Source organism: Kitasatospora sp. NPDC002965 (assembly GCF_040611255.1).
In the GTDB taxonomy this organism is placed as follows: Bacteria; Actinomycetota; Actinomycetes; order Streptomycetales; family Streptomycetaceae; genus Kitasatospora.
In genome coordinates this window covers 112,760-170,430 of the sequence record NZ_JBEXNT010000001.1, presented here as the reverse complement: position 1 = coordinate 170,430, position 57,671 = coordinate 112,760, and the positions used below count along the sequence as shown (strand labels likewise).

The following is a 57,671-nucleotide window of genomic DNA, read 5'->3' as shown; positions in this document are numbered from 1 at the left end:
ACCGCTGCCCTCGCCCGGGTTCTCGACCTGCCCGGGCCCGTCGTGCCGCCGGAGCACTAGGGCGCGTTTCAGAAGTGGCCAAGCGGACGCGTTCCTGCGGGATCAGAGGCTGCGGATAGCTTCACCGAGGTCGCTTCCGTAGGACGACCAGCAGATCACTGATCCGTCGGAGTCGACTTGTCCCATGTACCAGTCGTCGCCACCCTTGGCCCTCACCAAGCACAGGCCCTGGAAGCCGATGATGACCTCGGGCGGGAGCTCCTCGTAGTCGGACTGTCCTGCCAGCTCCACCACCACCAACCGCTGGAGCGAGAGCAAAGCTGCAGTCTCGTCTCCCGATAGAACGCGTACGCGTTCGAGCGTCCATCCGTCAGGCAGGGCAGAAGTCACGACGCAAGGGTCGCAGTTTCGGGCGAAGGACTTCCACCTGATTGCCGCCTCGCATATGAACGGGGTCAGCTGGTTTCCGACGGGTCCACCAGGGCTCACAACCACTCGTTGATCGTGGCCACGACCACCGTGGCCTCGTATCGGACGGCGAGTTTGTCGTATCGAGTCGCGACGGCCCGGTGCCTCTTGAGGCGGTTGATCCCGCATTCGACAGCGTGGCGTTCGCGGTAGTCGGTCTTGTCGAACTTGGGCGGCCTACCACCGCGGATGCCGCGCTTCTTTCGGTTGCGGATCTGATCGGTCTTCTCCGGGATGGTGCAGGAGATCCCGCGCCTTCGCAGGTAAGCGCGGTTCGCGCGGGAGCCGTATGCCCTGTCCGCACGAACCTTGCGGGGCTTGGTGCGCGGGCGTCCCGCACCGATGCGCGGCACGCTGACGCGGTCGAGGACAGCCTGGAACTGCGGACTGTCATGGCGGTGGCCAGCGGTGATGACGAGAGACAACGGCTTCTGCCCCTGCTCCACCGCGAGGTGGACCTTGGTCGTCAGCCCGCCCCGGGAGCGTCCGAGCCCATGATCCGCCGGTTCGATGTCGACGCCGCCAGGCGGTTCTCGCTGGAGATCCCCATTTTGCGGGCGCCGGCGGCGTGCTGGTGCGCGCGGGCGATGGTGGAGTCGACGCTGACGTCCCAGATGATCAGCCCATCGGCATCGGCTTGGGCCTGGAGCTGCTTGAGGATCCGCAACATCGTTGAATTGGTTACGCGCCCCAGGTCACTGCCTGAACAAGGCCCCTGCGGCTCCGAAGCAGCCCATCTGAACTGCACCGGAGCCACTTGCACTTCAGGAACTGTTGTTGCATCGGACGCAATAGCGCTCACTTGAGTGCCCGCTGGAGGTCGTCCAGGCAGTCGGGGCACATCGCCAGCGGAGGAGGCGTGCCGCGGCCCGGCCGCCCGCACACCCCCGTCCCGAGGCCTGCGGGCCCGGGTGCCTGGCACCTCCAGGTCACCGGCCCGGCGGCGCCGGCCTGCCCGACGGCCACCGGCACGTCGGCCACGGCCCCGGCACCGGCGGCGTCCTGGTCCCCGGTCTGCTCCTCCAGGCGGCGCCGGGCCGCCTCGGCCTGACGCTCCGTCTCCCGAAGCCCGCAGGCCCGGCACTCCTCTCCGGAGGCGAGCAGGACTCCGCGCTCGCAGTCGGGCCGCTCGCAGTCCTGCCGGCTCAGGACCGTGGCCAGGAAGCCGACCGCTCCGCGGATCTCGCCGCTGGCAACCCGCTCCGGCGCGTCGGCCCTCCACCAGCCCGCGTTGATCCTGGCCAGCGCGTGCTCGGCGGTACGGCCCGCCGTCAGCAGGTCCCGCACCGCGCGGCGCAGCGGGGGCACCCGCAGCGCGGGGTGCTTGCTGATGCCCAGGGCGTCGATGGCCGCGAAGACGGTCTCCTCCCCGGGGACGGGGCGGGAGGGTGCGGTGCGGATGGTCTTGGTGCGGGGCTTCTTGGTTCGGTCGGCGGCCGAGCCGCCACGGGCGGCGGGCTTGGGGGCGCGGGCCGCGCGCGGCTCGCGCGCCTTACCCCCTGTACCAGCCCTACGGGCGTCCGGAAGGGGCTCGCCGTCACGGTTCTCACTACTTCTATTAATGGTATCCGCGTGGTGGGTAGACCCCTGTCCGCCTGATGGGTAGACCCCCGTCCGCGTGGTGGGTAGACCCCCCCTGTCCGCGTGGTGGGTAGACCCCCCGGTGAACTGGGCGATCTCCCGCTCCTCCCGGACAGCGGCGCGGGCGCGCCACAGCCGGCCGTCGAGGAGGGCGTAGTTGGAGGGCAGGCGCCCGCCACCTTCGTCCTTGGGGGCGTACTGCTCCTTCATCAGGAGGACGCCGTCGGCGCGCAGCTGGGCGAGGGCGTCGGTGACGGCGGTGCGGCCGAGACCGGTGCAGGCCATGAGCTCGCGGATCGTGGGCGGGCGTTCGGTGATGGCCCGGCTGGTCAGGTTCACGAAGGACGCGATGGCGGCGTAGACGGCCTTGTAGTTCGGGGTGCGGCAGCCGCAGGTCGCGATGCGGGCGTCGAGTTTGATGAAGTCGATGCCGGGGGTGCGCAGGACGCGGGGTACGGGTCGGCCGTCGGCGCCGAGCAGGGGGTGGGTCTGGGGCGGGTTGGCGGCGCGTTCGAGGACCTGGCGGGCCCAGCGTTCGCGGTCGGTGAGCCGGTAGAGGTTGGCGTCGGCGGCGCCGGGGTGGTCGGGGTTCTGCTGGGGCTGGACGATCAGGACCTCGCGGCCGACCAGGTCGGCGACGGCGCGGTCGAAGGTGTTGGCGGTGCGGCCCATGCAGGCGGCGACGGTCTTGCGGTAGGGCAGCAGGGCGTGGCGGCGTGCGGGGGACCAGCCGGCCACGGATTCGGCGGTGAGCGTGGTGTGGTGCTCCATGTCGGCGAACGCGGCCAGGGCCATGTAGGCGGCCTTGCTCGTGACGGGGCAGGAGGGGTCGCGGGCGATGCGGACGTCGAACTCGATGTAGTCCAGGCCGAGGCCGTCGAGGGTTCCGTCCGCTCCGGTGGACAGCTGGACGAGGAAGTCGGTCACCGCTGCCCCGTTCCGCTGCTGGCGCCGGGGATGTCGGCGGGGGCGGTGCCGTTCGGCTGGTGGACGACCGTGTTGAAGGGGTCGCCGGTCTGCTTCGCCGTCAGCGCGTTGCGGTCGATGTCCGCGATCGCGGCCTGGACGACGGCCACGAGGAGTTCGGAGGCCTGGCGGGTGTAGGGGTGGTGCTCGCCGAACGCCAGGAGGCAGTCCTCGATGAGGCCGTTCGCCCAGAAGCGGGCGATGTGCAGGCGCCCTTCGCTGAGGACGACGAGCACGGCCTCGTACTCGCCGCGGTACCAGCGTGGGGGAAGGGGATGGCACGGCGGCCGGGCCGGGAGCGCCGGAGGCAGGTTGGCCGGGGCGGTCCGCGTCCGCCGGCGGTGGACGAGCGCCACCGCGGTCAGCACCGCGGCGGCGGTCGGGACGCCGAGGGCGGACAGCAGGATCGGAAGGGGCGGCATCGCGGACGGCTCCTCGGTTCGTACGGGTTCGATGCCCGAGGTAACCCCGCGACTGTTGGTGCGGAGCTTGGTGCTGGGGGCTCGTCCGGTAACGGCTGTACAACTCCGCGTACCAGGGGTTCCGGGATGTCTTGGTGGCCGACCCGGCGCTTGTGCCGACGGCGGGCGCCGTTGCGCAGAGCGGGGCGGCGTTGCGCATGCGCAGGCCGGGGCGTTGCGCATGCGCAGCGGGGTGATTGCGCATGCGCAAGGCGAACACCTGTGCGCATGCGCGGCGCGGCGTCCCGCGCATCCTGTCGGATGATCTTGCGCAGGAGTCCGCTCCGCCGCCCGGGGTGGGGCCGGGCGCCGGGCCGTCTGCGGGCGCGGCGCGCGGCCCAGCGGCCCAGCGGCGCCGCTCCCGGGGAACGGCCGTCGGGGGCAGGCTGCGCAAGGGCACCTCTGCGCGGGAGGGGTACCGGCGGGGACCCTGCGGCGGTGGCCGCCCCGGGTCCGCCGGCCCCGGGGCGGCCACCAAGGTTTCCCCGCCGCTGCGGGGCGGGCCACCAAGGTTGGCGCACCGGGGGGTCAGCCCCGTACCAAGGTTCGGGTTCCGCCCGAGGGGCCGTCACCAAGGTTGGCGGGTACCCGAGGGGCCTCCACCAAGGAATCGGCCGGTGCAGGGAGAGGGCCACCAAGGCTTCCCGGCGGCCGGGCCGCAGGGCCACCAAGGTATCCGCCGAAGGCCTCCACCCGGTCACCAAGGTATCCGGGCGGGCCACCAAGCAGTCCGCACAGGCCGACAAACCACCAGGTCAAAGCATTGGTGGAGGCCGTTGTGGAGGCGTTACCCAGGGGCGGTCCCCCACCAAGGGTTTCACCAACGGTCGCGGGGTTTCCTCGGTCGCCAGCTGATCCGCTGACGACATCCCAGGAGACCTTCGTGAGTCCTCTCTTCAACCGGCGCGACCGAGCGCCGGATCCCGCCCCGATCGCCGACGGGGGTGAGCTGCGCCGAGCCCGCGCACGGACCGGCCTTCTTCGCGGCGGCATCCTCGCCGCGATCGCCGCCGGGCCGCTCGCCCTGGCCGTCGCCGTCTTCGGCGTCCAGACCACCTCGGCGGCGCCGGCCTCTGCGCCCGTCATCCCCTCGGCGATCGCACCGCCGACCGGCTACGCCGAGAGCTTCGTAGACCTGTGGCTGCGCAGCTCCGCCGACATCGCCGCTTCGACTGCGCTGCGCGCAATGGCCCCCGGCGTGGAGCTCCCGCGGCCAAAGACCACTGCGCGCCTGACCGTCCAGAAGACGATCGCCGTGCGCAGCCAGCCGATGGGCGGGCGCACCTGGCAGGTGACGGTGGCGGCCACCGTCGTGGTCCCGCCGGCCGATGCGCAGAGCGGCCAGCCGACGCCGAACCCTGCGCAGGGCGCCGCGCAGAACGTTGCGCAGGGTTCTGCGCAGGGCCGGGGCGCCCAGGCCGCGACGACGGAGGTCCGCTACTTCGCGGTCCAGGTGGCGATGACCCGGGCCGCCGGCTCCGGTGGCGCGCCGGACTCCCTCGTGATCTCGGCGGCCCCCGCCCAGGTGGCCGCTCCCTCTTCGCTCTCCGGGCCGGACCCTGCGGTGCCGGACTACGGCTCCCAGGTCGGTGACGGACCGCTGCGGGAGACGATCACCGGATACCTCAGCGCTTACCTGACCGGTGTGGGGGACAGCTCCCGCTACCTGGCGCCCGGCGCGGCGATCCCGGCTCCCGGCTCGACCTACACCCAGGTCGCCCTCAAGGCCCTCGCCACCACCACCGCCGTCCCGGCCTCGCCGGCCGACGGCTCGGTCCTGGTGGTCCAGGCCGTCGTCCAGGCAACGGACGCCTCGGGTGACTGGCCGCTGGTCTACCCGCTATGCCTGGTTGCGCGTGCCGGCCGCTGGGAGGTCTCGGCGCTCGCGCCGGTCGCCGTCGCCACCGTGCCGGGCTCGGCCTCTCCCTCCGGGGCGGCGAGCCTGCCGTCGCCGTCTCCCTCTTCTGCGAACGGAGCGCGGCCGTGATCCAGCTCGCCGGACCCCTGCAGAATTTCGGAAACAGCTGGGCGACGACCCTCGTCGGTTGGGTCGCCAGCGGCCTCATGATCGGCATGACCGCGATCGTGATCGTCCATGCGGTACGGAAGATGTCGATCAAGGCGGCGATCGGCGGCGTGCTCGGCCTGGTCATCTGCTGGAGCCTGTTCGCCAACCGGCTCTCGTTCTCCGACATCTTCAAGGACGAGATCCAGGAGACCAAGCCTGCCGGAACCGCTCCCTACCAGGGCGCCGGCGAGCTTCCCCGTGAGGTGCCCGGCGGGGTGTTCACCGGACAGCTGGGCCAGGCGTGAGTATCGCCGCGCGTCCCCGGATCGGCCGCTCCTACACGAAGGCCCGCCGGCATCCCTGGGTGCTGGGCAAGATCGGCGACTGGCGCCTTCCCATGGGGCCGTACACGCCGCCGCAGCTTGTGGTGGCCGGCGTCGGGGCGTTCGTGCTGGTCAAGACTGCCTCGTGGTGGGCGCCGGTACTCGGCCCGCTGCCTCTGGCGGCGTGGGCGGCGGCGATTTGGGCCGCGCGGCACTCCCGGATCGCCGGGCGGTCCCCGTTCCTGGTGCTGGCCGACGCCCTGTCACTGGCGATGTCGCCGCGGGCCGGGCAGATCAGCGGGCGGGCGGTGCGACCCCTCCGTCCCGTCGTTCTGGCCGGTGCTGCGTTCAGCTTCGAGAACGCCGTCGAGGACCAGGACCTCACCGAGGAGGCAGGCGTGCCGGCCGCCGCCCCGGCGGACGCGCACGGCGAGAAGCCGGCGCGCACTCTCAGCATTTTCGAGCCGCCACCGTCCCCGCCCGAGCCGAACCCGCAGCCGGTCCGGACGGCGGTCGGCGCGCCGGCCCTCACCCCGCTTCAGCAGATGCTCGCCGCTGCCGCAGCCATCCACTCCGCCCAGAAGGGAGACCCGTCGTGAGGGTCGCAGCATTCCGCCACTTGTCCGGCCACCTGATGTGGTCGACCACCGGCACCGTCTGGGGTTTCTGGCGCGTGGAGCCGATCGGCTCGCGCTATGCCTCCGACCTGGAGCGCCAGGAGGTCCTGCGCCGGGTCACCTCCCTGGTGCGGTCCCTGTCGGGCAACGCCCGGCTGTACAGCCTGTGCGCGCGGATCGAGTCCCGGGAGGTCTTCGATCGGGTCGTCGCCGACATAGACCTGAACGCTAACCCCGGCACCCGGGAGAGCGCGGCCGCGGCCGCGTACATGCTCGACGACTCGGAGATGCACCGGCGGACCCTGTGGCTGGCCCTGCCGCTGCAGGTGCCCGGCCGGGCCGCCCAGCTGACCCAGGCCGGCGGCTCCGTGTGGGCGACCCTCGGGGAGCAGGCCGGCCTGCCCATCGCTCCAGTGCCCGTCAGCGAAGTGCAGCTGTATAGGGGAGTGGCCCGGCAGATCGAGTCGGACTTCGGCGGCGGCCTGCAGGTGCGCCCGGCGCGGCCGGCCGAGATCGTCTGGATCCACCAGCACGCCGTGCACCGCGGCCAGGTCGAACCGCTCCTGGCCGAGGCCGAGCACAGCCGTCGTTTCGAGGGCAAGGTCGTCGGCGCCCAGCTGCGCAGTCCCGGCTTCGCGAGCCTGGGCCAGGTCCGGCTGCTGGAGGCCGGGCAGGAGCCCGCTGCCCGCCGCAAGGAGTCGGGCGGCTGGCGCGGCTGGTTCGCCTCGCGCTTCGACGGCGGTGCGCTGTCGAAGGTGTGGCTCCAGGTGGAGACCGAGGAGGGGACCGGCTACCAGGCCCACCTGGCGTTGGAGGAGATTCCCGAGGCCGTCGTGGAGGGGTCGGCGGACATCCTGGCGCAGCTGGAGCTGCTGCCCTACCCGGTGGACGCGGTCGTCGACCTGACGCTGGTCGACAGCGCGAAGGCCAAGCGGGCGATCGCGAAGAAGAAGGCGGAGCTCAGCGACCAGGCGGACCAGTGGGCGGCCCACCCGACCGGCACCCCGGACTCGCTGCACGGCGCGGCCGAGATCCTGGGCGAGCAGGAGGCCCGGCTCGGGCGTACCTCGGTCGAGCTGGAGGTGCAGTCCCGCACCGTGTTCTCGGTGTGGGGGTCGACCACGCAGTTGTGCGACGACCGGGCCCGCGACCTGAAGGCCCGTCTTGGCGGCGCGGACTACCGGGCGATCCGGCCGCGCGGCGGGCAGGTGAGGATGTTCCAGTTCGGGCTTCCCGGCGCCGGGCCAGCGCTTCGGGCTCGCGAGTGCACCCAGTTCCAGTTGTCCGAGGACTGGGCGATGACGGGGCCGCTGACGGTCGGCGAGGTCGGCGACGACACCGGTCCGATGATCGGCCGGTCGCTGGACTGCGGCACGGTCCGCCCGGTGCACCTGGACCTGGCATCCGCTCCGGCCGCCAACATCGCCGCGTCGCTCGCGGTTCTCGGTGATCTCGGGTCGGGGAAGTCGGTGCTGCTGAAGAAGGTCACGTCCGACCTGATCGACCGCGGGCACCGGGCGATCGTGATCGACCGCACCAACCACCGGGAGTACGCGCACTTCGCGCGCACCGCCGCTCCGGGACGTCACCAGGTGATCGATGCCGCCGACGCGACGATCAGCATCGACCCGCTGCGGGTACTGCCGACGGCACAGGGTGAGGCGGCCGCGCTCAGCTACCTGCTGCTGCAGACGCAGATGGAGGCGATGTCGGCCGGCGGCGCGGCGCTGAGCCGGGCGGTGAAGGCGGCCGCTGGCTCGCGGCAACCGCACATGGGCCTGGTGCTGGAGGAGCTGCGGTCGATTTCCACCGAGGGCGGCAACCGCGGCGAGGCGGCTGCGGACGTCCTCGACCTGCTCAGCACGGTGGCCGACGCCCGGCTGGCCCGGATGGTCTTCGACCAGTCGCTCCCGGCGGTGAGCATGTCCGACCTGACTGCCGACCTGGTCGTATTCACGACCAACGGATTGACGTTGCCTCCGAAGGAGGCCCTCGGGCGGCCGGAAGTGCTGCGCACCCAGCCGCTGGAGGCGTTGATCGGTAGGGCGGTGCTGTATCTGATCGCCGCGATCAGCAGGCACATCTCGTTCTCGGACCTGCACCGCTTCGCCGCTGTGATCTTCGACGAGGTGTACTGGCTGACCTCCTCCGCCGAGGGCTCCGCGCTGATCAACGAGCTTGCGCACGACGGACGCAAGCACAACGCGGGCTGGTGCGCGGGCGGGCACGACGCCCTGGACCTGGGCGACGAGACGATTCGCGGCCTGATCGTGCAGCGGGTGCTCGCGCGCACCACCGACGATGCCATGGCCCGGCGGGGGTTGGAGTTCCTGGGCCTGCCGGGCGACGACGAGACGCTCGTCCAGCTGGTCACGGGCGGCCTGTCCCCTCATGGCCAGGCCAACCGCGCTGGCGAGATGCTCCTGCGCGATACCCGCGGCCGGATCGGCCTGATCCAGGTCCTGATCCCGAACCTGCCCAAGTACGACGCGATCTTCACCACGCCCGTCAGCAAGCGCCCGGCTGCGAAGCGCGGCGCCGACCAGACCAGGAAGCTGGCGCTTCGATGACCGGCCGTCTGATTTCCAAGCCCCTGGCCCGCGCGGCTGGCCGGCTCGTCTCGCGTGCCCGCCGGGCGGGCGCGGCCTGGCGGAGCCTTCACGCCTTCGCCGCCACGTACTGGCCCGGCCGGCGCACCGTGTTGATGACCCTCGGGATGACCTACCTGTTCATGGTCGCCGGTACGCAGGCCGCGTTCGCCGCGGACGGCGAGCGCGGCGGCGTGCTCGCGCCCCTCAACGTACTGAGCAGCGAGGGCGTGCCGCTCGACAATTACGACCTCAAGTCCGACAACGGCGGCACCACGGACATCCGCAGCCACGTGTGCAACCTGCTGCTGGGCGCCGGCTTCGCGCTGGTGCGGCTGCTGGTGGGTCTCATGTGCTGGGTCATCCAGTGGATCTGGGACTTCCCGATCGTCAGCACGCTGATCGAGACGGCCCAGGGCCTGCACTACGAGTTCTTCCAGATCCTCGGCAACGACCTGGGCATGTACGGGGTGTTCATGGCCGCCGGTGTGGCCTTCGGCTGCCTGCTGATCATGCGCGGCAAGGTGGGACGCGGCGCCGGCGAAATGCTGATCACCCTGCTGCTGTCCACGATCGTACTGATGCCCGCGCTGACCCCGCGCGCGGTGCTCGGCGAGCAGGGCCCGGTCGTCCAGGCGCAGCAGGCGGCGCACCAGGCGGGCGTGCTCGCGGCCGGGGTGAACGGGCCCGATCCGGGTTGCACCTCCGACAAGGACAAGAAGGACCCTTCCTGCCCGATGCGCATGATGCTGACGAGGAGTCTCGTCGTGCAGCCCTACCAGTTGTTGCAGTACGGGATCATCCCGGACCCCAGTTCCAGCAACGCCAACGAGAAGGCGCTGTCGGATGTCCACTACCGGTGGATTCACGGCCAGATCAAGGGCAAGGACAGCAGCGACTGCGGGATCTCCTGGATGCCGGGCAGCAACGCGATCTGCAAGGACAGCTCGTCCTGGGACGAGCTGAAGAGCGAGCTGAAGAAGCACGGCGACGAGGGCAAGAACGCCTACAACTTCGCGGTGAACAGCGACTGGGACCGGGTGGGCGGGGTCGCGTTGGTGCTGCTGGCGGTGCTGCTGATCGCGATCGTGGTCCTCGGCATGGCCCTGGTCCACATCGGGTGCCAGTTCGCCGACGTTGTCGCCGCGTCCTTGACGGGCGCCGCCGGGATCTGGGCGATGCTGCCGGGCGGGAACCGGGCCGTCCTGTGGAAGTGGCTGGGAGTGTTCCTGACAAGCGTGGTCACGGAGTTGGCCGTCTCCGTGATGATCCCGATGTTCGCCCTCGGGGCCAACAGCATCCTGACGAACAGACAAAACACGGTCATGATTCAGCGCCTGCTGATCATGGACGCCTTCGCGGTGGTCATCCTTGTCTTCCACAAGCGGGTGTTCGCCGCCGCCAGCCAGCTGGGCGACCGGTTCGCGAACCGCATGCGGTTCGCGAAGATCGGCGGCTCCCTCTTCATGGGCGAAAACTCCGGGCTCGGCCTGGCCATGTCGCAGGCGCTCGGCCAGCAGGGTCTGGGAGCGAGTGGCGGCTACGGCGGCCTGGGCCGCGGGCTCGGCCTGGGTGGCGGGCTCGGTCTCGGCGGCGGGCTCGGCAGTTCGGCGGCGGGCAATTCGTCGCTGCTGCGCCGGGCCCGGATCGGTGAGGGCCTGGCCGCGCTGGCCGATCCGGGACTGGGCAAGAGGAACGCCGCCGCGATGGCGGCCGGCGCCTACGGGGAGGTGCGCCGCGGCATGGCCGCGCTCGCCCTGCCGGTGCGGGCGGCCCACCAACTGGCGGTCGGCAATCCGCTGCCGCCGCACAAGCTGGCCCGCCGGCTCAAGCCCGTCGGCCAGGTCGGGCCCTTCGGCGGGACGATCCAGCCCCCGCACGGCGGCCCCCACGGTCCCGGCGGACCGGGTGGGCCCGGACGCCCCGGCCGTCCGGGCGGCCTCGGTGGAGGGTCTGCTCAGATCGTCACGCCGGGCGGCCGGCAGGTGCTGATGCCGCGCGGCGGCGTCACACCGCTCGGGCACGCGGTGCACAACCGGCTGCTGAGCACTCGGGCCGGGCGAATGGCCCTGCTCGCGGGGAAGGCTGGCAAGTTCGGGTGGGACGTCACCGCCGGGTCGCCGGCCACGCTCACCCGGCTCAACCGGGCGGGCGGCATCCTGCGGGGCCACGCCGGTCTGCAGTGGCGGCATTACTCCAACGTGCGCAAGGCCTGGTGGAACGATGAGAAGGAGGGGTTCCGCAGGACGGCGCGGACCGCCCAGGGCGCCTACAACATCGTCAGGGGCTCAGCCCGGCACCAGTACCTGCAGGCCGCCGTCATGGCCGACACTCACGTGGCCCCGCTGGTCAACGGCATGCGCAGCATGTACGAGTCGGCTCGCGACAGGGTTTCCCTGGGCTACGACCTGGCGGTCGGTGACCCGTTCCGCGAGGCGGGCGTCCGGGCGGAGCATCACGACCCCGCCGGCCACGGACAGGTCTGGGAGCACGCGCGGGACCGTGGCGGCGAGTACCCGTTCTACGAGGTCGAGCCGAGCGTGGCCGCGCTGGGCGGCGACGGCTCCGGGGCCGGGGACCGCGTGGTCGTGCACTCCGGCCCTGCGGAAAGCGGGCCGTCGGACATCTGGGGGGCGCTGGGGCCGGACGTTGTGCCTGTGGACGCGCCGGTCTCCCTGGTCGAGGACGGGTCGGGGGCGATGGTCGACCACACCACCGGCGAGATCTTCCCCGCCCGCGTGGTGCCGTCCGGGCCTGCTCCGGCCCCGCAGGCACCGCTGCAGGCAGAACCGCAGCCGGGGCCGGCTGCGGCGGACCCGGCGATGGACCCCTCGGTCCTGCGGCGGGTCAACCCCCGGCTGATGGACCCGGCCCCGGGGCGGCGCTCGCTGGAGGCTTGGCGGATGCGCCGTCAGCTGGGCAGCAGCGGTGCTGGCGGAGACGTGGAAGGCGGCGACGGCGCGGGCGAGGGCCTCGGCGGGGGGTTGGACCTGTGAAGGCGTTCCGGCACGTCCGCCGGCTCGGCTGCCTGGGGGTGCTGATGGTGCTCGGGCTGATCTCCCTGTCCGTCATCAGCATGATCGACGGTGCGGACCCGGGCAGCACCGCTCCGGTGGGGATGATCAGCGACATCCCGGGCCGGATGGTGCAGGCCTACGTGCGAGCCACCGGGGCCGTGCCGCAGATGGCCCCGGCCTGCAAGGGGATGTCCTGGCAGTTGCTGGCCGGCATCGGCAAGGTCGAGTCGAACCACGCCGCCGGTCACCAGATCGACCCCGCCGGGCTCATCACCCCGTCGATCATCGGCCCGACCCTCAACGGCTCGGGCGCCGGTGGCAACACGACGGCGATCCCGGATTCCGACGGCGGGAGGTGGGACGGCAACAGCCAGTTCGACGCAGCCGTCGGTCCGATGCAGTTCCTGCCGTCCACGTTCGCGGGGTACGCCGCCCGGGTCCGCCCGGAGGGCGGGGCGAACCCGAACAACGCAGACGACGAGACCCTGGCCGCCGCCCTGTACCTGTGCGGCGACGGCCGGGACCTGACCGACAACGCGCAGCTCAGAAAGGCGGTGTACAGCTACAACGCGTCGAACGCCTACGTGGACGAAGTGTTGCGGTGGCGGGACCAGTACGCAGCGCTGGGTGCCCAGGCGCCGATCGGCGATGTCTCGGACCAGGTACGGACCGTGATCGAGGCGGCCCGAAGCCAGACCGGAGTGCCCTACTCGTGGGGCGGCGGCGACGCCAGCGGCCCGACCACGGGGATCTGCTGCTCGCAGGGCGGCCAGGACGGCCGGCTGGTAAACGGCTTCGACTGCTCCGGCTTGATGGTCTGGGCCTTCTCGAAGGTCGGCGTCCAGCTCCCCCGTGTCGCATCCGCACAAGCGGGCGTCGGCCAGCGTATCCCGGCCTCTGCCGGCGTCAGCGCCCTGCAGCCCGGCGACATGGTCTTCTTCGGCAACTCCGCGCAGGGCATCTACCACGTCGGCCTCTACGTCGGCGGCGGGCAGATGCTAAATGCCCCGAAACCGGGCGATTCGGTCAAACAGGCTGCGGTCTGGAATTACGACTACGCGGGCGGCGCCCGCGTCCTGAAATGAGAGAAACCATCACAAATGTGCACAAAGCGCTCGATTGCCGTTCCCGCCGCCGGTGCCGCAGTCCTGCTCGCCGCCGGACTCGCCCTGATCGTCCCGGGAAGCAGCCCCCACAGCACCGCCCACTTCCCCGCCACCACACCGACGGCGGCCCCGACACCTCCCGCCCCCAACCCCAGCCCCACCGCCACCGCTTCCGCCACCGTTCCCCCCACCGGCGAGGCCCCCTCACCCGAACCGGCGGCCGGCGCCACTGCGACCGCGCAGGTGTCCTCGGGCGTCGCGGCGGCGGGCGACGGCCCGCAGGGCGACGCCGCGATCCAGGCGGCCCTGAACGCGCAGCGCGCCAGTGACCTCCCGGCCGAGACCGCCCAGCAGCTCAGCACGCTGGCCCGCGACGTGTGGACGGCGGAGGCGACCGGCGAGGGCCGCCAGAGATGGCCTGACTACTTCCCCGTGGTCCAAGGGGTTGGCGGGCGCCCGTACTTCTACACCGGGTTCCGGGTGCAGGCGACGATCGCCCACACCGCCAAGGGGGACCCCGAGCACGCCGCGGTCGACCTGCTGTGGGCGGGGACCTCCCCCACCGGAGAGTACGGCGACCACCGACCCGCCCTCGTCACCTTCACCCTCGTCAACGGCACCTGGGAACCCCGACGATGAGCACGAACACCGCATCCGGCCTTCCTCAGACGCTCGTCGACGTCTCCTGGGCGGCGTGGTCGTGGGCGTCCGCGACGGCCGGCTGGCTGTCCGACAACGGCGACCTTGTGCTCCTGGGGGTCACGCCGGTGGCGATCACGGCCTTCGTCGTCCGCTACCGACTGCTCATGAAGACCCTGGCCGACCGGCAGCGCTTCATCCTCACGCCCACACGCCGCTTCGATCCGAGCCCTGAGGACATCTGGCGCCAGGCCGCCGTCGTACTGCGCGCCGCGGGTAAGGGCCCGTGGTGGGCGCCGAAGGCGGCCAAGCGGGTGCGGGTACGCCTGAGGGCGGACGGCAGCACCCCGCTGGAGTACTCGCTGGAGGCACACTGCGACGCCGCGACCCTGCTGCGCAACAGCCGCTACCAGGAGGTCACGGTGGAGAAGGCGGCACCCGCCGAGGACTCGTGGGCCGAGCAGGTACGGGCGGAGGCGGAGGCGCGGAAGGAAGAGAGGAAGAAGCCGCGCAAGGAGCGGCGGATGAAGGCCGCAGAGAGCGAGGAGGAGGAGAAGACCGAGCGCCTGCACGCCGTGCGGGCCGAGTTCGTGCTCAGGGGCCGACCGTCGGCGGCGCTGCGCGAGGTGCCGCTGGAGCCCGATCCGCTCCAGCCGGTCATCGACGCCGTCGCGGACATCCGTACCGAGCTGGGCGAGGTCGCGGAAGTCGTCCTCGACCTGCAGCCCATCCCGGGCTGGCAGGTGAAGCTGCGCCAGTGGCAGATCCTCCACGAGGCGCGGGACAAGGAGCGGACCCGGGCCCGTAAGGCCGCCGGGCACGCCGCCACCGACGCCCAGGACGTCCAGGACTCCTGGCGCTTCCAGCTGGCCAGCCTGTTCGAGCCGTCGTCGGCCCGCAGGCCTCCGCTGATCCCCCCTCCGCGCCCGCAGCCCCTCAACACCGACAAGGCGCTCGGCCGGCTCGCCAGCTCCCGGGGACTGGTGCGGATCCAGGTGCTGGTGCGCTGCACCTCCACCATGGAGGGCCGTGCCCGGCAGCTGCTCGGTCAGCTGACCGCCGCCATGGACGTGTTCGGCGACGGCAGCCGGCTCGCCCAGGACGCCGGCCGGTTCCTCTGGCTGACCTGGAGCGCGGACAGCCGCCACCGCCGCGACGCCTTCGACAAGCGCTGGACCACCGGGCAGGTGGCCCCCCGCAAGCCGAACTGGGTACACATCTCCGAGCTCCAGGGACTCCTCAAGCCCCCGACCGCGCACAGTGTGCTCCCCGTGCTCGCCTCCGAGCTGCCCAACTACGTGCCCGGCGAGTCCCTGGTGCCGCACGGCTACCTGAAGTACCCCGACGGCCGCCGGCGCCTGATCGCCGGCCTGCTCGCGGAGTTCCTCTTCTCCGTCAAGGTGGGCAAGGCGAACTACGGCAAAACCGAGTGGGCCCTCGTCCAGGCGCTGGCCGTAGCCCTGGCCGGCGAAGGCGTGCTGTTCGTCGACCCGCACGGCGACACCTGGCGCTCCGTCGCCCCCTACCTGGCACACCCGGCCCTGTCCCCCCTGGTCTGCCGGATCGACCTGGCCCGGGCGGAGGACCCGGGCGCGGTCATCCCCAGCTGGAACATGATCGGCATGGACCGGGGCCAGAACCCGGCGAGGACCGTCACCGCCGCGGTCGACGCCCTCGCCACGGCCCTGTCCTGGAGCGAAGCCACCCACCCGCGGGCCGCCACCATCCTCACCAAGGCCATCGAGGCCCTGGTGGCCCACAACCTCGCCGCCTGCAACGCCGGCCGCCCCGACGCGCAGGCCACGCTCCTGCAGGTACGCACCCTGCTCACCGACCAGGAGGTGCAGCGCCCGATCCTGGACATGCTCTCCGCCGAGCAGCGCCGCTGGTGGGAGACCACGTTCGCCACCTACCCGGCGGACGTCCTCGCTCCGGTGACCAACCCGCTGGACCGGCTGGCCGCGAACCCGGTCACCCGGGCCTTCCTCGGCAACCCCACCGGCGCCTACGACATCCGCAAGGCGATGGACGACGGCAGGATCGTGTGGCTGTGCCTGGAGGGCACCGGGCCGAGCGACCGCCTCCTCATCTCGATGATCATGCAGGATCTCCTGCGTGACGGCCTGTCACGCCGTGACACCGCCGAGGACGACCGGCGACCCTTCCACGTCTTCGCCGACGAGCTCATCAGCCTCGACCCGGCCGGAGGGCCGACCTTCGCGAGCATCACCGAGCAGCTAAGAAAGTTCAAGGTCCGGCTGCACGTCATGGTCCAACACCTGGGCCGCGTCCAGCCGACCACCCGGGAATCGCTGATGCAGAACAGCTCGGTAGTGAGCACCACCGCGGGCGCCATGTCCGCGATCAAGACGGTCACTGACGAGTGGCACGGCATGGTCGACCCGGCCGCCGTCGCCGAGCTGCGCCGATTCGAGCACTACGTCCAGGTCACCGTCAACGGCGCTCCGGTCGGCCCGCTGCGTGTGGAGGGACCGCAGGTCAAGAAGGTCTTCAAGGACTACTACAGCCCCCAGCTGATCGGACGGATGACCGCATCGGCGAACCGGGCCGTGCAGGCCCAGCCGACCGAGGAGCGCCTGTTGCGAGCACAGCGCCAGGACGCAGTGGTGCTCGCTTTCCTGAATTCCCTCGGAAACGGCGGCCCCGCACTGCAGCAAGGCGGGACGCCGCCGCCCGGCGGCGGCCCCGCGGTGACACTGACGAAAACTCAGACCCCGCGCCGACGAGGCCCGGGACGGCCGCCCGCTGCACCCAAACCAACGAATCGGGCCGAGTAGCCGAGAGGCCGGATGTCCAGTCGGCCCGCAACCCACGGGCAACGGCCAGGTGCGACTGATCGTCGCGATGTACCGAAGCGGCCTGAGTACAGCTACTCAGGACAACAGTCTCGTCCCCGCGCCACCATAGTCATCGTCAAGTGCACGCGCCCGAACCCATGCCAGACCGGGAGAAGACAACGTGGACAGACCGTTCAGCTCGGCTTCACTACGCGGCAAGGTGGCGTCGCTGCCCAGCAGATCACGCTCGGCCGGCCCGGCCCCCTGCTGCATCCGAATCGGTGAATCGGACCCAGCAGGGAGTGACCCAGACTGCGGTCCGATTGGTCCGAGTCGTCAACTGGCATGCCATTAGATAAGTTCGCTACCTTTGCACCAATTTGTCGCGCGACTATGCCAGTAGCACACGCGCCATGACCGAAATCATGCAGACAGCGACTCAAAAGTTGCGTATTGTGACCATGCTGAAGCTCTGGGGCGAATACTGTCGGGGCGATTCGGTCATACGTGCACACCGCACTAGCCTTGTCGCCGCCTATCGCCACCACACAGCTGAGTAACGGGGGGCGGATCAGGCGTGTTAGGCACGTGACACAGGCAATGCAGTGCACGGGCAGCCGCAGGTCGGAGAACTGGCGTGGCTTCCCCCGGCACGGCCGGGGTCGCCCGTCGACCCATTGATCTGTCATATCTGGGTCAAATTCGAATTCAGGCCGGTTCACGCCGGATCGACGCGAGTTGGGCAGAGAACGTGAGTCTTGGAACAGTTGAAGAATCGGCACAGAACCCCGGCGTACCCGAGCACATCCCCTCGCGACTCCGTAGGTTGCACCGATCAGCATCCGTCCTCGTGGCACTGTCGTTGTCGCTGGGCGGCACGGCCGCCTGCTCCTCGACTGCCGACACGACGGCCGCACCTGTCTCCACGCCACCGCTGTCGACCACTCCGACGGCGACGACACCAGTGCCCACGTCAAGCGCTCCGGATCCGACCGCAGACGCCAAGGAAGGGGCGCTGGCCGCCTACCGCGGCATGTGGACCGTGACGGTCAAGGCGTACGGTGCCGGGTCGCTGAACGGAGTCGACGATCTTGAGGCTTACATGGCCGACAAGGCACTGGCCGGGTTCAAGGTGGCAGTCGCCTACTACGACAAGAACAACATGGTGGTGAAGGGCAAGCCGCTTCTCGTACCGCAGGTCCAGACTCTCGATCTGGCGGGTAAGCCGAGCCGGGTCACCATCCGCGACTGTGTGGACACTTCCAACTTCCAGCCGGTCGACAGGACGACAGGCCAGCCGTCAGCGACCGACGGCAAGACTCGCCACGTCATGAATGCCGTCACCATGTTCCTCGATGGCAAATGGCTGGTCACGGATGCGGCTTACGACCGGGAGCAGACGTGCTAACCAGGACCCGGGGTGTCGCCGTTGGTGGCGCTCTGGTCCTGGCAGCGCTCGCACTCCCGTCTTCGGCCGCGTGGGCCGAAGACGGCGTCGAGTGCCCCCCTCTCATCCCGGACTGCAACATCCATGCCGGCGGCGGCGGAACGAAACCCGGCGGTGGCGGCTCCGGGGGCGGGACGGGCGGCGCCACCACTGGTGGTGGATCCGGTGGAGGCGGGGGTGGGGGCAAGGCGGTCTGCGTGATCGACGAGAGCGAGGTCCCCTGCTTCGCGGAGAGGTACGGGTGGTTCAATCCGTCGGACCGCTGCTACTGGCAGGCGTTCGACCCGCAGCCGCCACCGGACAGCTACAAGTGGCAGCTCGCCATCGGGCTTCCGGCCGGCTGGCAACCTGGGCAGGGGGCCCTGTACAACCGCACCTGCCTGGCCAAGGGCGCCGAGCTGATGGGCGGAACCGCCTACAGCGCCACGCCTCCGCCCGGCCAAGGCGGCGGCGCGGTGGTCGACCCGGCGCAGCTCGCCCAGCAGGTGGTGGAGGCGATGCGGCTGACCGGCGCGAACATCGGCATCGCGCCGAAGCCTGGCTCCACCAGCCTGGTAGGGCTACCGGTGTGGCTGTGGAACGTCCCGAGCGACACCACCTGGGGCCCGAAGACCGGGACGGCGTCCGCCGGCGGGGTGACCGTGACCGCGACCGCGCACGTGGAGCGCATCGTCTGGACGACCGGCGACGGCGCCACGGTCACCTGTACCACCCCGGGCAAGGCGTACCAGCCGTCCTACGGGACGGCCGCGCCCGAGTGCGGCCACACCTACGGCAGGGCCGGGCAGTTCGCGATCGGCGCGACCTCCAAGTGGGTCGTGGACTGGACGTCCACCACGGGGGCATCGGGCCGGATCGCGACCGACCGCACGGCGGCGACCGCCGTGGCCATCGCCGAGGCCCAGGCCCTCAACACCCACTGACTGACGTCCCCCTTCGATGCCGCTGCGGCCCTGCCCGCGGCCTCTGAACGTTTCAAGGACTCCTGATGGCACGTACACCCACACTCTCCAGGCCGCGACGGGCCCCGGCCACCGACCCCGCGAAAGGCTCTCCGGCCGGGCCGCTGCCGGTGGCCGACACCGGACCGCGCCGCAGCCGCCGCCCGGCGCTGGTGGCCGTCGGCGTCGCCCTGGCCGCCGTCGGCGGCCTCGTCTCCGCGTTCCTCGTCAACCAGGCGGGCGAGCGGACCCAGGTGATCGCGGTGGCCCGGGACATCCCGTCCGGCCGGGTCATCACGGCCGAGGACCTGCGCAGCGCCACGATGGTCGCCGACCCTGCGCTTCACCCAGTACCGGTCAGCCGTAGCCAGGACATCGTCGGGAAGACGGCGGCGGGCGACCTGCCCGCCGGGTCGCTGGTAACGGATGCGTCGGTGCGCGCGGGTCAGCCGCTGCGGGCCGGCAAGGACCTGGTCGGTGTGCTCGCCAAGCCGGGGCAGCTCCCGGCGCAGGCGCTGCAGGCAGGCGAGGAGGTGCTGGTGGTTTCCACGCCCGCGCCGCAGGAGGACAAGGCCGCACCCGCGGTCCGGCCCTCAACGATCAGCGCGGTCGTGGTGCAGGTCGGTGAGCCGGATCCGAACGGCGCGCGCGTGGTGGATCTGGCGGTCACGCCGGTGGACAGCCCGGTCGTGGCGGCATGGGCGGCGACCGGGCGAATCGCTCTGGTCGTGAAGGCGAGGCCCTGATGATCGTGGCACTGCTGTCGGCGAAGAGCAGCGGGGTGACGACGACCGCCCTGGCGCTGGCGCTGGCCAGTCCGAGGGCGACGGTGCTCGCGGAGTGCGACCCATCGGGCGGCACGGTGCGGGCCGGCTACCTGCAGGGGGCGGCGACGGCGGCGGTGGGTCTGCACCGGCTGGCGACCGCCGAGCGTGACGGCAGCCTCCCGGAGGTCTTCGAGCGGCACCTGGTCGCGCTGGACGCCGACGGGTACCGGCTGCTGCTGCCGGGGCTGACCGATCCGGCCCAGGCCCCGTCCCTAGCCGGCACGTGGGAGCCGCTGCACCGGCTGCTGCGGGTGATGGAGGAGGACGGCTACGACGTCCTGGTGGACGCGGGACGGGCGGTCGTGGAGTCCTCACACCGCCTCAGCTCCCTCTACTCCCCCGCGCCGCTGCTGCGCCTGGCGGACCTGGTGCTGCTGGTGGTGCGGGCCAGCGCACCGGCGGTGGCGGCCGCGGCACCGGTGGTGCGGGTGCTGCGCGAGGACCTCGACCGGCACGGCACGGGGGCCGGCGCCCTGGGCCTGGTGCTGATCGAGGAGGTCGGATTCAAGGCCAGCGAGGTCGCCGCCGCCCTCGGTGTGCCGGTGGTGGCGACCCTGCCGGACGACCCGGAGACGGCCGACGCTCTGGGCAGCGGCGGCCGGGTCCGGGGCCGGTTCGCTCTCGCCCCGCTGATCCGGGCCAGCCGCTCGGCCCACGAGCAGATCACCATCGCCGCGACCCGCCGCCGCGTGCAGATCGCCCCGCGGCCCACCCTGGAGGCGCCCCGTGTCTAACACCCTCGCCGCCCCTGCCTCCGGGCCCGCCACCCGGCAGGACCGGTTCCGCGACGCATTGCTCTCCGGCCAGAGCGGCACCGGCTGGAGTGTGCCCGCGGTGCCGGCGCCTGCTTCCGCCGCGGGTACCGCTGTGGTGCCGGGACCGGTCGTCGTCGGCGGGCAGGACGCGCTGCCCGTGTCCTACGACGAGATCGTGGCCCTGCGCGGGCGGGTCGCCCAGCGCCTCGCGAAGGCCACCGCCGACCGGCCCGGTATGTCGCAGGACGACCGGATGCAGCTCGGCCAGTCCCTGGTCAACACCGAGGTCAGCCTCTGGGCCACCGACTACGCGGCCACGTCCGGGCCCCTGAGCCAGAGCGACGAACAGGCCGTCCGCACCGCGGTGTTCGAGGCGCTGTTCCAAGCCGGCCGGCTCCAGCCGCTCCTGAACGACCCCGATATCGAGAACATCCTGATCAACGGCGACGTGGTCGAGGTCGACTACCGCGACCGCCCCCGACGCCGGGTCCCCGCGGTCGCCGACAACGACGCGGAACTCATCGAGCTCGTCAACCAGCTGGTCCGCACCCAGGGGCAGGGCGAGAGGTCGCTCACTCCGGCCAGCCCGATGCTCAACACGCGCCTTTCGGACGGCTCCCGCCTCGCCGCCACCGGCTTCGACGTCAGCCCGCGCCCGCAGATCGTGCTCCGCCGCCACCGCACCCGCTCCCACCGCCTGGCGGACCTGCGCGGCTGGGGCACCATCGACACCTGCCTGGAGAGTTTCCTCCAGACACTGGTCAGGGCCCGCAAGAACGTGATCATCGCGGGCAGCCAGGGCGTGGGAAAGACCAGCCTGCTACGGGCCATGGCCCGCGAGATTCCGCGCGGCGAGCGGATCGGCACCATCGAGGGCGAGTACGAGCTGTGGCTGCACACCGATACCGAGGGACCGAGTGTCGTCGCCCTGGAAGGACGGGAGGGCAACGGCGAGCGCGACGCCGCCGGCCGGCCCGTCGGTGAGATCACCCTCAGCGACCTCTTCGCGCAGAGCCTGCGCATGTCGCTGCGCCGGGTGATGGTCGGCGAGGTGAGGGGCCCGGAGATCCTGCCGATGCTGCACGCGATGAACGAGGGTGAGGGCGGCTCGATGTGCACCGTCCACGCCCGCTCGGCGGCACTCACGATCGAACGCCTCGTCATGCTCGCGATGGAGGCGGGCCACAACATGACCGACTCCCTCGCCTACCGCATCATCGCGAACGCCGTCGACTTCGTGATCTACGTCAGGCTCGTGGACGAGACCGGCATCGGTGGCAGCCGGCACCGGTTCGTCTCCGAGGTCGTGGAGATCACCGGCGTCGGCGAGGGCGGACGTCCCTCCCGCCAGACGATCTTCGGCCCCCGGGAGGAGGGAACGCACCGCGAGCCGCGCGCCGTACCGATCATGCTCCCCCAGTGCATCGAGGACCTGGAACGCGCAGGCCTGGACCGGCGCATCTTCCAGCAGCCATGGGGCGGCTGGGATCAGCCCCTGAAGACGGTGACCCGGCTGTGAACCTCTCCCCCACCGCGCTGCTCGCCGCCGTGAGCGGCACCGTCGCGATTCTCGGCGTGCTGCTGGCGGTGGCCGGCGCCGTCGGCTCCACCACGCCCGCAGCCGCGCGGCCGCTGCGGCGTCGTCTGCTGACCGTTCCCGCCGGGCTTCGCGGGCGCGGGCGTCTGCTGGTCGGCGGTTCCGTCGCGGTCGGTCTGCTGGTATGGCTGCTCTCCTCGTGGCTGCTGGGCGGTCTGCTGACGGCGGCCGCCGTGCTCGGCATGCCGTGGATCCTGCAGCCCGGACGCGGCAGCAAGGGCCAGATCGAGCGCCTGGAGGCACTGGAGGAGTGGGTGCGGCGCCTGAGCGACATCCACACCGCCGGGATCAGCCTGGAGCAGGCCGTCGCGAGCAGCCTGCGCAGCGTGCCCCGGCGGATCGCCCCCGAGATCTCTCGCCTTGCCTCCCGTCTGGCGTCGAACTGGCGTCCCCAGGACGCCTACCGGGCTTTTGCCGACGAGATGGACGACGCCTCGGCCGACTCCGTCGCAGCCCTGATGATCGGTCACGTCCAGGACCGCGGGGCCGGGCTGAGCACCGCGCTGAAGATCCTCGCTCGTCAGCTGGCGGAGGAAGTCCTGATGCGCCGCAAGATCGAGGCCGACCGGGAGAAGCCCCGCGCCAACCTGCGCTGGGTCAGCCTCTTCTGTCTGGGTGTCTTCGGCGTGTCCGTCCTGTCGGGCAGCTACGTCGAGCCCTACAGCACGCCGTTCGGGCACCTGTTCCTCCTCGTCCTGGCGGCCTCCTTCGTCGGGACGCTGATCTGGATGCGCCGGATGGCCATGTCCAAGCCCGCGCCCCGGTTCCTCACCACGGGTTCCACGGGTTCCGCTTCGACGAAGGAGGCCTCGTGATCCCCGCCGCGCCCGCGATCCTCGCCGGGGCCGTCGTCGGCCTGGGCGTCACCGTCGCCATCGCCGGTGCCACCCGCACCCGGCCCGACCTCACCGACCTGCTGCGCCGCATGGACGCCCGGCGTCTGGAACACTCCAGCCCGGGAGCGGCCGCCTCCCCGGGGGCGGTGGGCTCGGCCCTGGACCGGCTCGGGGCGAGGCTGATCGGACAGGTCGGCGAGGGCGTGATCCGGCTTCCGCGCCGCGACCTCGACCTGCTCGGCCGCACCCCGGCCCAGCACGTCGGCCAGAAGATCGGCTTCGCCCTCCTCGGACTGCTGTTCCCCGCCTTGGTGCCGGCCGTCATCACCCTGGCCGGCGGCCACCTGTCGTTCACCGTGCCCGCCCTCCTGAGCCTCGCCCTGGCCGCAGTCGCCTGGCTCGTCCCGGACCTGAACGTCAGGGAGGAGGCGGCCTCCGCCCGTCAGGAGTTCCGCTACGCCGTCGCGTCCTACCTAGAACTGGTGTGCCTGGAACGGGCCGCCGACGCCGGTCCCAGCGAGGCCCTGCGCAAGGCAGCGTCCATCGGCGAGGGCTGGGTGTACTCACGCCTGCGCGATGCCCTCACCAGCGCCGAGCTCGCAGGCCTCCCCCCGTGGGAAGGGCTGCGCCAGCTGTCCGACGAACTCGGCGTGCCCGAGCTCGGCGCCCCGGCCGACATCATGGCCGTCGCCGGCGAGGAGGGCGCCTCCGTGTACAGCACCCTTCAGGCCCAGGCGTCCGGCCTGCGCGGAGCGCTCCTGACCGACGCCCAGACCTCCGCGAACATCGCCTCCGAGAAAATGATCATCCCGGTGACGGTGCTCGTCCTCCTCATGTCCCTCTACATCGGCTACCCCGCCATCGCGCGGATCATGGCCGCCTGACCACCGCGACCACGACCAGAAAGGCTCCGCCATGCGCGCTTTGAAGCACCGCACCCTCCACGCCCTCACCGCCAGCGCCGACCCCGTCGTCCAGGCGTTCACGACCCACATCCGCCACACCGCGAACCGGCTGCGCACCGAGAGGGACAAGGGCGGCATGTCCATCGAGGCGGCGATCCTCGTGGGCATCCTCGTCCTGCTCGCCATCGGCCTGGGCACCTTCCTCACTGGCAAGCTCACCGAGAAGCAGGGCCAGATCAAGTAACCCTCCCCCTCCGCCGACCTGCAGGAGCACCCCTTGTCCACACCACGCCCGGCACCCCGGGCCCGCCGCCGGCGGGGGCGCGGCCCCGGGGACCGCGGCGCGGTCTCCCTGGAACTCGCGATCATCTTCCCCGCCGTCATGCTCGCCATCTTCATGATCATCCAGACCGGGCTGTGGTACCACGCCCGCTCCGTCGCCCTGTCCGCCGCCCAGCGCGGCGTGGAACGCGCCCGCGTCCAGGGCGCCACCATCGCCCAGGGAACCGGCGCAGCCAGCGACTTCCTCGACCGGGCCGGCGGCGGCATCGCCCAGCGCGCGGTCACCGGCAGCGACGGCGCGACGGTGCGCATCGAGGTCAGCGGCCGCGTCGAGACCTGGATCCCCGGCCTGAGTCTGACCGTCCGCCAGCACGCCTCCGCCGCACGCGAGCGGGTGACCGCCCCATGAAACGCACCACCAACGTCCCCCACACACGGCGCCGCCCTACCGGCGACCGGGGCAGCGTCAGCATGGAACTCGCCATCCTGGCGCCCGTCCTGATCGCGATGCTGCTCCTGATCGTCGCCGCCGGCCGCATCCACCTCTCCGACAGCACCGTCGACGCCGCGGCGCGCAACGCCGCCCGCGCCGCTTCCCTGGAACGCGACGGCGCCACCGCGAAGACGGCCGGCACCCGCGTCGCCCAGCAGACCCTCCAGGACCAGGGTCTGCGCTGCGACCAGCTGAAGGTCGACGTCCCCACCGATGGCTTCCGCGCCCCGCTCGGCACACCGTCCAGCGTGCACGTCACCGTCAGCTGCACCGTCGCGCTGGCCGACCTCGCCCTACCCGGACTGCCCGGCAGCCGCACCGTCACCGGAACCTTCAGCAGCCCGATCGACGCCTACCGGGGACGGCCCGCATGACCACCCGCCACCCGCGCACCCGGCGCCGCCCGCGCGGCGACGGCGGCGCGATCAGCCTGTTCGTGGCCGTCTGCGCCGTCGTCATCATGCTGCTCCTCGCACTCGTGGTCGACGGCGCTGGCAAGCTGAGCGCCCTCAACCACGCCGAGTCCGCCGCCCAGGAGGCCGCCCGCGCAGGCGCCCAGTCCGTCAACGCCGGCCAGGCCATCTCCGGAGGCGGCATCACCGTCGACCGCGCCGCCGCCCAGAACGCCGCCCTCGCCTACCTCAAGTCCGCCGGCGCCAGTGGAACAGTGGGCTGGGGCGGCGACGGATCGATCATCGTCTCCGTCACCCAGACCTACCAACCGCTGCTGTGGCCGGGCAGCTCCACCGTCACCGGCCGCGGCAGCGCCGCGCTGATCGTCCAGGGAGGCTGACCCCCCTTGCCCCGCCGAACCGTCTCCCGAATCACCGCCGCCCTGCGCGGCCTCCTCTCGCTGGCCGCGCTCCTCGCACTGCTCGGCGCCGTCCCCTACCTGCTGTGGCACACCGGCACCCTCCCCCACCAGATCCCGTCCTGGGCCGACGTCACCACTGCACTGACCTCCCCCGACAGCGGCGGCCTGTTCATCGGCGCCCTCACCATCCTCGGCTGGCTCGGCTGGCTCAGCTTCGTCGGCTCCACCCTGGTCGAGGTCGGCGCACTGCTGCGCCACCGCCGCGCCCCGCGGGTGCGGGCCCTGGGTGCCACCCAGCGCCTCGCGGCGTCCTTGGTCGCCGGCGTCGCGCTGCTGCTGCCGACGTCGGCGGCCTTCGCCGCCGCGCCCGCCGCGTCGGCCGCACCGCTTGCGGCGACCGCGCCCCAGCACGCCACCGGCCAGTCGTCCGCGTCCCCGACGACCGCGCCGGACGCGTGGACCGGACCGGTCCACCAGGTCGTCGCCGGGGACACCTTGTGGGACCTGGCCGAATCCAACCTCGGCGACGGCACCCGCTGGCACGAGATCGCCGCGCTCAACCCGCAGGTCGACGAGCGGGGGATGCTCCAGCCGGGCTGGACGCTGCGTCTGCCCGGCGAGGCCGTCGAGCGAACTGCCCCGCCCGGGCCGTCCGGCACGGCCAGCGGCCTTCGTACCGTCAACGTGCAGCAGGGAGAAACCCTCTCAGCGATCGCGCAACGCGAGCTCGGCGACGCCGATCGCTACCCCGAGCTGGTGGAGGCCACCAGCTCTGTCGAGCAGCCCGGCGGGGGGCACTTGCAGAACGCCGATCACATCGAGGCTGGCTGGCAGATCATCATCCCCGCGCCGACGGGCAGTGCGGGGCCCACCGTCCCGGAGTCCGAGCCAGGGCAGTCGCCAACGGCATCACCGTTCCCTACGGCGCCCGCCACGGTGGAGTCCCCCCAAAACGTCCCCTCCACTGCTCCACCGGCCCCTGATGAGCCGCCCACCTCCAATCCGGCCACTCGAACTCCCTCAGCTCAACCTGACAGCCCGGCACCACAACTCAGCACCCCTGCTCCCGCCCCCGCAGGCGTCCCCGCTGCGCCAGCCGAGACGAGCCAGACGTTGCCCGAGCAATCCCACGCCGCTGTATCCGTGGAGGTCGCCAGCGGAATCGGCGCCTTGCTCGGCGCAGGCCTGCTCAGTGTCATCGCCTGGAGGCGGCGCGAACAGCAGAACGCCCGTCGTACTGGCGAGACGATCGCGCTTCCGGAATCCACCAGCCCCGCGGAGCAGATGCTCGACCGTACTGCCTCCCCGGCCAGTGTCGAGCTTCTGGACCTAGCACTGCGCACCCTCGCCGCGCGAAGCCCGAACTCCCTGCCCGTCGTCCATGGTGCAAAGGTGTCCGCCGACCGCGTTGAGATCCTGGTCGACGATCCCTCCCAGGAGGCGCTCTCGCCGTTCACCGACCGTCCCGACGGCTGGTGGGGCGTGCGTGGCTCCCGGGCCGATCTGCTGGCCGACGAGCAGGTCCAGGACATCCCGGCGCCCTACCCGGGCCTGTCCACAATTGGTGCGACCACCGACGGCACCCACGTCCTGGTCAACCTCCCACAGGCCGGTGTACTCCTGCTGAAGGGCTCCGAGCAGCAGGTCCGCGAGGTCGCCCGCGGGATCGCGATGGAGGCGGGCACATCGGCATGGGGCGGCCACGTCGAGGTCCGGACCTGCGGTTTCGGTCTGGAGCTGCAGCAGCTCCTCCCGGCTTGCCGGGTGATGTACACCCCGAGCCTGACGGACGCCACGACCGATCTGGCCCGGGTGCTGATCGAGGCCCATCAAGCCGTGAACGAAGGCGGCGAGCAGCCCCTGCCCTGGATGGTGATCTCCTCCATCACGGCGAGCCACGAGGAGCTGTACGCCTTCGCCGACCTGGTCGCGAAGGCGCGCGGCCATCGGATCGCGGTAATTCTCCCGGCCGAAGGCGCCGCGGACTTCTTCCCCGATGCCCAGATCCTGGACGCCTCGGTGGCCGAGCCGCAGTTGCTGGAGCCGCTGGGCGTGCAGGTCGCCCTGCAGCGGGTCACCGATGAGGCCTATCGGCAACTCACGGCGGCCATCGCTCTGACGACTGAGCCGGCCCGCCCAGCTGAAGGCGCGTGGGCGCAACTGCCGGACCCAGACCAGGCCCACGCGGGGGGCGTACCGACACCAGCGTCCAGTCATCTGTCCGTGGTCAAGGACCGGGAAGAGGGCCCGGACGCCCCGGAAGGGGCGTTGCCCGCAGCCCCAGCGGAGCTCGGTTCCGACCAGGAGGCAGAGATCGCGCCTGTCGATGTCCCGTCGACGGCCGACGGCCCGACGACCGGACAGACAGCGGCTCCCGCCAGGGCCCGGGCCCACGTCGTCCGCGAACCGGTGCCCGATGACGAGCAGGTGGGCTCTCCCGAGGTTCAGGTTCTGGGCCCGCTACAGGTCGTCGGCATCGGTAACTCCGTTGTCCCGCCAAAGCTGGTCCTGCTGGCCGCCTACCTCATGTTCCGCAACGAACGTGACCAGAGCAGCATCGGAAACGCCATGAACGCGGTGACGCCTTGGGCCCCGAAAATGGTGAATGAGGAGGTGTCCCGGCTACGGTCCCGGCTCGGACTGGACGCCAAGGGCGAGCCACACGTACGGCACAAGCCGCGCGGTGTGGCGATGTTCTCGCTCAGCCCGGAGATCACCTCGGACTGGGCCAACTTCATGCACCTCGCCGAGCGCGGGATCCCGAAGGGGGCAGCCGGCGTCCTCGATTTGGAAGCCGCGATGAGCCTGGTACGGGGCAAACCATTCGCCGGCGCAGCTGAGCACTCCTGGGCGGCCCCCCTGGCCCAGACAATGATCAGCCGGATCGTCGACACCGCCGAGCGGATCGCGGAGCTGCGTGCCGGTGACGAGGTCCTGGATGTCGACGCCGCCCGCGCTGCGATCGGTACCGGCCTCAGCGTCGAGCCGACAGCGGAGAAGCTGTACCGGGCGTGGATGCGGACGGAGTATCGCGCTGGACACCCTTCGGCGGTTCGGGACGTGATCGCCCGGGTCCACAAGATGGAAGCCGACTGGCGGCTCGCTGGTCTTCAGGCCGAGACCCACACACTGATCCGGCGCCTGACCGCTGTCCGGGAGACCACGAGCGGAGTTGTAGGGTCCACGTTTCGGTGAGCACTGTCAACGGATCATGAGCACTGTCCGGGCGAATCGGGGTGGTCATGAGCACTGTCCGAACAAGTCCAGGTTCTGATGAACAAGCCCCACGACCGGCATTTGGCAGGGCTGGGGCGAGCCCAACCCCGAGGCCGCAAGTGATCATGATCGTCCGAGCAGTGCTCCCCGATCCTGGACTCCGGCGACTCCCCAGGATCCAGTGCTCTGAGATTCGCGGCCGTTAGAGGCGTGTAGCGCTCCGGTTGACCGCCTCAGGGCCCAGCCGGACCACCGGCTGGGCCCTCTCCTCCCCTCCGTCGTGTTCCCCCAGATCAGCTCTGCACTGAGGAGTTCCTGTGCCCCTGGCTCCCGTCACCGTCGGTCTGATTGCCGCTGCGGGGTGCGCCGTCGGCGCCCTCGCCATACGGCCAGCTGTCTTCGTCTACTCCGTCCGCGAGGGCCAGCGAACCACGTGCCCGCACTGCGGGCGCCTGTTGATCGAGGGATTGGCTGGCACCGTTCGGAGGGTTCTGGTCCACCCGCGTTGCCCGCACGGCCTGGCCGTCGCCGGGGACAGAGGTGGCAACCGAGAGCAGACCCGGCGAATCGGCCCGCCCGTCGGTCTTTCTGAAGCGGTCACAGGTGCCGGGGCCGCCGCGGTCGCGGGTGCCGGCGCTTCGGGATGGCTGTTGGCCGCACAATTGTGGTTGGTGCTGGTGGGCACGGCGCTGCTGCTGGTGGACGTGGCGGTGAAGCGGCTCCCGGATCACCTCACGGCGGCGGCGGGGCTGGGCGTGGCCGTGCTGCTGTGCCTCAGTGCCGCGACGGGTGGCCGGTGGGAGGCCTTCGGGAGAGCGGTGCTGTCCGCAGTCGTGGTGGGGGCGGTGTTCGTCATGCTGGCTCTGCTGGGTATGGGGCTCGGGGACGCAAAGCTCGTCCCGTCGCTGGCCGCGGTCCTGGGCTGGCACAGTTGGTCGGCTGTGTTCTGGGGAATCGGCACGGGACTGCTGCTGGGTGCCGTGCACGCCCTGGTGATGGCAGTCGGATCCGGCGCAGGACGCAAGGCGGAGGTGGCACTCGGACCAGCGCTACTGGTCGGAGCGCTAACGGTGTCCTCGCTGCTCAGCTGATCCACCGCACCCGGCCTGGGCTCCGCCGGCGAGGCGGCTTCATGTCGCTCTCCGGCCACAGGATGGTTGCCGACCCGGCCAGCATCGCGAGCCTGTCCGGCCCTGAAGGACAGGGTCTCCTCGCGCGGCCAGCCCCCTACAGTGGTGACCGTCTCCGGCTCCGGACAAGGTGGTGAACGTGACATCAGACGATTCGGCGTTCTTCTCGATCGTGCAGGGGGAGGCGCAACTGGACAGTGACCGCGCGCTGGTGGCCTTCCTACGCGAGCGCATCGCTGAGCGGGACGGTCAGGCAACCGATGAGGAGCGTGCACTACTCAGTGCGGTCAAGCGCGTCTTGGAGGTGTTCGACACCAACTTCGAGGCCCAGTCGTCGGCTGGCGGAGATGACCGGGCGGCGGGCCGGAGCGAAGCGCTGGGGTGGACCCTGCGGGCGGTGGCGTTCGCCGCGTTCTGGAGCCACCCCACCTGGCAGCCGCAGTGGAGGCCATGACATCGATCTGGCCCTGCACCGGAACACGGCGCGGACCGGAAGTGGGCCGGCTGAGCAGAGAGCCCTTCTCGCTGGGGGTCAGGGGAGAGCGCGTTCCGTGGCGATCGCGGCCCCGAAGTCCGTTCGGGCGCGCCCAAGCACGTCCTCCGAGGGCCTGCCCGTCGTGCATCAGGCGGCAAGGTCGAGAGTCTCAATGAGGAATCGACCTGAGTGGACCTCGGTGATCTTCCAGCCAGACAGGTCGTGCGCCTGGTCGAGGTGTCTGCCAGTAAGCAGTTGGAGGGGGTGGATGTCGGGCAGGCGCGGGGCCCACAGCGCGGTGTTCCGGTGCATGGCATGCATGGGGAGGGCCGGCAGGGGCCGGGCGCTATCGTTCGAGCTGTAGGCCCACCGAGGGAGCATGTCAGCGTAGGCGAGCCGGGCCCGGTCGGCGTTGCCCAGGATGGCTTCCCTCGCCCGGTCGAAGAGCTGCTCCCTCCCGGTGCCGGTGTCGTAGGCCTAGTAAACGGCCAGGCCGTCGGGCTGGACCCACACGCGGCCGGCGCTGGGCCCTGCGTGGTCGAGGTAGGTGAGGGTCGCGGTGCTGCTGTGGGCCAGCGAGCGGGCGAAGTGCTGCGCGATGTCGGCGGAGCGGTCGTGCTGGAGAACGGCGCCGGTGGCGAGATGGGCTTCGCCGCCGCCGTGCCGGGCCCAGGCAGCCGCCTCCCGGCACCACGATTCGACGGCCTGCCGCTCGGTCGGAGGATGTTCCAGGACGACGTACGCCGTTGCCCGCGGTTCCCTGCCGAAGCGCAGCCAGTCGGGCGGCATCACTGTGGGCGTGACCTGGACCCGGCCGGCGAAGCCCTGCTGATCGAGCGTCGCAGCGAGGGTGGCCCGGACGCCGCCCGGCCGGTTCGGCCGGGCGACCGGCTCACACCCGCATGTCCTGCAGGTCGAGGCTGGGCTGGATCGGGTCCTCCGGGGTCGGGAACCGCTCGCACAGCTGGTTGTAGTAGCGCCGGACGCTGTCCGCGCTCACCGGCCCGTCCCCGGCCTTGTTGCTCTTGAAGCCCCGGGTGTGGAGGAAGTCCGCGAGCTCCGACTGCTCCGGGTGCCGCTGGCGCTCGGTGACGAAGGTGAAGAAGCCCTCGGCCCAGCCGGACGGGATCCTCAGGATGTCATCGGTCTGCTGGGTGACGACCGGGCCGGCCGCCGAACCGAGCGCCGAGACCCGGGCGGCGGGAACGGGCTGCGCAGCCGCCGGGTGCCAGTCCTCGGCGACGGCCTCCGTGGCAGGCTGCGCAACGGCGTTCTGCGCAGCCGGTGCCGCCGGGGCGCCGTGCGCATGGCCGATGCGCAGAAGATCGTCTTCTGGAATCGCCCCGGCCGGCGCCTCGGAGTGCCGCGCAAGGCCGAACGGTTCCTCGGCCTGCTCGGGCTCCATCTGCGCAATCACGGGCACATGGCCCTTGACCTGTACAAACACCGGATTCGATTGCGCGGAAGCGGCCTGCTCGACGTCCGATTCCGGAGCCTGCGCAGAACTTCCCTGCGCAAGATCATCCTGCGCAGTCGGCTCGGGTTCCGGCTGCGCAAGGGCCTTGCGCTGCGCAATCTCGCCCGGCCGCGGCTGCGCATGCGCAATGGCCTGGTCGCCCTGGCGCGGGGAGGTGGCGAGCTGGCGGGCGCGCTCCTGGTGGGCGAGGAGGCGGCTCAACGGTTCGGCGTCGACGCCGACGGCGGCCAGGCCCGCCTCGTAGGTGACGGCCATCGGCACGCCGAGATCGGCGAGCTGGAGCGGCAGCCGGGCCTCTGGGACGAGCTTCTGCCGCTTGCGGGATTCGGGGTCCCCCGTCGACGGCCTGAATCCCCTGCGGCGGCGAACCAGGACCTTGTAGGTGAGCCGGGCCTGCTCTCCGTGGATCGCTTCGTCGAGGCTGCGGATCTCCCACAGCTGCATCCGACGCCACAGCCGCCAGGTCTGAACAGGCGCCAGAACCCACCGCATCGTGCGGATTTTCTCGATCGACCGGTCGGAGCTCAACCTGGCCAGGCGTGCGATGGCGTGACGGCCGGCCTCGGAGATGATCACGAACAACACCGGGATCGCCGCGTGCATGCCCACGCCCAGCGGGTTCGGCCAGGAGGCTGCGGCGTTGAAGGCGATCGTGGCGACGGTGAGCAGCCACGCCGTCGGGCGCAGCAGTGGGAAGGGGATGCGGAGCCAGGTGAGGAGCAGGTCCAGCGCGAGGAGGATGATGATGCCGGCATCGATGCCGATCGGGAAGACGTTTGCGAAGTCGCCCATGCCCTGGTCGCTGGCGACGTCGCGGACGGCGAGGTAAGAGCCTCCGAGGCCGATCGCTGCGATGAGCAGCGCTCCGGCGGCAATGCCGCCGATCATCCACCTGTGGATCGTCTTCAGGACCGGCCGGGCCACTGGTTCCCCCTTGCTCACGTACTCATGTTCAAGGGGTCACTGTTTCACGTGAGCTGGGGGTAGTCACAGGACATAGCGGCTGGGCGGCTTCCGGGCCCGTCGCTTGGAGCATTCGGATACTCAACGCTACCTCGCGGTCACTGAGGGCGAGGCGGCGGCCCCGGGAGCGCTGTCGGCCGGCGGGGTGTCGGTCAGGGGCCGATGACCAGCCAGTAGATGAGGTCGGCGTCGAGGGTGGGGTGGTACCGGTGCAGGATGCTGACCGGCCGTCCGCGGGTGGCTGCTTCGTCGAGGTGGACGACGTAGTCCTCCGCCTGCGGGTCAAAGGAGACGCGCCTCTCCCCCGTCCTCGGGTTGAGCTCCAGCTGGGCGCGGACGGTGCGGACTGCTTGGGCCTCGGCTTCGGTGAGCTCGGGGAGGCCTTCCTTCTCCACGCTGTCGGAGAAGGCGACGAACGTGGTCACCGGGCGGCCGCCTTCTTCTCGCGCAGTTCGGCGAAGGAGGCGGAGACGGGCATCCGCAGTGCGGCGACGGCCTGCTCGGTCGTGTTGCGGCGCACGTACTGGCGGTAGCGCTCGGCGAGGGCCGGGACCTGGTCGAGCCGGGTGGTCGCGAGGTCCTCCTCCAGGCGGTCCAGCCGGGTGTCGATGCCGAGCGCGGCCAGGCCGGCCAGCGCTGCCCTCAGCTGGGGCAGGGTGTCCATGGGGGGCGGGGTCGGGGCGGTGTGCTGGGCTGCGGTGCTCACCGGCTGCTCCTCTCGTTGTCGTACAGGCGACGCTACTCGGCTTGCCGGGGTGCCTGGAAGCGTTCCCGGATATCGGCCGGTCGTACGGCTGCTGTCAGCATGCTCCGGAACAATGCGGTTCGGTCGGCGCCTCTGCGGTGCCGCGGTTCCTTGGAGGCGGCATGGTCGGCGACGGTGTGCGGGTGGCGGCGGTTCAGGGCGGTGGTCGGGACAAGACCCGGGGGGAGATGGACCTGGGCGCCTTGGTCCGGGATGGCGGCCTTGTGTGGGCAATCGGGCCGACGACCGGGGCTGACGCCGCCGGTGGTGCGCTGGTGATGAAAGTCCTGGCCGCCGGGGTCGGTGCCCGGGGCTACGACAGGGTCTTGCTGTAGGGCTGGGGTTGGTTCACCGGTTCCACGACGCGGCCCCGCCCCCGGGAGTGCTGGGGGCGGGGCAAAGGGGCGTTGCTCTGGTTGTCCGCTCCCGAGCTTTCGTCGACGAAAGGTCCGCGGCGCGGACGTGGGCGGGACACAGGTGGCCCTGTGTCCCGCCCACGGGGCGGTGCCTACCGCTTGAGAAGGGGCTCCAGCACGTCCGCGACGGCCTTGAACTCCTGGACGGGCTTGTCGTCCTCGGAGTCGCAGTAGTAGCGGACGGCCTCTTGGTAACGGACGCTCTCGCCGACTATCACGGACTCCGAGATCGTCGGCAGGACCCGGTCGTCGTAGAAGCTCTTGATGTCTTCGACGATCTCTCCGAAGTGGGATCCTCGGTTCTTCGGCTGGGTTCCGTTGATCATGACGTAGCGGAGGTCTGCTGCGCCGCCGGAGAACTCGAACCTCTCCTTGGCCGATTCAAGGAAGCGGGTGAGGCTGGTGAGGGTGTCGTCGTCCTTGGTGTCGGGTTTGACGCAGCCGACGATGAAGTCGCAGGCGGCGACCTCGGAGTACTCCAGGATGTCGAAAGTTCCGCGGAAGTCGACGCAGATCACGTCGACTTCGCCGGCGGGCACATCCTTGATCGCGCGCCTGAGCCACTGCTCGCCCCGCCCCTTGCGGGGGTTGGTGATGTCGTTGCTGGCGTCCACCATCGCGCGGGATCCGAGGACGAGGCGGAGGTTGGGGATCACGGTGAAGCAGTCATCGGAGTCGTCGTCCAGGAAGTCCCACTCCCTGGCGGGCTGGCTGCGGTGCCGGGCCGGAACTGTCGCTTCGGCGAGCGTCGCCCTCCCGTGGAGGACGTCGTAGATGTTCGTCATCTGCTCCAGGCGGGCGTACACCGCCTTCTCGCGCGCGGGGTTGTGTTTCTTGTTCGTGACGCCGTAGCCGAGGTAGCAGCTCGCGGCCATGGTCTGGTCACCGTCCGCGAGCCAGGTCTTCAGCCCGCGGTGGGCGAGTTCCACGGCGATGTTGACCGCACCGTTGGTCTTGCGGGTCCCTCCGCCCTCGTTGGCAAAGCCGACTACGACGGGGCCGCCCTTGGGGCGGTACAGAAGGTCTCGCATCAGTCCTGAATCTCCCGACTCATGCCCGGTCCGCCGAGGTGCCCGCGTTCAGCAGGTCACTCTCGCCCGGGGTGGGCTGGTATCCGTGGTGCACCAGTTCGCGGAGGTAGTTGAGGTCCGCTCCCCCGGTGTCTTCGGCCAGACGGATCTCCGCGTCGGCTACGGCGATAGCCTCCGCCAGGCGCAGCGGGTCGAGGTCGTCCGGGCTGTCGCCGAGTAGGGTCCTGGCGAGGTCGAGCACAGGGGCGGGGGTGTTGTTGATCAGAGCGGTGCAGATGGAGCGGTGGATCCCCGCCGGGTCCCTGTCCGAGGCCAGGAGGGCGGCCGCTGACGTGAGGCGGAGGTCGTTGGCCTTGGTCTGGTCCGATGCCGAGGGGGATCCGTTCGTGCCGGCGGAGGGCGCGCTGTTCGGCTCGGGGCGCTGGGTTCGCTTGGTGGTGGTTCCTGCGGGTTGCGTCGGGATGTGGCCGGCCGCATCGCTCTTGGCTGAGGTCTCCTGCTCCGCTTCTCCGGCGGCAGATCCGGATTCGGTGTGCGGGTGCTGGCTCTGGTCGCTGTCGGGGAGCGCGTCGGTGCCGGGGGCGTCCGGGGCGGGCGTGGTGACCGACTGGAAGTCCAGGTCGACCAGGGCCTTGGCCGTCATCTTCTGCTCCAGCATCCGCTGGTAGGCAGCTTCGATGCCCTCGGCCTGGTAGTGGGTGAGGAGGGTGTAGGCGGGTTCGACACCGAGCTCACGCCGGCCGATGGCCCTGCGCGCGGATCCCTCGGGGACCTCTTCGAAGAGGCGGATCTTCTTGGAGATGGCGCCTTCGCTCAGGCCCTTGTTTCGGCGCCCCAGGCGCTCGCGGATCTGGTCGGCGGTCAGGCCGCGCGACCTGAAGCGCCGCAGGAGCCGGCCTTCCTGCAGTGGGTGCAGTCCGGATCGGTGCTGGTTCTCCGACCACATCAGCTCGTCCATCGAGTCGACCTGCTCTTCGCGCAGCACCATCGGCATCTCGGTCAAGCCGTTGGCCAGGGCTGCGCGGTAGCGCCGCTCGCCGGCTCCGAGGACCCAGTACGTGTCCTCGGGGAGGGTGGCGGCCTCCTTGGGGTACTTCTCTTCGAAGACGCCGAAGGAGATCACGGTGGGGTCCTGCTGTACGCCGAGTTCGTCGATGTTCTCAGCGAAGTCGAGGAAGGAGTCGTCCTCCCACTCCCAGTCCTCTCGGATGTTGAGCGGGTTGGGGGAGACGTGGGCCAGGTCCGCCATGAAGCGCCGGCCGTCGGCGATGAGCCGGGGGGCCGCGTTCTCGCGCTGCGGGGCGGGGTCGGGAGGCGTGACGGCTTCCTGCTCCGTGCCGGAGGGATCGGCGGAGGGGGTCGTCTCCTTCTCCGGGTCCGGGCCCTGGGCGTTGCCGCGGCTGGCACCCCGGTTGTTCTTCCGTGACACTGACTTGACTCCTGGCGCTGAGTAACGAATCAGGAGAACCCTAACCGGCGGCACCGGCCCGTCATTGGACGGCGGACCGGCCCCGTGGGTCGTCACGGTAGCGGTTGCGGTCTGCGGTGTGCTGCGGATCCGCTGAACTCCGCTCCTTGGGGTCGGCTCCCTGTGGCTTTCGTCGACGAAAGCCACAGGCCCGTCGCACCGCGAGGGTCCGGCCCGCTGGCGAGATACAAGGCGCCGTTCGGCGGTGCTGGTGCGGGTGGGGTCTGTCGGGTTTCGTTGACGAAACTTCGCCTCGGGTCGCTCGTCCAGGATCGCCGGGTGAGGTGTGTGCCTCTTGGTCAGAAGGGTGCGTGCGGCGCGAAGTGGTCCATGTCGCCGTCGAGGAGTTGCTTCAGCAGTAGGGCCGCCTTCCACAGCGGGTCCGGTACGTCGGGGTGGCCCAGCAGGTGCCAGTCCCGGTTGAGCCGGAACGTGCCGCGGTCCACGTCGAGGTGCGGCTTGTCAATGGCCGTGAGGACGGCTCCGATGCGCGAGGTCTGCCGGATGGCGTCGTGGAGCGTCTGCGCGTACTCCTCCTCAAGCCGGGGGCCGACCCAGGACGCGGGGAGCTGGAGGAACAGCCATCCGGTGTGTCCCTTGGGGAGCTGCTTGATCGCCGTCTTGACCGTGTTGCGGATGGTGGCGGTGCTGTAGGGCGTCCCGTCCTGCTTGCACTTGACCTCGATGGGCACCTGGCCGGCGGTGCCGAGTTCGAGGTGGACGTCGAAGTCCTCGCCCCGGCTGCCGGTGGTCGTCCCGCGGGTCACCGTGCCCGGCATGCGCATCAGGGTGTGGAGGACATCCGCTTCGAAGAGGGCCGACGTCACTTCGTTGGTCCTGGTGTAGGTCACGAAGTCCTGGAACCAGGGGTGGCTTTGGAATTCGTAGACCCGCCTGGCCAGCTCGCGCCGGCGGTATGCCTTCACGATCCACCGCGGGTTCGCGGGGTCCCGCTCATCTGCGAGCGGGAACTTCTCCTCAACCCAGGCGGCGTCGAAGACGGCCTCCAGGATGCCCTTTGCAAGCTCCTCGGCCACGATGCCCTGGCCCCGTTGCGCCACGATGAACGGATCCTGCAGGACGTCCTGGACCTCGCGGTAGACGCGGTCGTTGTAGACCGCCCACTGCCGTGCCGTGTCGCAGTCCCCGGGATGGTCCCGGGCCCAGTCCGTCCGTACGAACTTGGCGAAGGTGGGGAGGTAGGTCATCGTCGGAGCATAGGGGCCGGTGGAACCCCTCCGCCGGGAATTCTGGTGACCCCTCTGCTGCCTGCGGCCCGCGCGCTGGAGGACAGCCTGATTGCGGCTGGTCCAGCCCGTTCCGCCTTTCGTCGACGAAAGCACTCCGGGCGTACGGCCGGTCCGGGACGACCGGCCGAAGACGATCACCGAGCGCCGTCGGGCACCGCTCCGGTGAGGAGCAGCGGCGCGGCCTTGCGCCCGGCTATCCCTCCTGTTCGGGAGAATGCCTCTGTTCCGTTGCCCCCTGACGTTGGAGCCCGATGTGCCGGTGACCTCTCCTGCCCCTCCCGGGGGCCCCATCGTCGAGCGCGCCGTACTGGAGCAGCTCGGCACGAAGGAGTTCTCCAGAGCACTGGCAGCAGCAGCGACCGGGGTCGGGAGCGGCGGGGAGGCGCTGCGGCAGGAGGCGGTGCGCCGGATCGGGGCGGGGGAGTTGCCGGTGCGCGACCTGCAGACGGTGCTGCTGGAGATCGGCGGAGGCTGGTGGCAACCCGCTCGGGAGTCGGTGGTCCGGCGACTGCACGCTCAGCCTGAGCTCGCGCCGTCACTGCTGTCGGTTCACAGCCAGATCGCCGGTCTGCCTGCCGCCTATCCGGTGGAAGCCCCACTCGGCCTGGCCACCGAACCCGGGCACCGCTGCTCGATGGCGCTCGACCTGCCGACGGGCACGGTCACCGGGCCGGAACGGACGGCGGCGACGAAGAAGGCGGCGCGGCAGCTCGCGGCCGCAGCGCTCCTGGGCCACCTGGCCGGCCTCCCTGAAGCCGACCTGCTCGGTGTTGGCAACGAAGCGGCCCGAGGTGCCACCGGTCCCGGACGGCGTCTCCCTTCCCCCGAATCGGCGACGGACGACACATTCGACCACGGCTGGGAGGACCTGTCGCCCGAGCGCTTCGCCAAGGCGCTGCGCGCAGTGCTGCACTTGGCCCTGCCTCCGGGAGGTCTGACGGAGGCGCTCGCCCGCCAGGCGGACGCGGGCGGCATCGGACCGGGGGACTGGTGGGCGCTGCTGCAGCGGCCGCCGTCTCCCGGATGGGCGCCGCTTCAGGTCATCGCCCTGGCCGCGGCCGCCCGGGTACCGGGGATGGCGGCCGGCATCGTGAATCATCTGCGCCAGATCGAGCAGGCCCCGCCGGTTGACTTCGACGCGGCGCAGCAGGGCCCTGCGCACCTTCCCGAGCATGTCGTCACCGCGTCGTTGCGGCTGCGGCGGGGGGTCGTGACCGGTCGGCCCGGTGTGGGGCGGTCCAAGCGGCTGGCGGTGGACGGCGCGCTCGCGTCGTTGATCGCCGCCGTTGCGTGCTTGCCGGACCCGCCGGAGCCGGGGGGCCGTAGGGCGGCATCCCCCGGGGCTGAGGTGGCGCCTGCGGAGCCTGTGGCGGTGGTTCCTTCGCCGCGCGGCCCGCAGCTGGCGGGTGAGCCTGCCGGGTGGACGGGGGCTGTGGACGCGGTGGCGTGGGCGGTGGAGCACGGCTGCGGGCTGACCTCGGCGCCGGCGCTTCCGGGCCGGCTTGTGCTCTACCGGCCGGACGGGCACGCGGTGAGTGCGGGCAGGCCACCGCTTCCGGTGGAAGCGGTGACGGTGGACGTGGTGCTCGCCGCGCCGGTCGGAGCGGTCCAAGCGGCCGGAGTGTCCGGCTGGTCGGTGCCCTTGGACATGCTGCTGCCAGTGGTCCTGGCGGCCGGGCCGGACGCGCACCGTTCGGTGGCCGGGTGGGCGGCTGTGGTGGAGTTCGCTGTACGGGTCGTTGCGGCCGGGGCGGTGGTTCCCGCGATCGACCCGGCTGGCCGGGATGTGTGGCGGCCGGCGCCGAGCGAGGCCTTCGAGTCCGCCTTGGCGGAGGTCTCGTCCCACCTTGCGCCGGAGAGCCACGCTGCGGTCACCGTGTCCGCGCCGCTGTGCGTGCAGGACTCGATGGGCGCGGCCGGGGCAGTCGTCGACGAGGTCGTGGAGCTGCTGGTGCGTGGCCCCGGCGCGGCACTCCTGCACGGTCCGGGTGCGTTCGCCTCACCGGCCGCTGTCCAGGACCCGCAGGTGCAGGCGTGGGCGGACGGGATCGAGCGCAGCCTGGACCACCGGCCGGACCCGGTCGCGGTGCTGATCGTCGGCGGGCCCGTGGCCGATGAGGCGGGGGAGGTGCGGCTGCCCGTCCGGGTCGGGACCGATCCCCAGGTCGAGGCGGCGGGGGAGTGGGTGCAGCGGCCGCTGCGCCGGGTCCTTCGCCGGGCGGCCGCGGGTAGCGGGTGCGGGCCGCTGGAGCGTCTGGCCTACGCCGGGGCGCTGGAGGGGCGCTGGCTGAGCGTGGAGGAGGCCGGCGAGTTGGTCGACCCGGGCGTCGCGGGACGGCTCGGCGAGGCGGGGGTGCGGATCGTCTGGCCCGGCCCGCTGGTCGGGTCCCTGGGCAGCCACACCGTGATCGGTACCGGGTCGGCCGGGCCGGACGGCCGGGGCTTGAGTATGGACGCTCTGTTGGACTGGCGTTGGCAGGTCACCTTGGACGGCGTGGACCTGAGCGAGGAGGAGATGGACCTGCTCGCGGAGGCACACCGGCCGCTGGTGCGACTGCGGGACCGCTGGCTGCTGGTCGACCCGGTGACGCTGGCCCGGGTCCGTCACCGGGTGCTGGAGCAGTTGCCGACCCGCCGGGCGCTGACCTCCGTGCTGGCCGGCGCCCTCAGCGTCGGGGGCGAGGTGGTGGTGTGCCGTCCGGCGGACGGGCTCGCCCTGGTCGTCGAGGCGCTGCGCGCCGGGGAGCGCGGCCGCCGAGCAGTGCCCGCCCCAGCAGGGCTGAAGGCGGATCTGCGCCCGTACCAGCAGCGGGGCCTGGAGTGGCTGGCTGGTCTGGCGGAGCTGCGGCTGTGCCCGGTCCTCGCGGACGATATGGGGCTGGGCAAGACGCTCCAAACCCTCGCCTTCGTCCTGCACCGGATCCCGGCGGCGTCCGGCCCGGTTCTGGTCGTTTCCACGACGTCGATGCTCGACCAGTGGCAGGCGGAGGCCGCGCGGTTCGCCCCCTCTCTCGCGGTGGTGCGTCACCATGGCGCCGGACGTCGCCTGCCCGTCGAGCTGCCCGCGGGCACGGTGGTGCTCACCTCGTACGGCACCCTCGCCCGCGACGCCGAGGTACTTGCCGCCCGCTCCTGGGACCTGGTGGTCGCCGACGAGGCCCACCTGATCGCCGGCGGCGATGGACGGGCGGCGCGGGCGATGCGCTCCCTGACCGCGAAGGACCGCCTGGCACTGACCGGCACGCCGGTCAACAACCGCAGCTCCGAGCTATGGCGGCTGCTGGACTGGCTAAACCCCGGCCTGTTCGGCACCCTGTCCTCCTTCCAGAAGCTGATCGGCCGGCACACCGACCGCGACGCTGGCGCCGAGCAGGCCCGGCTGCTGCGCCGCCTCACGGGGCCGTTCGTGCTGCGCCGGCTGAAGACGGACCCGGAGATCGCACCCGACCTGCCCGAGAAAATCCGCACGCTGCACCCGGTGGAGCTGTCCACCGAGCAGACCGCGCTCTACGAGGCCCTGGTCCGCGAGACGCTGGAGGACCTCAGCTCGCGGCCGCGCCGCGCCCGGTCCGGCCGAGTCCTGGCGCTCCTGCACTCCCTGCGCACGATCGTCAACGACCCGTCTGTGTACCTGGGGGAGGACCCCGGGCAGGCGGCCGCGGACCTGGACCGGGCGCGGGAGCGCTCGGCGAAGCTGGACGAGCTGCTGCGGATCGTCGACGTGGCCCGGCGCGGCGGCGAACAGATGCTGGTGTGCGTCAACTACGTGCGGGTCGGGCACCTGCTGGCGGGCTGCCTCACCGCAGCCGGCCACGGGGCCGCGTTCTTCCACGGCGGCCTGAGCGCGAAAGAGCGCCAGCAGCTGGTGGAGGACTTCCAGACGGGCCGGCTCCCGGTGCTGGTGCTGTCGGTCAAGGCCGGGGGAACCGGCCTGACGCTGACCGCCGCAACGCAGGTGGTGCACTACGACTCACCGTGGACCAGCAGCGCCCTGGAGCAGGCCTCCGACCGCGCGTACCGCATCGGCCAGACCCGCACCGTCCACGTCCGCCGCCTGCTGGCCACCGGCACAGTGGAAGAACGCATCGACCAGCTCGTCTCCCACAAGGGCGACCTGGCCGACGCCGTCGTCCCCTCGGGGGAGATGGACCTTACCCACCTCGACGACCACGCCCTGTCCGCCCTCGTCTCGCTCGGGAGCCGCTGATGACCACCGCCACGACTCCGGTCGACGCCCCGTCGCAGACCGGAGTCGGCCCGCTGTGGGCCGAGACCTTCCTCGACGCCCTGGCCACCGCGGTAGGCGGACACCGCACCCGGCTGGACGCCACCCGCAAGATGCCGCACACCGCCTACACCGGCCAGCTGGACACCTCCCGTCCGGGGCAGTTGCTGTGCTCGGTGACCCTGCCCGACGCACCCAAGGCCCGCACCACCATCGTCGTCGGCGCCCTGACCGAGACCCAGTGGGACGAGATCGCCGCCGCCCTCCCCAGCCACCCCGGCATCCTGGGCGCCGTACAGACCGGCCGGGTCCACCCCGGCCTGCTGGAGGCCGAGCACACGGCCGGCCACCCGATCCTTCCCACCGAGTTCTCCTTCGACTGCACCGCCCACCCAGCAGCAGCGGCCGGCCCGCGCGGCTACTTCTGCCAGCACGCCGCCGTCCTCGCCCACGCCCTCGCCTCCCGCATCCGCCAGCAACCCTCGGCGCTGCTCACGCTGCGCGGCTGCTCCCAGGGGCGCCTGCAGGCGAAGGTCCGCACCGCCCTTCTGTCCGCCGCAGCGCCCCGTGCCGCCGGGGCAGAACCGGCGCCCTCGGCCAGCCACACGCCGCGGACCGAAGAGTCCGGTCCGGGTCGGCAGGCGGAGCCGTCGCCCGGCAGTAGCCCGGCTGCCCCGCTGTTCCAGCAGTGGCGGCCCGCTGCCCCCACGGGCCCGGCGGAAGCGCTCCCGGGCACGCCCGTCCTTGAGACGCCGGTGCCGGGAGTATGCCCCGCAGTGGCCGCCGTCGTGGCCGATGCCGCCGCCCGCGCCCACTCCGTTCTCACAGGCCGCACGGTCGAGGTGGGACTCACGCCGCTGACCGACGCGATCCGCCACCTCGCCACCCCGCAGGGGGCACCTCTGGCGGAAGCGGTCGCCGAACGCCTGGGACGAACGCCAGCCGAGGTCCGGCGCCTGGTGGTCGCACATCGACACGGCGGGCCCGCCGCCGTCCAGGCAGCGGACACCCTCGGAGATGCCGATCCCGAAGCGGTGGCGGCGGCCACGGCCGCCATCACGGCCGCGCAGCCCACCGCCCGGGGCTCGCTGACCGCCGAGGGCAATACCCTCACAGCGGGCGGCGCCCAGGTGCGCCTGGGCCCCGACCGGAGGTGGCACCCCTTCGTGGCCGTCCACGGGGGCACCTGGCAGCCGGTCGCCGGAGCGAGCACCGAGCCGGCGACCGCGTTCCGCGCAGCCCGAACTGCGAGACTGTCCGCCCCCCGGTAGTACGGCCCGCAACTTTCGTCGACGAAATCCGCAGGGGCAGCAGGACGAGCAGACAGCGCCTTCAACCGCGACGGTCGGTGTCCTCACCCGGGAAGCCGGGGCCTGGCATGCTCTTGCGCAGAGGCGAGATCCGCCGTTGAGGCGGCGCTGATTGGGGGAACCGTGGCTACGAGGCCGCAGCTCAACTCGGCCGGACCGGCCCAGAGCGACCATCTGATCCACTTCACTGGCCGCCCCATGGGGCGCCAACCCACGCCATCGGTGCCCGAGGAGATCCGGGCTATGACGTCTCAGCAGCGCCTGGACAGCATCCTCGGAGGGGCGCGGCTCCGAGCGTTCGCACCGTTCGGCAATGAACGGGCTGCCGTCTGCTTCTCCGAGAGCCCACCGGATCACATGGCCCACCTCATCGCCGATCTTGGATTCCCGCCGTGGGGGATAGTGATGACGCGCTCGGAGCTCGTGGCTGGCGGCGGCGGAGCAGTCGCCTATCTGCCTGACCACGTCCGGGACAAGTTCCCTTCGAACCTGCGCCACTGGGTCGTCCCGTTCGGGACCAACGGCCGGTTCGAGGACTGGTCACACGAGCGCGAGTGGCGGCTCCCCATGCCGACGAAGCCGGGGACGAACGAGTACTGCTCGGCGATCACCTTCAAGGAGACGACCAACCTGCAGGCGATCCTCGTCGGAGATCCGGTTTGGCGACCAACCCCTGTCGGCAGCGGCGTGTGGATCGACGCCAGCACCGGCCACCCGCATCCCGGACCCGCCACCGCCTTCTGCCAAGAACAGACCGAGCTGCCCAGGCTCTGGCGGGAGGCACGGGAGATCTGGGTCTGGAACCCCGGCACACGGAAGATCGACATCTGCCTCCCGAGCGAGCTCAGCTGACCCAGATGTCCACTCGTCCTGAACCCTGACTTCCTGCCCCATTTGATTGCCCGCGCTAGCGGTCGGCGATCGTCTCGCGGGGCAGCCCTGGGTTTCGTCGACGAAACCCATCGGGCAGTGAAGACGAGCAAGGCACGCCGACCGCGAGCGTCAGGGATTCACGCGCGCGGCATCCAGCCGGCGGTGAATCATCGACAGGGTGGTCAGTAACTCCAGCAGTTCGTCGTCGCTGACGGGCCGATGAAGGCGCGGATCATGAGCCGTCGGATTGCGGTACATGCTGCCCAGCCCCTTGATCAACGCCGCGAACCCCTTCTGCTCGCCTTCCTCCGTCTTCGTCGTTCCGGTGTTGATCGCGACACGCGGAGTGCCGGCCAACCCCGGCATGAGCACGGCGTCGACCAAGGGGGAGCCATCCCGCTGCTCACCGGTCATCCGCCGAAGGCGGTCGAAGACCGACTTGGTGGCTTCCAAGCTGGCATGAAAGGCGTTCTTGGTCAGGATCTCCCTGGTGCAGTACGCCAGCACTTCCGGGTGGGTTCCACGACGGCGAAGTTCCGCCCGCAACGAGTTGGCGTGCTGAGCAGCCTGATCGAGCGTGCTCGCAGCCGGCCCCCTCGCCACCTTGCCCTCGTCGTTGACGCGCAGGCCGACATGGACCAGGACCTCGTTCAGGTCGTCGCGACGCCGGGAGAACACGTCGGGGCGCTGCCGGTAGCGGACCGGAGCCATGGCCTCCGCGATGAACTTGATCACGCAGTTGGACGCCTGGTCCCGGCCCTGCCGGACAAGCAGCGCCTGAGCCAACCGCTTGCGCTTACTCGAAGCCTCGACGTCCGCGATGCCGATCTGGGTCAGCAACTGCCCGATCTCACCGCCGGTTAGCCCGTCGCTCGTATCGGCGAGAACGTCTGCGACCGCGACAACCGTGGCTGTAGGCCAGGTTGCGTGCTTGATGGGGGTCGTCATTCCCTGCCCTTCCTGGACCTGCTTCTTCTACAGACGAGCCGATCAGGATTGCATAGGTGCGCGCTGCACCGCTCAGAAATGGACAGGTTCAGGCGCGGGCTTTCGTCGACGAAAGCACCGAACGTCCGTCACTCCCGCCTCCTGCGTGAGGCCGCACGGCCGGCCACTGTTCAGGAGAGCCGTTCCCGGGCCTGGTCGGGGCAGCGGGCTGACCAAGTCGCCGCCGTCCTGGAGTCCGGCGACACTGAGACCATGCAGGACGAGCTAGTCAGCGCGCTTCGGTACGCGGTGGCGTGGAGCGATCAGCACCCCCTCGGCTGGTTGGACGGGGCCTTTCCCGTCACCTACGAGGTGCGTGGGTGGAAGTTCGAGCTCGCGGAGTCACGGTTGGTGGCGGTGCTTCCGACACCGCTGGATCTGGACAATGCCCGGGAAATGGCGTTGCCGTTCCTGAACGCCTGGGCAGCGTCGTTGGAAGTTGACGAGCGTCTGCTGGTCACGTTCACCTACCTCGGGGCGGATGTCGTGTCCGGCGAATCCGGACAGGTGCAGGAGGCCGATGCCGTGGTAGCCACGTTCGGCGCCATGGTCGCAGTACAACTTCCTTCTCCACCAGCTCCGAGCTGGGATTGGCTGGAGACGTCGGCAACCGATGCAGCACGCACGCTGTGCCTGCGGCCGCTTCGCAACGGGAACCGGCCCGTGGTTGATGCGGCGAACTGGCTGGCGACACACCTGACCGGGTGGGCAGGCAGCGAGTCGGAGGCGGCGTCGCGACTCAACGTCTCCGTGAGCTACATGAAGCGTGCGCGAACGGAAGGGGCGCGTAGTGACGAGCGGAAGGTCGGGAAAGAGTCGGAGACTCGGACCGTCGAGGAGAAGGTTGCGCTGGCGAAGGTCGTCGAGGAACTCGTCCGGCGTCTGCACCTGGTGGAGAGTTCCCTGACTCCGGGGGAGCACCTCACCCTGGCTGACTGGCCCGCGTAGCCGTTTCGTCGACGAAAGTCTGAAGTAGTGGTGTGCCCCGTCCGGGCCCTGCTCGTCCTGCGCAGCCCGAACGGCAGCAGGTTCTTGGTCTGCGCAGAGAGAACTGCCCTGCGCAATCCCCTCTGCGCAGGTGGTCGACCGCGCATGATCATGCGCAGAGACGCGATTGCGCAGACAGCTGGGATGGATTGCGCAAGATGACCCACCAGGGCTGATCCTGCCCATCGTCGCTGGTTACAGGTACGCAATGTCTGCGCAAGGCGCGTTGACCAAGGCGCAGGGTTCGGCGGCCTCATCCGGAAGATTGCGCAGGGGGCCGGACGACAAAGCTGCCAACTCGGTGGACGGCGCAGGGGTGGTCCGCCGATGCCGGATGCTGTTCAGGGCTGGCGGGCGGCGTCACGGCCGGTTCGGAGCAGCAGGTTCAAGAGCCTCCGGAGCCCGCGGGCTGGGGCGTGGGCGGCGGGAGTCAGCAACCACGTCTCCCAGGCGGTTGCGTCGGTCAGGGCGTGGGTCGGGACGCCGAGGCGGCCGAGGGCGCCGGGGTAGGCGCGTTCGTAGGCGGCGTTGTACGCCGCGGCGATCTGGGGCTCGGCGAGCATCCACGGGGCGGGGCAGTGGCTGATGCGCAGAGAGGCCATGTAGGTGCCGCGGTCGACGGCGCCGTGGAGCAGCCCGTGGTCAATCAGGCCTTGCCAGTGGTCGGCCTCCTTGATTTTCCGGGTCATCTCCCAGGGGGTGATCAGGGCGGTCTGGGTGGCGAAGAGCCAGGGGAGGCCGAGGATGCGGCACAGGTGCGTTCGGTGGGCGCCGCCGCTATTGAGGTTGTAGAGGGGGCCTTCGGGGCCGTTGATCGCGACGAGGTCAACGGGGCCTTCGTTGTCGAGCAGGTGGTGGCGTAGGAATCCGGGCAGGTCGGCGGGCGCTTCGGCGAGGAGTTCGGCGGCGGCGCGCGGGATCCAGGAGGAGGAGCGGGCGTAGCCGGAGCGGTTGATGACCCCCCACACGGGGTCGGCTGCCTCCACGATCGCGTCGGTGCGGACCCATCCGCAGCTGACGGCGTTGCACCACATCTGCTCTTGCTCGTTGAGGGTCAGGACTGGGACCTGGGGAGCATCGGCCCGTAGGTGGACGGCGGCCTGTTCGACGCGGTCGGGTACGTCGGCCGTGTCCCATTGCCGGCGCAGCTCTGCGATGGCGGCGGTGAGGTCGGCCAGGTGGTGAGGAGTGTGGTCGAAGGCGGCTTCGAGGTCGTCGTCGTCCGGGAAGGGGAAGGTCGGCTTGGTCTGGGCGTCGAACGTCGCCTGGTCGCCGACGGCGGGTGCGGCGGGGCGGTAGCGGGTGCCGGCCTCGAAGGGTGAGAGGACCTCGGGGACGGCCTGGGGGACCGCGGCCCAGCCCATCACGAGGGTGCCGTCGGCGGCGGTGGCGTGGACGGTGCCTGCGTCGTCGAGGTGCACCGTCCAGGGCTGGCCGTCCCTGTCGCGGGCGGCGGCGCGGGCGGGCAGGGCGGCGGCCAGGTGGAAGGCCTGCGCGCGGGGTGAGCGCTCGGGGGTCATCGAGGCGAAGGCCTCCTGCAGCCTCGCGGCGAGTTCGGATTCGTCCATGTCGAACAGGTCCACTCGGGACTTCCCTTCGGCTGCGCCTGGTTCAGCGTCGGATCGGCTGGTCGGTGCTGGGCCCGTAGGCGCGCAGTTGGGTGGGGATGTGTTCGGGCTTGCGCCACCATGCTTCGAGACCGCACGCTCCGAGGGCGGTGGCGAGCGCCGGACGCATGGCGGCTTGGACGGCTTCGCGCGGGTTCCAGGCAGCCCGGCCGGGGGTGGCGGTCAGGCAACGGGAGGGGTTCCAGCCCAGATCGGGGATGCCGGTGGTGTCGTCGTCGATGCCCAGGGGCGGGCAGGGGCGCAGGACGATGCCCGGGTCACCGGGACGTTCGGCGACGGGCAGCCCGGCGAGGGCGGCGCTGCGCCGGACGGCGGCGGTGATGTGGGGGTGGATGCCGGGGGCGACGGGTGCGGGGCCAGTGGGGCGGGGGAGGGGCGGGGAAGCGAGTTCGACTGGGAAAGCGGAGCCGTGGGCGACCCGGATCTCCCACAGGGTGAAGGGCTGCTCGGCGGCCGCGCCCAGGTCCGGGAGGAACGCGGTCAGGGCGTGCTGGACGGAGTTGACGACGAGCTGTTGCGCGCGGTGGGCGGGTTGCTGGTGCCGTTCGGTGGCTGCTGCGGCGGCCAGGCGCGCCGAGGGGATCCAGTGCAGGGCTATCAGGCCGTCGCAGTGGTCGTCGTCGTGGAGCGGCTGGGCGGGGAGCAAGTCGACGCCCGGGCCGTCGCCGCCGTGGGCGAGGGGCAGGCCCGCCAGGTGCACGGCGTCCATCACCAGGTCGGCGAGGACGGGGTCGGGCCGCACCGGGACTATGCCCGGGGCCGGTGGGGGAGTGGTCACCTGCGCAGGGCCTGTTCGGCGTCCTGGTGGTCGGCGCGCCGGCGGGCGGTGGCCTGGGCGGGGATGGAGCCGAGGGCAAGGATCTCGTCCCGCACCTGGTAGGAGAGCCGGTAGGTCAGGGCCAGGGTCGCGGTGTCGAGCCAGTCCTCGGTGTCCTCGCGCGGCGGCATCGGGCCCAGGGCGGTGGAGAACCACACCGGGAGGAGGTCGGTACCGGCGAGGGCAGTGCTGATGCGGTCCCGAGCGATCCGGGCGAGGTGCTGGTAGGCGGCCTGGCCGGCGGCCGCGGCCTCCGTGAGGGTCCGGTCGAGGGATTCGTCACGGGCGAGGGCGCCGCGAGCGGCGTCGGCGGCGCCCTGGAGGCTGCGGAGGCGGGTGTTTGCGGTGCGCGCGTTCATGGCGGCCTGCCGGTAGGCGACCGCAGCCCGCTTGAAGGCGTCGCTGCCGTGGGCGGCGGTGGCCAGGGTGGACGCGGACTCCAGTACGGCGGTACGGGCCTTCTCCAGACGGGCAGCCTCTTCCTGGTGCGCGGTCAGGCTGCGGGCGTGCCGGGCGCGGTCCGCGGCGGGCAGCAGCTGGGCCTCGGCGGCCCGGCCAGCGGCGATCCTCTTCACCAGCTGCTCGGTCTCGTGGTCGGTGGCGTCGAGGTCGACGGCGCTCCCTCCGGCCGCGGTGCGCACCCGGCGCTCCAGCCAGGCGACCCGCTGGCCGAGGTCGTCGACCGCGCGGCGCAGGAACACGACGTCCTCGTCGTGGTCGTCGGCCCGTTCGACCAGGCCCTCGCTCTCCTCCTGCCGCTCCCGCAGGTCACGCTCCACGGAGTCCAGGCGCCCGCTGCTGCGGGAGGTGTCCTCCTCGAACTCCTCGCGCAGGCTCCGCAGGTCCGACTCCACGCTGCCCACCGAGTGGCCGAGCTCGCGGACCTTGCGCTCCAGGCCGGGGTCGTAGGGGCTCGTCACTTGCTGCTCCTGTTCGTGCCCGGGCCGTCTGGAAGGGCGGTGAGGTAGGCGCCGCCCTCGCAGGCGGCGACGGCGATGACCCACCAGGGGCTGAGCACGCCGGTGGCTGCGGCGCTCAGCAGCAGCACGCCGGCGGCGCGCACCACCGCGCTGACCCGGTAGCGCCCGTGCGGACGGCCCTTCGGCAGCGGGACGGCCTGCCAGCCGCCGGCCAGGGTCCCGCAGAAGAAGGGGATCAGAAGGAGCAGCCAGGCCCAGGACACCCAGCCGGGGATCACGGCGGCGGCCGTCAGGCCTGCGACCACGGCCGCGCCCCGGGAGGTCCACAGCACGAACGCCTGCGTGGCGCGGCGGGCCGGCTCCTGGCGCAGGCCGGGCACCTGCGCGTCGTAGGCGAGGAGGCTGTCGGCGGCGGCCAGCAGGGCGTCGAACGCGCTCTGGCGGCCGTCGGCGCCGGGTTTCAGCGCGGCCGCGGCGGCATGGTGCCGACCGACGTCCCTCTGCAGCTGTGCGAACCGTGCGGAAATCCCGTCCACCCGTGCCCCTCCGTCTCCCGAAGCGGCCCCAGCCGCTCCGCCCCAGACGGTATCTATGAGCACTGACAGTTCGTCACCAATTCCGGAAAGTGACAGCCCGCCCGCACCGGACCGGTGCGGGCGGCGCTGCAGAGGATGTGGTCGGGGCCGGGCTTGTGCCGGGGCAGCCCGAACCGCGGTGAACCGCGAAGATGGACCCATGTCTGCCGTGCCCATCGAGCCTCGACCCCTCAACGCCTCTGAGCGAGCCGTGCTGGAACACCTCCTGGAAGCCGACTTCGCCGGCGCTCCGGCGCTGCGTGGCCAGCTGGACCACACCGAGGTGGTCGCCACCTGGGGCCCCGGGTCGGTGAGCGTCGACCTCCGGGTGCGCGGACTGGAACAGCACCCCTCCGCGCCGTCCACGCTCCTGCCGACCGGCGCCGACGTCTACGACCGCTCCGGCGAGTACATCGGCGAACTACTGCTCTGGGCAGAGGGAGGCACGACCCTGTCGGCCCTGGAGTACGCCTGGGTCACCGACGACGCGCCGACCTCCCTGCCATCCGTCGACCAACTCCGCTGAGCAGCTGCTCAGGATCGGCACCGCTGGCCTGCCCAACCACGGTGCACCGTTTGGCCAACTAGGGGCTGTCTGACAAATGATCACTCCGCCGGGTCGTGCTGCTTCAATTGCCTTGCTCCTCTGGCTCCGGCCAGGGATTCTGAGCCGATGCCAGGGCAAGGGAAGAGAAGGCGGCGACAAGAGGCCGAGCGGCAGCGGCTTGCTGCTCGTACGGCGCCGGGCGCGGGACGATGGGAAGTGGTCTTCGAAACTGGGGACAGTGCGGAGCTGCGCGTCTACCTGCGTCGCCTCCAAGAGGCAGGAGTCGACGCGTCGATGCTCCGGATCGACACGCTGTGCGGCCGCCTGCAGTACCCGTCGGGATATCGCCTGAGCCGCTTCGTCACGGACCCGGTGTGTGAGTCCGACGACGAGCACACGGATGATTGATCTTGTGGCAGGTCGAGGTGAGTTGACGGACGCGGCGTGGGTGCGGATAGAGCCCCTGTTGCCGCAGGTGGACGGGCGTGGCCGTCCGTGGCGTGATCACCGGCAGGTGGTCAACGGGGTTCTGTGGCGGCTGCGGACCGGGGCTCCGTGGCGCGATCTCCCGGAACGGTACGGGCCGTGGCAGACCGTCTACGAGCGGTTCGCCCGCTGGGAGGCGGACGGCACCTGGGCGAAGCTGCTGGAACACGTCCAGGTCCGCGATGACGCGGTGGGCCGTGTGGAGTGGACCGTCGCCGTCGACTCCACGATCAACCGGGCCCACCAGCACGCGGCCGGCGCCCGCAAAAAGGGGACGCAGACGGGGACGAACTGGAAGATCCGGGCCGCTCGCAAGCGCGCCAGGCCCTCGGCCGGTCCCGGGGCGGGCTGACCATTAAGGTCCACCTCGCCGTCGACGGCCGTGGCCTGCCCCTGTCGGTCGTGCTCACCCCGGGCAACGTCAACGACGCCACCGCGTTCGGCCAGATCCTCGACGGGATCCGTGTCCCACGCCCCGCCACGGGCCGTCCGCGCACGACACCTGATCGCGTGCTCGGGGACAAGGCATACTCCAGCAGGGCGATCCGCCACCTGTTGCGGCGCCGGGGCGTCGCCGCAACGATCCCCGAGCGTCGCGACCAGGCGGCCAACCGCCGACGCCGAGGGCGCCTCGGCGGCCGACCGCCGGCGTTCGACAGGGAGATCTACCGCGACCGGAACGTGGTCGAACGGTGCTTCGCCCGCCTCAAGCAGTTCCGCGCGATCGCGACCCGGTTCGACAAGCTCGCCGACCGCTACCGCGCCGGCATCGTCCTGGCCTCCCTGGTCCTCTGGCTCCGCGAACCGACCGGATGATCATTTGTCAGACAGGCTCTAGCGTGCAAAGGGGCGCGACACGAAGTCGCTCCAAGTAAGGGCGCCGGCTTCCTCGGGGGTCTGCAGCAGCCGGAGGGCGAGTTCGAGCTGCCGTCGGCCTTCCAGGAGTTCGGGGACGTCGCCGATGGGCAGGGCGGGGCCGCGGGCGAGGTCTGCGGCGTTCTGTTCGTCGCGCCAGGCCAGGAAGGCAGGGTCCTTGCGGGGGTCGTACGAGGTCACGCTCGCCGGTGTCGGCAGGCAGGTCGCCGCCTTGAGCCAGTCGCCTGCTCGCCGCCGGGTCCGGGGGCCGTCGGGCCGGCCGGACCCGGCGGACGGGACAGCCGCGCTGTGGTCCGCCGGGCCGCTGTGGTCACGCGGGTGGTGCGCCCGGATCAGGCCAGCAGGGCCGCCGCCGGGGCGGGGGTGTCGGTGACGGTCAGGCGCACCGGGCGCAGCGGGCCGTCGTTGTGCTTGCCGCGTTCGCGGGCGGCGGCGTGGACGCTGGTGATGCCGTAGTTGGCGAGGTGCAGCGGGTGGGGGCGGTCGTCGTCGTAGTCCTGCTCGTGGGGTTCGGTGTCGAGGTGGACCAGCACGGTGCCGGGTGTCTGGAGGGAGCCGTCGGCGGCCGGTTCGTCGAGCAGGCCGATGTAGGGCAGGGAGAGCATGACGTCGACGGCGTGGCGGTCGAGCGGGGGTGACCACAGCGGCCAGACCATCACGGGTGTGGAGCTGGCGGCGGTGCGGTGCCACAGGGTGGCGGTCAGTTCGGGGCCCTGGATGCCGGCCCGGGCGCCGAGGCGGGTCAGTGCGATGGAGAGCGTCGCGAGCCAGGTGGCGCCGGGCACGCCCCAGTTCTTGGGCTTGCCGTCGGGGGAGAGGTGCGCGGGGACCGGGGCGTGGTGGTCGAGGCCTTCGCCGGTGACGCCTTCGTAGCGCTTCCAGCCGGTGAGGGCCTCGGTGAGGAGGCGGGTCGGGTCCGCACGGACGGCGTCCAGCGGCGCGGCGAAGAAGGAGTGGACGGTCTGCTGGCCGGCGCGGGCGATGAAGGGGGTGAGGCGGGCCCGCTTCACGGGCTCGGCCCCGGCCGGGTTGCCGCGGGGCGTCTTGAGGTTGTCGCAGTGGATGCTGAGGATGCTGTCCACCCAGGCGGCGGCCTGGTGGCCCTGCTCGGTGATCAGGGTGCGCTGGAGGGCGACGGCTTCGACCCGGGTGAGCCGGCTCGGGTCGTCGTCGGCGGTGCCCTGGCGCGGGATGGGGTAGCCGCTGATGCCGGGGATGACCTGGTGGGCTCCGATGCCGTCGACGACGGCGGCCAGGTAACGCACGACGTCCTCGACGCCGGTCAGGCCGGGGCCGCTCAGCACCGCTTGGCCGGCGCTGTTGAAGGACAGCCGGGTGTGGTCGAGGGGGGTGTAGAGGTCGAGGGCGGCGAGGGTGCCCAGCGCGGCGAGGAAGCCGAGGGGGTGGGTGCCGTCGAGGGCCGGCAGGGTGATCGGCGGGTGATCGGTGGTCATGGCGCTCCTTCTCCCGGAGGGGTCGGGTCCCACGGTATGCACGCGGTGTGACAGCTCGGGTCGGTTTGCGTTGCCGTGCTGGCTGATCGACTGTCCCGTGGTAGAGGCGGCAGCCGGCTCCGACTGTGGCGCCCGCACGGTCGCGGGCAGAGGGGCGGCGGTGCCGCTACCGGCTGCCCGGGGTTGCCGGGAGGCAGCTGCGGCACGTCGGGCTCAGCCGCTGCTGCCGGGCTCCGAGCTTCGAGGGCTTCCTGGACGGCGAGGAGCATTCTCCGGTCGTGCTGCTCGGCCCAGGCCAGGACGTTCCACTGGTGTACGTCGCGCACCTGGCGCTCGATCGCGGCGTCCAGGCGGTCGCGCAGCATTCCCGGACTCAGGGCCTCGACCTTGACTGCCTCGTACGGATCCAGGCCCTCGCGCAGGCACTCGTCACGGAGCCGCTTGAAGTTGCTGTCCGCGGTGTTGGCCTCGTGCGACACCAGGCGCCCGCTGCGGACGTCGTTGGCCGTCACCGCGATCTGCTGGAAGTCCAGGTCGATCCCGTTGTCGCCGTACCGTTCGATCCGTTCCACGACGGAGCGAGGGACCGCATGTCCACTCGGGTCCCAGTCGCCGAAGTTGCACGGTTCCGCAGAGGAGTTCACCCTCACGGGCCTGTTAAACAATCTCGAAGCGCCGTGGGCCCCGACGGGTGTAGGCATGCCTTAACCAAGTCCAGCGGTGTGCCAGTCGAGGCACAGAGCGAAGGGCAGGTGGAGAGGGCGTGTCTGATGGCATTGCGACGAGGACGACCGGGCAACCTGGGACTCGAAGTCCTGCCGCTGATCGAACTGGCGTTGCCGGAACCTGACGGGCAGAAGCTGCTCCGAGACCGGCATGCAGAGAGCGTCACGGCGATAAGCGACGCCCTGCACTCCTCGCTGAACAACATCTCCAGGCTGCAGGGTATCCAGGCCCAGTATGCATTCGAGGCCGTGGTCGTGGCCCTCGGCGCCGTCCGGCTGATCAAGGCCGAGGACACCGGGATCTACTACTTCGATGACACCGACGGCCAACTCCAGCCGCCGGACTTCCGAATTGTGCTGAGCGACGGTACGCAACTGCTGGTCGAGGTAAAGAACGTGGCTCCGGCCGGCGACGGGCTTGAGGCGAAGGTACGGGCCAAGGACATGGCCGCGGCCCGTGCCTACGCCACAACCACAGGCGGACGACTGCTTTATGCACACTTCTGGAGTCGCATGAACGTGTGGACGCTGGTCGACCCATCGGCTTTTCGTCTCGATGGAACTCAGCAGCGGTTGTCCGTCACCGATGCCATGAAGGCCAACGAGATGCACCTGCTCGGGGACGGACTACTCGCCATCGAGCCGGACCTCACCTTCTCGCTGATCATGGACCGAGACAAGGAACGAGTGGTGGAACGGCTCGGGGACGGCGAGGAGACGCGAGCGCTGACCATCGGTGGGGTGGAGCTGTTGAGCGCCGGAAGCGTCATCACCGACCCCGACGAGCAGCGACTGGCTTGGTTCCTGATCTCGCACAGCCCCTGGCCAGAGACCCAGGGGTCCCACTTCGACGACCAGGGACGACTGGTAAGACTGGATCACGTCTTCGCTCCGGAGGTCTCAGACGCGGACGAGGCCCGTCAGATTGCGGAGTACGGATTTGCGAACTTCGGCATTCTCAGCTCGCTGTACACCCACCAATTCTTGGAGGCCACCACGACGAACGACGGTGGCATCAGGGCCCTCCGGGAAGAGCCCGAGCCAGCCGTACTCGCCCGACTGATTCCCGACGACTTCTGGGACAGACCAGCGCGTGTACTGCGCCTCTGGCGGTTTCAGTTGCTCCCGGCGACCGAAAGCTCGCGCTCTTGAGTGTGGCGAGCTGGTTGCAGAGTCACCCGATGGCGGTGCAGCAGGATCTTGTTGTGTAGCTGCGGACGGTGACGAATGTCGTTGCGAGGGTGTCGATATCCGCCTGCACCAACTGCGCGTTGATGTTGGGCTGCCCGGGCCCGGAGAACAGGCCGAAGCGTTATCCGGGGCTAGCGCTGTAGGTCACGACTCCAGTCATCACGTCCGGGGATCGCCCGGCGGCGTGCCGTACCCGGCCTACTGCAGCACGGGGCCCTGACCAGCGTGAACGGCCCGGAATCCGGATGGCCGGGCCTCCTGTGACTGGCAGGGATAGTTGGCCAGTCAAAGCGTGCCCTGTGCGGGCGGTGGGGTGAGTTGGCAGTGATGGTTGGCCACTTTGGGCAGCGATAGTTGGCCAATGCCGCGGGTACTCGATCACGGAAGGTAGCGGAGGCCGGGGTTGGCCGACTGGCCATGGCTGCCTCGAAAGTCGAAGGTGCTGCAGCGCCGACTGGAGGTCACCGGTGGCCGCCTCGCGGGCACCGACCTGGCGCTGGACGTTCGCGCCCCGGCTGCCCCACGGTCAACGAGCCGGGAGTGGCCGGATTATCGCTGCCAGTCACACCTCCCGGGTCCCGGGGCGGGGGCGAGCCCCGGGTTGCATTCGATGACTTCTTCATGGTATCCATTGTCTTGTCACAGCGGGTGTCTGTCGTCTACCAGAGGAGGCCATCGTGATCAGCTTCGGACGCAAGGTCATCGACCGCGAGGACCTGGCCGTCAAGGCCGGCAGGGCCGTCGGGACGCTGCGCAACGCCGGCGTCTTCCGGCAGCTGGACACGGTGGCTGGCGGCGGCCGCGGTGCCAAGGAGCTCTACGACCTGGAGCAGGCCTGCGTCGCGGCCACCAACGTGCGCCTGCGTAAGGGCGAGGCCCCGGTGCCGGTACCGGCGCCGGCGGACCACGACGCGGTCGGCGCGCAGGAGCTGCGGGACCTGGTCCGCGAGGTCCTCCTGCAGGAGTGCGAGGACGGCGCCGTGGCCGGCCTGTCGGTCGAGGCCCTGAACGCCCTGACCGAGCGGGAGCTGCGGGACTGGGTCCGCGGCCACGAGCTCCTGACGCTGGAGGAGGCCCGGATGTCGGTTCCGCAGGAGCGCCGGCCCACGAAGTCGACGATGGAGTCCTACTGCAACGGCAGCAAGACGACCCTGCCGCCGGCGGACGCCGTCTTCTACGGTGTCTCGTTCTGGTTCCGCGCCACCATCGAGGCCTGGAACCGCGCCCGCAAGCCCGCCCACGGCATCAAGGGCCACGGCCGCCCCGCCGGCACCACCGCGGCCGTCGCCGTCGCCGCGCCGGAAGCGGACGGGACCGTCGAGCAGACCGTCCAGGCCGACGAGCCCGCGGGCCGGCCTCAGAGCGCTGTCACCGACTCCGTCCTGGAGGCCGCGGCCGGCGCCCCGGCGCCGGGGGAGCCCGTAGACGGCGGGCAGCGCGCCCAGGCGGGGACGGTCCGGCACGGCGACCACGTCCGGCGGCCCAGCCGGGCACCCGCCCGCGGGGTCTGCACCGGGATCCGGCGGACCGCCGTCGGACGGGTCCGGTTCACCGCCGCAGAGGCCCCGGACGTCCGGCCGCTTCCCCGTCCCTGGCCGGACGTCCGCCCGGTGCCAGGCATCCGGCCCGCCGGACAGTCCGGGCCGGGACCCGGCCGGTAGGCGGGACGCCGCTCACCACACCACCACGCGCCGTAGCCCGGTCAGCCGTGACCGCCGGCAACGGCGCCGTCGTCGGCGGATCCAGGTGGGGTACGGGGAACCCCGAGGGCCGGTCCACCGCTGGCCCAAGCCGCCGATCCTGACGTTGGCGGCATGAACGCCCGTCCGGCGCAGGACGGGCGGCGGCACATCGGAGGCGAAAGCGGCGGTGTTCCGCCGACCGGACGGGAATCCGCAGATCAACCGCCGCGTGCGGCTGCATCGACCGCGCCCGCCGGTTCGTTGGAGGGGGCATGACCCGCCGACGTCCCCTCGGTCCCGGAACTGCTCTGCGCGGTGCTTTGGACCAGCTCACCGCCCCGCCGGTCCCAACGGCCGGGCTGCCGGAGTGGCTGCCCAACTCCGCGCTCCAGGGCCTCGTCGAGGCCTCCCGCTCCTTTGTCGAGGCCTGCGCGCAGCGGGTCGCCGACTTGGAGGAGAAGGTCCTGTCGGCGTCCCGACTGTGGATGGCCCGTGCCGCTACCGCCACCCGGGTCAACGTATGAAGCTGACTAATCGACGACGAGCGACTGCTCACTGCGCCGGTCACGAAAGTCCGGCTGCCGCCGGACCCGGGCCTTGACGGCCCTTTCCGCGCCCATGAATCACCGATGGCTGAGGATCGTCGTGTACGGCGGTGTCAGTTACTTCGACATGCCGATCCCTGCATGCATGACCGTGTCGGAAACCAGTGCCGGAGCAACCTCGGGTGCTGGGGGTTCGGGCATCC

51 protein-coding genes and 1 pseudogene (1 of these 52 cut by a window edge) are annotated in these 57,671 nt (G+C 71.2%); 32 read left to right on the top strand and 20 right to left on the bottom strand.

Translation table 11 applies throughout. The annotated features are described in order from the left end of the window. Nucleotides 1-60 carry the end of a hypothetical protein gene (locus tag ABZY91_RS00845; protein WP_355398864.1) on the top strand. The gene continues 588 nt to the left of window position 1, outside the view, so 60 of the gene's 648 nt are visible here — the last part of the coding sequence; the start codon falls outside the window, past its left edge; it ends in the stop codon at nucleotides 58-60. A 42-nt stretch (nucleotides 61-102) separates the two neighbouring features. On the opposite strand, the gene ABZY91_RS00840 is transcribed toward ABZY91_RS00845, so the two are convergent. From ABZY91_RS00840 to ABZY91_RS00820, 5 genes are all read right to left on the bottom strand, one after another. After that, nucleotides 103-390, bottom strand: a complete 288-nt coding sequence (locus ABZY91_RS00840) for a hypothetical protein (RefSeq protein ID WP_355398794.1) — start codon at nucleotides 388-390, stop codon at nucleotides 103-105. Nucleotides 391-485: 95 nt separating this feature from the next. Next, the gene (locus tag ABZY91_RS00835; protein WP_355398862.1) at nucleotides 486-938 is read right to left on the bottom strand and encodes an IS5 family transposase; all 453 of its coding nucleotides are present in this window, start codon (nucleotides 936-938) and stop codon (nucleotides 486-488) included. Continuing rightward, a complete protein-coding gene (locus ABZY91_RS00830; protein WP_355398792.1) occupies nucleotides 935-1,138 on the bottom strand; it encodes a hypothetical protein in 204 nt (67 codons plus the stop codon). The genes ABZY91_RS00835 and ABZY91_RS00830 overlap by 4 nt, the downstream gene beginning before the upstream one ends. A gap of 128 nt (nucleotides 1,139-1,266) precedes the next feature. Next, nucleotides 1,267-2,976 (bottom strand): hypothetical protein, encoded by a 1,710-nt coding sequence (locus ABZY91_RS00825; RefSeq protein WP_355398790.1) that lies wholly within the window; start codon nucleotides 2,974-2,976, stop codon nucleotides 1,267-1,269. After that, nucleotides 2,973-3,437: a hypothetical protein gene (locus ABZY91_RS00820; RefSeq protein ID WP_355398788.1), complete on the bottom strand. Its 465-nt coding sequence runs from the start codon at nucleotides 3,435-3,437 to the stop codon at nucleotides 2,973-2,975. The genes ABZY91_RS00825 and ABZY91_RS00820 overlap by 4 nt, the downstream gene beginning before the upstream one ends. A gap of 922 nt (nucleotides 3,438-4,359) precedes the next feature. On the opposite strand from ABZY91_RS00820, the gene ABZY91_RS00815 reads away from it, so the two are divergent. The 22 genes from ABZY91_RS00815 (at nucleotide 4,360) to ABZY91_RS00710 (ending at nucleotide 30,269) form a co-directional block, all read left to right on the top strand. Next, nucleotides 4,360-5,463 (top strand): hypothetical protein, encoded by a 1,104-nt coding sequence (locus ABZY91_RS00815; RefSeq protein ID WP_355398787.1) that lies wholly within the window; start codon nucleotides 4,360-4,362, stop codon nucleotides 5,461-5,463. Beyond that, nucleotides 5,460-5,789: a hypothetical protein gene (locus ABZY91_RS00810; protein ID WP_355398785.1), complete on the top strand. Its 330-nt coding sequence runs from the start codon at nucleotides 5,460-5,462 to the stop codon at nucleotides 5,787-5,789. Before ABZY91_RS00815 ends, ABZY91_RS00810 begins: the two co-directional genes overlap by 4 nt. Beyond that, nucleotides 5,786-6,406 (top strand): hypothetical protein, encoded by a 621-nt coding sequence (locus tag ABZY91_RS00805; protein WP_355398783.1) that lies wholly within the window; start codon nucleotides 5,786-5,788, stop codon nucleotides 6,404-6,406. The genes ABZY91_RS00810 and ABZY91_RS00805 overlap by 4 nt, the downstream gene beginning before the upstream one ends. Further along, a complete protein-coding gene (locus ABZY91_RS00800; protein ID WP_355398781.1) occupies nucleotides 6,403-8,994 on the top strand; it encodes an ATP-binding protein in 2,592 nt (863 codons plus the stop codon). Before ABZY91_RS00805 ends, ABZY91_RS00800 begins: the two co-directional genes overlap by 4 nt. Next, a complete protein-coding gene (locus ABZY91_RS00795; protein WP_355398779.1) occupies nucleotides 8,991-12,008 on the top strand; it encodes a hypothetical protein in 3,018 nt (1,005 codons plus the stop codon). The genes ABZY91_RS00800 and ABZY91_RS00795 overlap by 4 nt, the downstream gene beginning before the upstream one ends. Before the next feature lie 44 nt (nucleotides 12,009-12,052). Next, nucleotides 12,053-13,114 (top strand): C40 family peptidase, encoded by a 1,062-nt coding sequence (locus tag ABZY91_RS00790; protein WP_355398860.1) that lies wholly within the window; start codon nucleotides 12,053-12,055, stop codon nucleotides 13,112-13,114. 15 nt (nucleotides 13,115-13,129) lie between these two features. Beyond that, nucleotides 13,130-13,774, top strand: a complete 645-nt coding sequence (locus ABZY91_RS00785) for a hypothetical protein (RefSeq protein WP_355398777.1) — start codon at nucleotides 13,130-13,132, stop codon at nucleotides 13,772-13,774. Further along, nucleotides 13,771-16,572 (top strand): ATP/GTP-binding protein, encoded by a 2,802-nt coding sequence (locus ABZY91_RS00780; RefSeq protein WP_355398775.1) that lies wholly within the window; start codon nucleotides 13,771-13,773, stop codon nucleotides 16,570-16,572. The genes ABZY91_RS00785 and ABZY91_RS00780 overlap by 4 nt, the downstream gene beginning before the upstream one ends. An 850-nt stretch (nucleotides 16,573-17,422) precedes the next feature. Beyond that, on the top strand, nucleotides 17,423-17,980 hold the full coding sequence (locus ABZY91_RS00775; RefSeq protein ID WP_355398773.1) for a hypothetical protein: 558 nt from the start codon (nucleotides 17,423-17,425) through the stop codon (nucleotides 17,978-17,980). Nucleotides 17,981-18,216: 236 nt separating this feature from the next. Next, a complete protein-coding gene (locus tag ABZY91_RS00770) occupies nucleotides 18,217-18,942 on the top strand; it encodes an ATP/GTP-binding protein (protein ID WP_355398771.1) in 726 nt (241 codons plus the stop codon). 65 nt (nucleotides 18,943-19,007) lie between these two features. Further along, nucleotides 19,008-19,706, top strand: coding sequence for an SAF domain-containing protein (locus tag ABZY91_RS00765; protein ID WP_355398769.1), 699 nt, complete (start codon nucleotides 19,008-19,010; stop codon nucleotides 19,704-19,706). Then, nucleotides 19,706-20,521 (top strand): hypothetical protein, encoded by an 816-nt coding sequence (locus ABZY91_RS00760; RefSeq protein WP_355398767.1) that lies wholly within the window; start codon nucleotides 19,706-19,708, stop codon nucleotides 20,519-20,521. Before ABZY91_RS00765 ends, ABZY91_RS00760 begins: the two co-directional genes overlap by 1 nt. After that, complete coding sequence (locus ABZY91_RS00755; protein ID WP_355398765.1) at nucleotides 20,514-22,061, top strand: CpaF/VirB11 family protein; 1,548 nt, start codon at nucleotides 20,514-20,516, stop codon at nucleotides 22,059-22,061. Before ABZY91_RS00760 ends, ABZY91_RS00755 begins: the two co-directional genes overlap by 8 nt. Next, entirely contained in the window at nucleotides 22,058-22,954 is an 897-nt protein-coding gene (locus tag ABZY91_RS00750) for a type II secretion system F family protein (protein WP_355398763.1), read from the top strand. The genes ABZY91_RS00755 and ABZY91_RS00750 overlap by 4 nt, the downstream gene beginning before the upstream one ends. Continuing rightward, on the top strand, nucleotides 22,951-23,859 hold the full coding sequence (locus tag ABZY91_RS00745; RefSeq protein ID WP_355398761.1) for a type II secretion system F family protein: 909 nt from the start codon (nucleotides 22,951-22,953) through the stop codon (nucleotides 23,857-23,859). Before ABZY91_RS00750 ends, ABZY91_RS00745 begins: the two co-directional genes overlap by 4 nt. Before the next feature lie 31 nt (nucleotides 23,860-23,890). Next, nucleotides 23,891-24,124, top strand: coding sequence for a hypothetical protein (locus ABZY91_RS00740; RefSeq protein WP_355398759.1), 234 nt, complete (start codon nucleotides 23,891-23,893; stop codon nucleotides 24,122-24,124). A 33-nt stretch (nucleotides 24,125-24,157) separates the two neighbouring features. After that, on the top strand, nucleotides 24,158-24,571 hold the full coding sequence (locus ABZY91_RS00735; RefSeq protein ID WP_355398757.1) for a TadE family protein: 414 nt from the start codon (nucleotides 24,158-24,160) through the stop codon (nucleotides 24,569-24,571). Then, on the top strand, nucleotides 24,568-25,029 hold the full coding sequence (locus tag ABZY91_RS00730) for a TadE family protein (protein ID WP_355398755.1): 462 nt from the start codon (nucleotides 24,568-24,570) through the stop codon (nucleotides 25,027-25,029). Before ABZY91_RS00735 ends, ABZY91_RS00730 begins: the two co-directional genes overlap by 4 nt. Then, a complete protein-coding gene (locus tag ABZY91_RS00725; RefSeq protein ID WP_355398753.1) occupies nucleotides 25,026-25,448 on the top strand; it encodes a pilus assembly protein TadG-related protein in 423 nt (140 codons plus the stop codon). The genes ABZY91_RS00730 and ABZY91_RS00725 overlap by 4 nt, the downstream gene beginning before the upstream one ends. Nucleotides 25,449-25,454: 6 nt before the next feature. Then, nucleotides 25,455-28,664 carry a LysM peptidoglycan-binding domain-containing protein gene (locus ABZY91_RS00720; RefSeq protein ID WP_355398751.1) on the top strand — a complete coding sequence of 1,070 codons (3,210 nt, stop codon included), beginning with the start codon at nucleotides 25,455-25,457 and terminating at the stop codon, nucleotides 28,662-28,664. 692 nt (nucleotides 28,665-29,356) lie between these two features. Beyond that, nucleotides 29,357-29,776 (top strand): prepilin peptidase, encoded by a 420-nt coding sequence (locus ABZY91_RS00715; protein WP_355398749.1) that lies wholly within the window; start codon nucleotides 29,357-29,359, stop codon nucleotides 29,774-29,776. A gap of 178 nt (nucleotides 29,777-29,954) precedes the next feature. Continuing rightward, complete coding sequence (locus ABZY91_RS00710) at nucleotides 29,955-30,269, top strand: hypothetical protein (RefSeq protein ID WP_355398747.1); 315 nt, start codon at nucleotides 29,955-29,957, stop codon at nucleotides 30,267-30,269. A 498-nt stretch (nucleotides 30,270-30,767) separates the two neighbouring features. Here the strand turns inward: ABZY91_RS00710 and ABZY91_RS00705 are convergent, their stop codons facing one another. From ABZY91_RS00705 to ABZY91_RS00675, 7 genes are all read right to left on the bottom strand, one after another. Then, complete coding sequence (locus tag ABZY91_RS00705) at nucleotides 30,768-31,079, bottom strand: hypothetical protein (protein WP_355398745.1); 312 nt, start codon at nucleotides 31,077-31,079, stop codon at nucleotides 30,768-30,770. A gap of 103 nt (nucleotides 31,080-31,182) precedes the next feature. Beyond that, entirely contained in the window at nucleotides 31,183-32,709 is a 1,527-nt protein-coding gene (locus tag ABZY91_RS00700; protein ID WP_355398744.1) for a DUF2637 domain-containing protein, read from the bottom strand. A 173-nt stretch (nucleotides 32,710-32,882) separates the two neighbouring features. Beyond that, the gene (locus ABZY91_RS00695) at nucleotides 32,883-33,155 is read right to left on the bottom strand and encodes a hypothetical protein (protein ID WP_355398742.1); all 273 of its coding nucleotides are present in this window, start codon (nucleotides 33,153-33,155) and stop codon (nucleotides 32,883-32,885) included. Then, nucleotides 33,152-33,436, bottom strand: coding sequence for a hypothetical protein (locus ABZY91_RS00690; protein ID WP_355398741.1), 285 nt, complete (start codon nucleotides 33,434-33,436; stop codon nucleotides 33,152-33,154). The genes ABZY91_RS00695 and ABZY91_RS00690 overlap by 4 nt, the downstream gene beginning before the upstream one ends. Before the next feature lie 547 nt (nucleotides 33,437-33,983). After that, nucleotides 33,984-34,922, bottom strand: a complete 939-nt coding sequence (locus ABZY91_RS00685; RefSeq protein WP_355398739.1) for a ParA family protein — start codon at nucleotides 34,920-34,922, stop codon at nucleotides 33,984-33,986. Between the two features lie 19 nt (nucleotides 34,923-34,941). After that, nucleotides 34,942-36,351: a ParB N-terminal domain-containing protein gene (locus ABZY91_RS00680; protein ID WP_355398737.1), complete on the bottom strand. Its 1,410-nt coding sequence runs from the start codon at nucleotides 36,349-36,351 to the stop codon at nucleotides 34,942-34,944. A 338-nt stretch (nucleotides 36,352-36,689) separates the two neighbouring features. Next, on the bottom strand, nucleotides 36,690-37,598 hold the full coding sequence (locus tag ABZY91_RS00675; protein WP_355398735.1) for a hypothetical protein: 909 nt from the start codon (nucleotides 37,596-37,598) through the stop codon (nucleotides 36,690-36,692). Between the two features lie 301 nt (nucleotides 37,599-37,899). On the opposite strand from ABZY91_RS00675, the gene ABZY91_RS00670 reads away from it, so the two are divergent. The 3 genes from ABZY91_RS00670 to ABZY91_RS00660 all read left to right on the top strand — a co-directional run bounded on the left by ABZY91_RS00670 (nucleotide 37,900) and on the right by ABZY91_RS00660 (nucleotide 44,027). Further along, complete coding sequence (locus tag ABZY91_RS00670; protein ID WP_355398733.1) at nucleotides 37,900-41,847, top strand: DEAD/DEAH box helicase; 3,948 nt, start codon at nucleotides 37,900-37,902, stop codon at nucleotides 41,845-41,847. Next, on the top strand, nucleotides 41,847-43,136 hold the full coding sequence (locus ABZY91_RS00665) for a hypothetical protein (RefSeq protein WP_355398731.1): 1,290 nt from the start codon (nucleotides 41,847-41,849) through the stop codon (nucleotides 43,134-43,136). Before ABZY91_RS00670 ends, ABZY91_RS00665 begins: the two co-directional genes overlap by 1 nt. A gap of 282 nt (nucleotides 43,137-43,418) precedes the next feature. After that, nucleotides 43,419-44,027: a hypothetical protein gene (locus tag ABZY91_RS00660; RefSeq protein WP_355398729.1), complete on the top strand. Its 609-nt coding sequence runs from the start codon at nucleotides 43,419-43,421 to the stop codon at nucleotides 44,025-44,027. A 150-nt stretch (nucleotides 44,028-44,177) separates the two neighbouring features. Here ABZY91_RS00660 and ABZY91_RS00655 read toward each other — a convergent pair whose 3' ends face one another. Further along, a complete protein-coding gene (locus ABZY91_RS00655) occupies nucleotides 44,178-44,996 on the bottom strand; it encodes a TIGR02391 family protein (RefSeq protein WP_355398727.1) in 819 nt (272 codons plus the stop codon). 252 nt (nucleotides 44,997-45,248) lie between these two features. Here ABZY91_RS00655 and ABZY91_RS00650 point away from each other — a divergent pair, with 252 nt between their 5' ends. Continuing rightward, entirely contained in the window at nucleotides 45,249-45,983 is a 735-nt protein-coding gene (locus tag ABZY91_RS00650; protein WP_355398725.1) for a hypothetical protein, read from the top strand. A 380-nt stretch (nucleotides 45,984-46,363) separates the two neighbouring features. On the opposite strand, the gene ABZY91_RS00645 is transcribed toward ABZY91_RS00650, so the two are convergent. The 4 genes from ABZY91_RS00645 to ABZY91_RS00630 are packed head-to-tail and all read right to left on the bottom strand — an operon-like array spanning nucleotide 46,364 to nucleotide 49,923. Next, nucleotides 46,364-47,605, bottom strand: a complete 1,242-nt coding sequence (locus ABZY91_RS00645; RefSeq protein ID WP_355398724.1) for a hypothetical protein — start codon at nucleotides 47,603-47,605, stop codon at nucleotides 46,364-46,366. Between the two features lie 28 nt (nucleotides 47,606-47,633). After that, a complete protein-coding gene (locus ABZY91_RS00640) occupies nucleotides 47,634-48,428 on the bottom strand; it encodes a hypothetical protein (protein ID WP_355398722.1) in 795 nt (264 codons plus the stop codon). Further along, nucleotides 48,425-49,387 (bottom strand): hypothetical protein, encoded by a 963-nt coding sequence (locus tag ABZY91_RS00635; RefSeq protein WP_355398720.1) that lies wholly within the window; start codon nucleotides 49,385-49,387, stop codon nucleotides 48,425-48,427. The genes ABZY91_RS00640 and ABZY91_RS00635 overlap by 4 nt, the downstream gene beginning before the upstream one ends. Continuing rightward, nucleotides 49,384-49,923: a hypothetical protein gene (locus tag ABZY91_RS00630; protein ID WP_355398718.1), complete on the bottom strand. Its 540-nt coding sequence runs from the start codon at nucleotides 49,921-49,923 to the stop codon at nucleotides 49,384-49,386. Before ABZY91_RS00630 ends, ABZY91_RS00635 begins: the two co-directional genes overlap by 4 nt. A gap of 199 nt (nucleotides 49,924-50,122) precedes the next feature. On the opposite strand from ABZY91_RS00630, the gene ABZY91_RS00625 reads away from it, so the two are divergent. Continuing rightward, nucleotides 50,123-50,488 (top strand): hypothetical protein, encoded by a 366-nt coding sequence (locus ABZY91_RS00625; protein ID WP_355398717.1) that lies wholly within the window; start codon nucleotides 50,123-50,125, stop codon nucleotides 50,486-50,488. A 421-nt stretch (nucleotides 50,489-50,909) separates the two neighbouring features. Further along, nucleotides 50,910-51,833, top strand: a pseudogene (locus ABZY91_RS00620) (IS5 family transposase). Here ABZY91_RS00620 and ABZY91_RS00615 read toward each other — a convergent pair. From ABZY91_RS00615 to ABZY91_RS00605, 3 genes are all read right to left on the bottom strand, one after another. Beyond that, complete coding sequence (locus ABZY91_RS00615) at nucleotides 51,830-52,051, bottom strand: hypothetical protein (protein ID WP_355398716.1); 222 nt, start codon at nucleotides 52,049-52,051, stop codon at nucleotides 51,830-51,832. The pseudogene ABZY91_RS00620 and the gene ABZY91_RS00615 overlap by 4 nt on opposite strands. A gap of 152 nt (nucleotides 52,052-52,203) precedes the next feature. Further along, on the bottom strand, nucleotides 52,204-53,325 hold the full coding sequence (locus ABZY91_RS00610) for a hypothetical protein (protein ID WP_355398714.1): 1,122 nt from the start codon (nucleotides 53,323-53,325) through the stop codon (nucleotides 52,204-52,206). After that, nucleotides 53,322-53,897, bottom strand: coding sequence for a hypothetical protein (locus tag ABZY91_RS00605; protein WP_355398712.1), 576 nt, complete (start codon nucleotides 53,895-53,897; stop codon nucleotides 53,322-53,324). Before ABZY91_RS00605 ends, ABZY91_RS00610 begins: the two co-directional genes overlap by 4 nt. Nucleotides 53,898-54,047: 150 nt before the next feature. On the opposite strand from ABZY91_RS00605, the gene ABZY91_RS00600 reads away from it, so the two are divergent. The 3 genes from ABZY91_RS00600 to ABZY91_RS00590 all read left to right on the top strand — a co-directional run bounded on the left by ABZY91_RS00600 (nucleotide 54,048) and on the right by ABZY91_RS00590 (nucleotide 57,447). After that, a complete protein-coding gene (locus tag ABZY91_RS00600) occupies nucleotides 54,048-55,202 on the top strand; it encodes a hypothetical protein (protein ID WP_355398711.1) in 1,155 nt (384 codons plus the stop codon). A gap of 716 nt (nucleotides 55,203-55,918) precedes the next feature. Next, complete coding sequence (locus tag ABZY91_RS00595) at nucleotides 55,919-56,902, top strand: hypothetical protein (protein ID WP_355398710.1); 984 nt, start codon at nucleotides 55,919-55,921, stop codon at nucleotides 56,900-56,902. Between the two features lie 293 nt (nucleotides 56,903-57,195). Beyond that, the gene (locus ABZY91_RS00590; protein ID WP_355398708.1) at nucleotides 57,196-57,447 is read left to right on the top strand and encodes a hypothetical protein; all 252 of its coding nucleotides are present in this window, start codon (nucleotides 57,196-57,198) and stop codon (nucleotides 57,445-57,447) included. Nucleotides 57,448-57,671: the final 224 nt, after the last annotated feature.

What these genes read in the sequence shown, in the direction of transcription:
- ABZY91_RS00830 (WP_355398792.1), bottom strand. Translation starts at nt 1,138, where the DNA reads ATGTTGCGGATCCTCAAGCAGCTCCAGGCCCAAGCCGATGCCGATGGG.
- ABZY91_RS00820 (WP_355398788.1), bottom strand. Translation starts at nt 3,437, where the DNA reads ATGCCGCCCCTTCCGATCCTGCTGTCCGCCCTCGGCGTCCCGACCGCC.
- ABZY91_RS00795 (WP_355398779.1), top strand. Translation starts at nt 8,991, where the DNA reads ATGACCGGCCGTCTGATTTCCAAGCCCCTGGCCCGCGCGGCTGGCCGG.
- ABZY91_RS00790 (WP_355398860.1), top strand. Translation starts at nt 12,053, where the DNA reads ATGGTGCTCGGGCTGATCTCCCTGTCCGTCATCAGCATGATCGACGGT.
- ABZY91_RS00785 (WP_355398777.1), top strand. Translation starts at nt 13,130, where the DNA reads ATGTGCACAAAGCGCTCGATTGCCGTTCCCGCCGCCGGTGCCGCAGTC.
- ABZY91_RS00780 (WP_355398775.1), top strand. Translation starts at nt 13,771, where the DNA reads ATGAGCACGAACACCGCATCCGGCCTTCCTCAGACGCTCGTCGACGTC.
- ABZY91_RS00765 (WP_355398769.1), top strand. Translation starts at nt 19,008, where the DNA reads ATGGCACGTACACCCACACTCTCCAGGCCGCGACGGGCCCCGGCCACC.
- ABZY91_RS00760 (WP_355398767.1), top strand. Translation starts at nt 19,706, where the DNA reads ATGATCGTGGCACTGCTGTCGGCGAAGAGCAGCGGGGTGACGACGACC.
- ABZY91_RS00740 (WP_355398759.1), top strand. Translation starts at nt 23,891, where the DNA reads ATGCGCGCTTTGAAGCACCGCACCCTCCACGCCCTCACCGCCAGCGCC.
- ABZY91_RS00730 (WP_355398755.1), top strand. Translation starts at nt 24,568, where the DNA reads ATGAAACGCACCACCAACGTCCCCCACACACGGCGCCGCCCTACCGGC.
- ABZY91_RS00725 (WP_355398753.1), top strand. Translation starts at nt 25,026, where the DNA reads ATGACCACCCGCCACCCGCGCACCCGGCGCCGCCCGCGCGGCGACGGC.
- ABZY91_RS00705 (WP_355398745.1), bottom strand. Translation starts at nt 31,079, where the DNA reads ATGCCGCCCGACTGGCTGCGCTTCGGCAGGGAACCGCGGGCAACGGCG.
- ABZY91_RS00685 (WP_355398739.1), bottom strand. Translation starts at nt 34,922, where the DNA reads ATGCGAGACCTTCTGTACCGCCCCAAGGGCGGCCCCGTCGTAGTCGGC.
- ABZY91_RS00675 (WP_355398735.1), bottom strand. Translation starts at nt 37,598, where the DNA reads ATGACCTACCTCCCCACCTTCGCCAAGTTCGTACGGACGGACTGGGCC.
- ABZY91_RS00665 (WP_355398731.1), top strand. Translation starts at nt 41,847, where the DNA reads ATGACCACCGCCACGACTCCGGTCGACGCCCCGTCGCAGACCGGAGTC.
- ABZY91_RS00660 (WP_355398729.1), top strand. Translation starts at nt 43,419, where the DNA reads ATGACGTCTCAGCAGCGCCTGGACAGCATCCTCGGAGGGGCGCGGCTC.
- ABZY91_RS00655 (WP_355398727.1), bottom strand. Translation starts at nt 44,996, where the DNA reads ATGACGACCCCCATCAAGCACGCAACCTGGCCTACAGCCACGGTTGTC.
- ABZY91_RS00650 (WP_355398725.1), top strand. Translation starts at nt 45,249, where the DNA reads ATGCAGGACGAGCTAGTCAGCGCGCTTCGGTACGCGGTGGCGTGGAGC.
- ABZY91_RS00625 (WP_355398717.1), top strand. Translation starts at nt 50,123, where the DNA reads ATGTCTGCCGTGCCCATCGAGCCTCGACCCCTCAACGCCTCTGAGCGA.
- ABZY91_RS00610 (WP_355398714.1), bottom strand. Translation starts at nt 53,325, where the DNA reads ATGACCACCGATCACCCGCCGATCACCCTGCCGGCCCTCGACGGCACC.
- ABZY91_RS00590 (WP_355398708.1), top strand. Translation starts at nt 57,196, where the DNA reads ATGACCCGCCGACGTCCCCTCGGTCCCGGAACTGCTCTGCGCGGTGCT.